56 protein-coding genes, 1 tRNA gene and 2 pseudogenes (2 of these 59 running past the window's edge) are annotated in these 54,510 nt (G+C 63.4%); 33 read left to right on the top strand and 26 right to left on the bottom strand.

The window, feature by feature from the left end; translation table 11 throughout:
- The 3 genes in view from NKI72_RS04215 to NKI72_RS04205 are tightly spaced (each overlapping or abutting the next) and all read right to left on the bottom strand, a layout consistent with a single transcriptional unit that may run on beyond the window.
- Positions 1-251 carry the 5' portion of an HAD family hydrolase gene (locus tag NKI72_RS04215; RefSeq protein ID WP_352836778.1) on the bottom strand. Its footprint begins 412 nt before the window's first position, so 251 of the gene's 663 nt are visible here — the first part of the coding sequence; its start codon is at positions 249-251; the stop codon falls past the left edge of the window.
- Positions 248-1,543, bottom strand: coding sequence for a Tm-1-like ATP-binding domain-containing protein (locus NKI72_RS04210; protein WP_352849944.1), 1,296 nt, complete (start codon positions 1,541-1,543; stop codon positions 248-250). Before NKI72_RS04210 ends, NKI72_RS04215 begins: the two co-directional genes overlap by 4 nt.
- Positions 1,540-2,310, bottom strand: coding sequence for an IclR family transcriptional regulator (locus tag NKI72_RS04205; protein ID WP_352849943.1), 771 nt, complete (start codon positions 2,308-2,310; stop codon positions 1,540-1,542). Before NKI72_RS04205 ends, NKI72_RS04210 begins: the two co-directional genes overlap by 4 nt.
- A 177-nt stretch (positions 2,311-2,487) precedes the next feature.
- Between NKI72_RS04205 and NKI72_RS04200 the strand changes: the two genes are divergently transcribed.
- Genes NKI72_RS04200 through NKI72_RS04190 form a run of 3 tightly spaced genes read left to right on the top strand, consistent with a single transcriptional unit; the run spans position 2,488 to position 6,672 of the window.
- On the top strand, positions 2,488-3,933 hold the full coding sequence (locus tag NKI72_RS04200; RefSeq protein WP_352685377.1) for an APC family permease: 1,446 nt from the start codon (positions 2,488-2,490) through the stop codon (positions 3,931-3,933).
- Positions 3,934-3,991: 58 nt separating this feature from the next.
- Complete coding sequence (locus tag NKI72_RS04195; protein WP_352469647.1) at positions 3,992-5,185, top strand: cytochrome P450; 1,194 nt, start codon at positions 3,992-3,994, stop codon at positions 5,183-5,185.
- Positions 5,182-6,672, top strand: a complete 1,491-nt coding sequence (locus NKI72_RS04190) for an aldehyde dehydrogenase (RefSeq protein ID WP_352836767.1) — start codon at positions 5,182-5,184, stop codon at positions 6,670-6,672. Before NKI72_RS04195 ends, NKI72_RS04190 begins: the two co-directional genes overlap by 4 nt.
- A gap of 10 nt (positions 6,673-6,682) precedes the next feature.
- Here the strand turns inward: NKI72_RS04190 and NKI72_RS04185 are convergent, their stop codons facing one another.
- Both NKI72_RS04185 and NKI72_RS04180 read right to left on the bottom strand, forming a co-directional pair.
- Positions 6,683-8,272, bottom strand: a complete 1,590-nt coding sequence (locus tag NKI72_RS04185) for a GMC family oxidoreductase (protein WP_352849942.1) — start codon at positions 8,270-8,272, stop codon at positions 6,683-6,685.
- Positions 8,273-8,276: 4 nt separating this feature from the next.
- Positions 8,277-9,779 (bottom strand): aldehyde dehydrogenase family protein, encoded by a 1,503-nt coding sequence (locus NKI72_RS04180; RefSeq protein WP_352814195.1) that lies wholly within the window; start codon positions 9,777-9,779, stop codon positions 8,277-8,279.
- Positions 9,780-9,988: 209 nt separating this feature from the next.
- Between NKI72_RS04180 and NKI72_RS04175 the strand changes: the two genes are divergently transcribed.
- From NKI72_RS04175 to NKI72_RS04130, 10 genes are all read left to right on the top strand, one after another.
- Positions 9,989-10,882: a hypothetical protein gene (locus NKI72_RS04175; RefSeq protein WP_352767504.1), complete on the top strand. Its 894-nt coding sequence runs from the start codon at positions 9,989-9,991 to the stop codon at positions 10,880-10,882.
- Positions 10,883-10,923: 41 nt separating this feature from the next.
- Positions 10,924-11,505 (top strand): YceI family protein, encoded by a 582-nt coding sequence (locus NKI72_RS04170; RefSeq protein WP_352835037.1) that lies wholly within the window; start codon positions 10,924-10,926, stop codon positions 11,503-11,505.
- 175 nt (positions 11,506-11,680) lie between these two features.
- Positions 11,681-12,469, top strand: coding sequence for an SDR family NAD(P)-dependent oxidoreductase (locus tag NKI72_RS04165; protein ID WP_352849941.1), 789 nt, complete (start codon positions 11,681-11,683; stop codon positions 12,467-12,469).
- Between the two features lie 13 nt (positions 12,470-12,482).
- Positions 12,483-13,277, top strand: a complete 795-nt coding sequence (locus NKI72_RS04160) for a MoaF C-terminal domain-containing protein (RefSeq protein WP_352469654.1) — start codon at positions 12,483-12,485, stop codon at positions 13,275-13,277.
- A gap of 17 nt (positions 13,278-13,294) precedes the next feature.
- Positions 13,295-13,684 carry a nuclear transport factor 2 family protein gene (locus tag NKI72_RS04155; RefSeq protein ID WP_352469655.1) on the top strand — a complete coding sequence of 130 codons (390 nt, stop codon included), beginning with the start codon at positions 13,295-13,297 and terminating at the stop codon, positions 13,682-13,684.
- Between the two features lie 55 nt (positions 13,685-13,739).
- Positions 13,740-14,948, top strand: coding sequence for an amino acid ABC transporter substrate-binding protein (locus NKI72_RS04150; RefSeq protein WP_352849940.1), 1,209 nt, complete (start codon positions 13,740-13,742; stop codon positions 14,946-14,948).
- A 140-nt stretch (positions 14,949-15,088) separates the two neighbouring features.
- Positions 15,089-15,826, top strand: a complete 738-nt coding sequence (locus NKI72_RS04145) for an ABC transporter ATP-binding protein (RefSeq protein ID WP_027027454.1) — start codon at positions 15,089-15,091, stop codon at positions 15,824-15,826.
- Positions 15,807-16,535 carry an ABC transporter ATP-binding protein gene (locus NKI72_RS04140; RefSeq protein WP_502893727.1) on the top strand — a complete coding sequence of 243 codons (729 nt, stop codon included), beginning with the start codon at positions 15,807-15,809 and terminating at the stop codon, positions 16,533-16,535. The genes NKI72_RS04145 and NKI72_RS04140 overlap by 20 nt, the downstream gene beginning before the upstream one ends.
- Positions 16,532-17,428 (top strand): branched-chain amino acid ABC transporter permease, encoded by an 897-nt coding sequence (locus NKI72_RS04135; RefSeq protein WP_352469658.1) that lies wholly within the window; start codon positions 16,532-16,534, stop codon positions 17,426-17,428. The genes NKI72_RS04140 and NKI72_RS04135 overlap by 4 nt, the downstream gene beginning before the upstream one ends.
- A 5-nt stretch (positions 17,429-17,433) precedes the next feature.
- Positions 17,434-18,420, top strand: a complete 987-nt coding sequence (locus NKI72_RS04130) for a branched-chain amino acid ABC transporter permease (protein ID WP_352834968.1) — start codon at positions 17,434-17,436, stop codon at positions 18,418-18,420.
- Positions 18,421-18,568: 148 nt separating this feature from the next.
- Here the strand turns inward: NKI72_RS04130 and NKI72_RS04125 are convergent, their stop codons facing one another.
- Positions 18,569-19,516 (bottom strand): helix-turn-helix domain-containing protein, encoded by a 948-nt coding sequence (locus tag NKI72_RS04125; RefSeq protein ID WP_352539270.1) that lies wholly within the window; start codon positions 19,514-19,516, stop codon positions 18,569-18,571.
- 454 nt (positions 19,517-19,970) lie between these two features.
- Entirely contained in the window at positions 19,971-20,870 is a 900-nt protein-coding gene (locus tag NKI72_RS04120; protein WP_352834971.1) for an MBL fold metallo-hydrolase, read from the bottom strand.
- A gap of 503 nt (positions 20,871-21,373) precedes the next feature.
- On the opposite strand from NKI72_RS04120, the gene NKI72_RS04115 reads away from it, so the two are divergent.
- Positions 21,374-22,291: a LysR family transcriptional regulator gene (locus NKI72_RS04115; protein ID WP_352469662.1), complete on the top strand. Its 918-nt coding sequence runs from the start codon at positions 21,374-21,376 to the stop codon at positions 22,289-22,291.
- Positions 22,292-22,584: 293 nt separating this feature from the next.
- Here NKI72_RS04115 and NKI72_RS04110 read toward each other — a convergent pair whose 3' ends face one another.
- Entirely contained in the window at positions 22,585-23,331 is a 747-nt protein-coding gene (locus NKI72_RS04110; protein WP_352834973.1) for an IclR family transcriptional regulator, read from the bottom strand.
- Between the two features lie 156 nt (positions 23,332-23,487).
- On the opposite strand from NKI72_RS04110, the gene NKI72_RS04105 reads away from it, so the two are divergent.
- Genes NKI72_RS04105 through NKI72_RS04095 form a run of 3 tightly spaced genes read left to right on the top strand, consistent with a single transcriptional unit; the run spans position 23,488 to position 26,450 of the window.
- Positions 23,488-24,879 carry a transaminase gene (locus NKI72_RS04105; RefSeq protein ID WP_352767491.1) on the top strand — a complete coding sequence of 464 codons (1,392 nt, stop codon included), beginning with the start codon at positions 23,488-23,490 and terminating at the stop codon, positions 24,877-24,879.
- A 3-nt stretch (positions 24,880-24,882) separates the two neighbouring features.
- Entirely contained in the window at positions 24,883-25,680 is a 798-nt protein-coding gene (locus NKI72_RS04100) for an SDR family oxidoreductase (RefSeq protein ID WP_352767489.1), read from the top strand.
- Positions 25,677-26,450: an SDR family NAD(P)-dependent oxidoreductase gene (locus NKI72_RS04095; protein WP_352767268.1), complete on the top strand. Its 774-nt coding sequence runs from the start codon at positions 25,677-25,679 to the stop codon at positions 26,448-26,450. The genes NKI72_RS04100 and NKI72_RS04095 overlap by 4 nt, the downstream gene beginning before the upstream one ends.
- Before the next feature lie 493 nt (positions 26,451-26,943).
- Here NKI72_RS04095 and NKI72_RS04090 read toward each other — a convergent pair whose 3' ends face one another.
- Positions 26,944-27,318, bottom strand: coding sequence for a glutathione S-transferase N-terminal domain-containing protein (locus NKI72_RS04090; RefSeq protein ID WP_352767487.1), 375 nt, complete (start codon positions 27,316-27,318; stop codon positions 26,944-26,946).
- A gap of 138 nt (positions 27,319-27,456) precedes the next feature.
- Entirely contained in the window at positions 27,457-28,326 is an 870-nt protein-coding gene (locus tag NKI72_RS04085; protein ID WP_352469670.1) for an NmrA/HSCARG family protein, read from the bottom strand.
- Positions 28,327-28,427: 101 nt separating this feature from the next.
- Here NKI72_RS04085 and NKI72_RS04080 point away from each other — a divergent pair, with 101 nt between their 5' ends.
- Positions 28,428-29,321, top strand: coding sequence for a LysR family transcriptional regulator (locus NKI72_RS04080; protein WP_352767274.1), 894 nt, complete (start codon positions 28,428-28,430; stop codon positions 29,319-29,321).
- A 128-nt stretch (positions 29,322-29,449) separates the two neighbouring features.
- Here the strand turns inward: NKI72_RS04080 and NKI72_RS04075 are convergent, their stop codons facing one another.
- From NKI72_RS04075 to NKI72_RS04065, 3 genes are all read right to left on the bottom strand, one after another.
- Positions 29,450-30,511 (bottom strand): alkene reductase, encoded by a 1,062-nt coding sequence (locus NKI72_RS04075; protein ID WP_352469672.1) that lies wholly within the window; start codon positions 30,509-30,511, stop codon positions 29,450-29,452.
- Between the two features lie 32 nt (positions 30,512-30,543).
- The gene (locus NKI72_RS04070; RefSeq protein WP_352818417.1) at positions 30,544-31,524 is read right to left on the bottom strand and encodes an NADP-dependent oxidoreductase; all 981 of its coding nucleotides are present in this window, start codon (positions 31,522-31,524) and stop codon (positions 30,544-30,546) included.
- A 418-nt stretch (positions 31,525-31,942) separates the two neighbouring features.
- Complete coding sequence (locus NKI72_RS04065; protein WP_352539260.1) at positions 31,943-32,809, bottom strand: LysR family transcriptional regulator; 867 nt, start codon at positions 32,807-32,809, stop codon at positions 31,943-31,945.
- 126 nt (positions 32,810-32,935) lie between these two features.
- Between NKI72_RS04065 and NKI72_RS04060 the strand changes: the two genes are divergently transcribed.
- The 5 genes and pseudogenes from NKI72_RS04060 to NKI72_RS04040 all read left to right on the top strand — a co-directional run.
- On the top strand, positions 32,936-33,556 hold the full coding sequence (locus NKI72_RS04060) for an isochorismatase family protein (RefSeq protein WP_352767278.1): 621 nt from the start codon (positions 32,936-32,938) through the stop codon (positions 33,554-33,556).
- Between the two features lie 145 nt (positions 33,557-33,701).
- The gene (locus NKI72_RS04055) at positions 33,702-34,127 is read left to right on the top strand and encodes a DoxX family protein (RefSeq protein ID WP_352834978.1); all 426 of its coding nucleotides are present in this window, start codon (positions 33,702-33,704) and stop codon (positions 34,125-34,127) included.
- Between the two features lie 98 nt (positions 34,128-34,225).
- A complete protein-coding gene (locus NKI72_RS04050) occupies positions 34,226-35,452 on the top strand; it encodes a CE1758 family FMN-dependent luciferase-like monooxygenase (protein ID WP_352834981.1) in 1,227 nt (408 codons plus the stop codon).
- A 35-nt stretch (positions 35,453-35,487) separates the two neighbouring features.
- On the top strand, positions 35,488-36,210 hold the full coding sequence (locus NKI72_RS04045; protein ID WP_352834983.1) for a CE1759 family FMN reductase: 723 nt from the start codon (positions 35,488-35,490) through the stop codon (positions 36,208-36,210).
- 32 nt (positions 36,211-36,242) lie between these two features.
- Positions 36,243-36,455: pseudogene (locus NKI72_RS04040) on the top strand (transposase); the annotation flags it as partial.
- Positions 36,456-36,499: 44 nt separating this feature from the next.
- Here the strand turns inward: NKI72_RS04040 and NKI72_RS04035 are convergent.
- Positions 36,500-36,576 (bottom strand) — tRNA-Met (locus NKI72_RS04035).
- 236 nt (positions 36,577-36,812) lie between these two features.
- On the opposite strand from NKI72_RS04035, the gene NKI72_RS04030 reads away from it, so the two are divergent.
- The gene (locus tag NKI72_RS04030; RefSeq protein WP_352834986.1) at positions 36,813-37,787 is read left to right on the top strand and encodes a Gfo/Idh/MocA family protein; all 975 of its coding nucleotides are present in this window, start codon (positions 36,813-36,815) and stop codon (positions 37,785-37,787) included.
- A 13-nt stretch (positions 37,788-37,800) separates the two neighbouring features.
- Here NKI72_RS04030 and mnmA read toward each other — a convergent pair whose 3' ends face one another.
- Positions 37,801-38,991 (bottom strand): tRNA 2-thiouridine(34) synthase MnmA, encoded by a 1,191-nt coding sequence (mnmA, locus tag NKI72_RS04025; protein WP_352456412.1) that lies wholly within the window; start codon positions 38,989-38,991, stop codon positions 37,801-37,803.
- A 261-nt stretch (positions 38,992-39,252) separates the two neighbouring features.
- Here mnmA and sciP point away from each other — a divergent pair, with 261 nt between their 5' ends.
- A complete protein-coding gene (gene sciP / locus NKI72_RS04020; RefSeq protein ID WP_023679563.1) occupies positions 39,253-39,528 on the top strand; it encodes a CtrA inhibitor SciP in 276 nt (91 codons plus the stop codon).
- Between the two features lie 57 nt (positions 39,529-39,585).
- Here the strand turns inward: sciP and NKI72_RS04015 are convergent, their stop codons facing one another.
- The gene (locus tag NKI72_RS04015; RefSeq protein WP_352849939.1) at positions 39,586-40,512 is read right to left on the bottom strand and encodes an NADP-dependent oxidoreductase; all 927 of its coding nucleotides are present in this window, start codon (positions 40,510-40,512) and stop codon (positions 39,586-39,588) included.
- A gap of 93 nt (positions 40,513-40,605) precedes the next feature.
- On the opposite strand from NKI72_RS04015, the gene NKI72_RS04010 reads away from it, so the two are divergent.
- A complete protein-coding gene (locus tag NKI72_RS04010) occupies positions 40,606-41,001 on the top strand; it encodes a winged helix-turn-helix transcriptional regulator (RefSeq protein ID WP_352683855.1) in 396 nt (131 codons plus the stop codon).
- A 61-nt stretch (positions 41,002-41,062) separates the two neighbouring features.
- Here NKI72_RS04010 and NKI72_RS04005 read toward each other — a convergent pair whose 3' ends face one another.
- Positions 41,063-41,440, bottom strand: a complete 378-nt coding sequence (locus tag NKI72_RS04005; protein WP_023719275.1) for a flagellar export protein FliJ — start codon at positions 41,438-41,440, stop codon at positions 41,063-41,065.
- A gap of 450 nt (positions 41,441-41,890) precedes the next feature.
- Between NKI72_RS04005 and ctrA the strand changes: the two genes are divergently transcribed.
- Positions 41,891-42,586: a response regulator transcription factor CtrA gene (gene ctrA / locus NKI72_RS04000; protein ID WP_006203583.1), complete on the top strand. Its 696-nt coding sequence runs from the start codon at positions 41,891-41,893 to the stop codon at positions 42,584-42,586.
- Positions 42,587-42,691: 105 nt separating this feature from the next.
- Here ctrA and NKI72_RS03995 read toward each other — a convergent pair whose 3' ends face one another.
- Together NKI72_RS03995 and chpT are read right to left on the bottom strand one after the other, a co-directional pair.
- Positions 42,692-43,060, bottom strand: coding sequence for a response regulator (locus NKI72_RS03995; protein ID WP_352772470.1), 369 nt, complete (start codon positions 43,058-43,060; stop codon positions 42,692-42,694).
- 238 nt (positions 43,061-43,298) lie between these two features.
- Positions 43,299-43,928 (bottom strand): histidine phosphotransferase ChpT, encoded by a 630-nt coding sequence (chpT, locus tag NKI72_RS03990; protein WP_352452917.1) that lies wholly within the window; start codon positions 43,926-43,928, stop codon positions 43,299-43,301.
- 340 nt (positions 43,929-44,268) lie between these two features.
- Between chpT and NKI72_RS03985 the strand changes: the two genes are divergently transcribed.
- Together NKI72_RS03985 and NKI72_RS03980 are read left to right on the top strand one after the other, a co-directional pair.
- Positions 44,269-44,850 (top strand): DUF1134 domain-containing protein, encoded by a 582-nt coding sequence (locus NKI72_RS03985; RefSeq protein ID WP_023679557.1) that lies wholly within the window; start codon positions 44,269-44,271, stop codon positions 44,848-44,850.
- Between the two features lie 147 nt (positions 44,851-44,997).
- Positions 44,998-46,161, top strand: a complete 1,164-nt coding sequence (locus tag NKI72_RS03980) for a coiled-coil domain-containing protein (RefSeq protein ID WP_352834992.1) — start codon at positions 44,998-45,000, stop codon at positions 46,159-46,161.
- Between the two features lie 37 nt (positions 46,162-46,198).
- Here NKI72_RS03980 and NKI72_RS03975 read toward each other — a convergent pair whose 3' ends face one another.
- Positions 46,199-46,996 carry a TrmH family RNA methyltransferase gene (locus NKI72_RS03975; RefSeq protein WP_352835040.1) on the bottom strand — a complete coding sequence of 266 codons (798 nt, stop codon included), beginning with the start codon at positions 46,994-46,996 and terminating at the stop codon, positions 46,199-46,201.
- 311 nt (positions 46,997-47,307) lie between these two features.
- On the opposite strand from NKI72_RS03975, the gene NKI72_RS03970 reads away from it, so the two are divergent.
- Positions 47,308-48,312 (top strand): L,D-transpeptidase, encoded by a 1,005-nt coding sequence (locus NKI72_RS03970; protein ID WP_352469686.1) that lies wholly within the window; start codon positions 47,308-47,310, stop codon positions 48,310-48,312.
- A gap of 73 nt (positions 48,313-48,385) precedes the next feature.
- On the opposite strand, the gene NKI72_RS03965 is transcribed toward NKI72_RS03970, so the two are convergent.
- The 4 genes and pseudogenes from NKI72_RS03965 to NKI72_RS03950 form a co-directional block, all read right to left on the bottom strand.
- Entirely contained in the window at positions 48,386-48,724 is a 339-nt protein-coding gene (locus NKI72_RS03965; RefSeq protein WP_023679553.1) for an ArsR/SmtB family transcription factor, read from the bottom strand.
- Positions 48,725-48,897: 173 nt separating this feature from the next.
- The gene (locus NKI72_RS03960; RefSeq protein WP_352834995.1) at positions 48,898-49,659 is read right to left on the bottom strand and encodes a HugZ family pyridoxamine 5'-phosphate oxidase; all 762 of its coding nucleotides are present in this window, start codon (positions 49,657-49,659) and stop codon (positions 48,898-48,900) included.
- Between the two features lie 16 nt (positions 49,660-49,675).
- Positions 49,676-50,439: pseudogene (locus NKI72_RS03955) on the bottom strand (SDR family NAD(P)-dependent oxidoreductase).
- Positions 50,440-50,502: 63 nt separating this feature from the next.
- Positions 50,503-51,057, bottom strand: coding sequence for a GNAT family N-acetyltransferase (locus NKI72_RS03950; RefSeq protein WP_352815212.1), 555 nt, complete (start codon positions 51,055-51,057; stop codon positions 50,503-50,505).
- A 281-nt stretch (positions 51,058-51,338) separates the two neighbouring features.
- On the opposite strand from NKI72_RS03950, the gene NKI72_RS03945 reads away from it, so the two are divergent.
- The gene (locus tag NKI72_RS03945; protein WP_352834999.1) at positions 51,339-52,328 is read left to right on the top strand and encodes a glutathione S-transferase family protein; all 990 of its coding nucleotides are present in this window, start codon (positions 51,339-51,341) and stop codon (positions 52,326-52,328) included.
- Between the two features lie 119 nt (positions 52,329-52,447).
- Positions 52,448-52,597: a hypothetical protein gene (locus NKI72_RS03940; protein WP_352540966.1), complete on the top strand. Its 150-nt coding sequence runs from the start codon at positions 52,448-52,450 to the stop codon at positions 52,595-52,597.
- A 306-nt stretch (positions 52,598-52,903) separates the two neighbouring features.
- Here NKI72_RS03940 and NKI72_RS03935 read toward each other — a convergent pair whose 3' ends face one another.
- The gene (locus tag NKI72_RS03935) at positions 52,904-53,401 is read right to left on the bottom strand and encodes an NUDIX domain-containing protein (protein WP_352835002.1); all 498 of its coding nucleotides are present in this window, start codon (positions 53,399-53,401) and stop codon (positions 52,904-52,906) included.
- 53 nt (positions 53,402-53,454) lie between these two features.
- Here NKI72_RS03935 and NKI72_RS03930 point away from each other — a divergent pair, with 53 nt between their 5' ends.
- Positions 53,455-54,387: a metallophosphoesterase family protein gene (locus tag NKI72_RS03930; RefSeq protein ID WP_352835043.1), complete on the top strand. Its 933-nt coding sequence runs from the start codon at positions 53,455-53,457 to the stop codon at positions 54,385-54,387.
- Between the two features lie 75 nt (positions 54,388-54,462).
- On the opposite strand, the gene NKI72_RS03925 is transcribed toward NKI72_RS03930, so the two are convergent.
- A protein-coding gene (locus NKI72_RS03925; protein WP_352469693.1) for a hypothetical protein crosses the window boundary here: on the bottom strand, positions 54,463-54,510 show its final stretch. It continues 570 nt past the right edge of the window; only the last 48 of its 618 coding nucleotides appear in the window; its start codon lies off the right edge, out of view; the stop codon is at positions 54,463-54,465.

Raw genomic sequence — 54,510 nt, 5'->3', positions numbered from 1 at the left:
TCGTCCCAGTCCTCGCCGACGAGACGGCCGACTTCACGCGTGCGCGTCTTCCAGTAGTCGCGCTCGCTGATCTCGTCGGCTTGCATGGAACGCCACAGCGGGTCGGATGCCGGATCGAACGGCCCGCGCCAGCCGAGCATGCCGGGCGTCAAGTCCAATGCGCGTTCGGTCAACGCGTGCGTTTCGAACAGCGTGCGGGTGACGACGCCGCCGAAATCAAGCACCAGCGCCTTTGGCGATGGCCCGCTCATGCAGCTTGAGTTCCTTCCGGCGCGCCCAGCGGCACAATGCCTTCGGCGACCCAGCGGTCGAAGATCTCCAGTGCCTTGGCGCTGAAGGCGGCGTCGTTGATGTGCCCTGATATCTCGTGCAACTCGGCATTGCCGGGCACGCTCGAGCGCATCTCCTCGACAAAGGCCGACAGCGCCTCCGGTTCGTGCAGCGGCTCGCCCTCCTGGTCCCATTGCTGGATGCCGCCTGCCGGCAGGATGAAGGCGGTCGGCCCGGTTGCGGCGGCGAGCTTCTCGCCGATGGCGCGCGCGATCTCCTTGCGGGTTTCGCCGTCTGATGTCACCGAGGCGAGCAGGCGGTTGTGCGCATGGTACGGCCGTTCGAAGAAACGGGCAGGCACTGCTTGCCAGGTCGGAAAATCCACCATGTCGACGGCGCCAGGTGCCACGATCTGAGGGATGCCTTGCCGACCAGCATTTTCCAGCCGGTCGGAGCCCGAATTCACCACCGAGCCGGTCAGCTGGTTGGCGAGTTCCTGAAGGCTGAAATCCATCACCGCGACGAAGCCGCGTTGCGCGGCGATCGCCTCAAGCGCCCGGCCGCCCATGCCGGTGGTGTGGAAGACGATGACTTCATAGCCGCGCTTCTCCAGCTCCGGCTTCAGCGTCACCATATAGTGCAGGCAGCTTTTTCCCAGCGAACTCATGCCTATCCTGGGCCGCGTCGCGTCCGGCTTAACGACGGCGCGCGCGGCACCCACCACCGCTCCGCAGGCCTGCGACAGCACCGCCTTGCAGGCACTGTTGAGGCCATAGAGACCGCCCGCCCACAGGATCATCATCAGGTCTGTGGCGATCCGTTCTGGTGGCAGCAGATGTGAATAGGCAATGGTCGAGATGACGAATTTCGGCACGCCGAGCGGCAGCGCCAGCGCGACGTCAAGCGCAAGGTCGGTGCCCATCGAGCCACCGAGCGCGATGAAACCGTGGATTTCGCCCTTGTCGCAGAGTGCGCGGGCAAGCCGCGAGGCGCCGAGCGCCATCAGCGTCATCGCCGAATTCTCGTCGCCGCTGGCGATGATCGCCTCGATGGTCGTGTCGGCAGCTTGAGCCACCGCATGCTTGTCATGCGCCGGCTGGTAGGACGGATCGCCGAGCACGCTCACATCCATCATCACGGCGACACCGCCGACCGCCTCGATGCGCTCGCGCATGAAGAGCAATTCGTCGGCCTTGGTGTCACCGGTGCCTATAACCAGGATTCGGCGTGTCTCCTCCACAGTCAATCTCCTTGCAGGGGTATTTGTTGTCATGCTCGCTTGAGGCCCGGCTGGCCCTGCCGTCCGAAAAGCCGCTCGCTGATAACGCGCGCAGCCGCCGCCACACTGGCGCCATAGCGCTCGATCTCGCCCTTCTGGACCCGCACCTTAGGCGCCGCGACGGCGATGATGCCAATGGCAAAACCGTCGGCGCCGAGGCTCGGCGCCGCGACGCTGAGCCCGCCCGCCGCGAAGCCATGCGAGCCGGTCGAGTGCCCGCGCGCGCGGGCGGCGGCGACATGCTCGGCAAGTGTTTTCGCGTCGCTTATTGTGTGGGGCGTGAAGGCCGGCAGCGGTCCGGCCAGAACAGCGTCTCGGATACGCTCTTCCGTGAACGCCAGGAACGCAATGCCAGAAGCCGTCGCATGCATCGGCAGCACCTCGCCGAGTTGCACGCTGACGCGATTGGCCCTGGTCGATTCGACGACATGGACTGTGATCAGGCCGCGCTTCGAATATTCCGACAGGTGCACCGTCTCATCGGTTTCCGCCGCCAGCGCCTCGACCACCGGCACCGCCGTGCGCAGGAAGGGAAACTGGGCTTCGCGCATCAGCGCCAGCCGCGCGACACCGGCGCCCAGCCGGTAAAGACGCGTGGCTTCATCCTGCTCGACCAGCCCATGCGCTATCAGGGAGACCAGCAGCCGGCGCGTTGTTGCCTTGTCATGGCCGGCGCGCCGGGCGAGGTCAGCCAACGCCGTCTCGGGCTCGCCGCGACCGAGCATTTCCAGCAGCGTGATGGCCTTGCTCACCGTACCCATGCGTATCTGATCCTCCATCTGATACTTAACGTGCGAATTAACTTGACAGGAAGCCGGTTCCTTTGCAAGTCTATATTCGAAATGTCGTTGCAAATAATGAAACGACAAGGCGGCCCGAAACAGGGCCTCGACATTTCAGGGACACTTGGCTTCCGCAGCGCGGAATTGGAGGGAAAGATGACGACAATTGAAGCCGGCGAAGCGAACCGGCTGAGGAAGAACAGCCTTGGCGTTGGCGCCATCACCTTCATGGTGATCTCGGCAGCGGCGCCTCTGACGGCTGTGGCTGGCGGCACGCCGCTCGGCATGCTGATGGGCAATGGCGCGGGCTTTGCCGGCACCTATCTGATCGTGACGCTGCTGCTGCTGTTGTTCGCGGTCGGCTATGTCGCCATGTCGCGCCATGTCGGCAATGCAGGCGCCTTCTATGCGTATGCGGCGCGCGGGCTCGGCGGTCTCGCCGGCGGCGCCACGGCGCTGATCGCAATCCTGTCCTACAATGCCATGCAGATCGGCGTCATGGGCCTTCTCGGTGCCGCGACCGCCGGGCTGTTCGCCGGCTGGGGCATCAACTTGCCCTGGTGGGCGTGGAGTTTCATCGCCATCGCCATCGTCGCCGTGCTCGGCTACAGGCAGGTCGACCTGTCGGCCAAGATCCTGACCGTTCTGGTGCTTGCCGAATACGTCGTGGTGCTGATCCTCGACATGGCGATCGTCAAGACCGGAGGCGATAGTGGACTGTCAGCGGCGCCGTTCAGTTGGAGCCAGATCACCAGCGGCGCGCCGGCGATCGCCATCCTGTTCTGCTTTGCCGCGTTCATCGGCTTCGAGGCAACGACGATCTATGCCGAGGAGGCGCGCGACCCCAAGGTCACCATTCCGCGGGCGACATATTTCTCCGTCATCCTGATCGGCGTCTTCTACATGGTCACCGCATGGCTGATGGCGGTCGGTGCCGGCGTTGATAAGCTGCTGCCGGCGCTGCAGGGGCTTCAGGATCCGACCACGTTCCTGTTCGGCCTGTCCGACCGCTACGCCGGAACGATGCTCTCGCACGCCATGAGCATCCTGTTCGTGTCGAGCCTGTTTGCCGGCGTACTGGCGTTCCACAATGCGGTCGCCCGCTACATCTATGTTTCCGGCCGCGAGAAGCTCCTGCCGCGGACCATCGGCGTGACCCATTCGACGCACCAGAGCCCGCATGTCGCCTCGGTCATCCAGAGCGTGCTTGCCGCTGTCGTCGTCGGGCTCTTCGCCGTGCTTGGCCTTGACCCGGTGCTGGCGCTGTTTTCGTGGCTGACCAACGTTGCCACTCTCGGCGTCATCGTGATGATGGCGGTGGCCTCGCTCGCCGTCGTGATGTTCTTCCGTGCCAACCCGTCCAGTCAGGAGAACGCGGTGAAGACCACAATCCTGCCGGGGCTGACCTTCATCGCCTTCGTCATCATCATCTATCTGATCGTCATCAATTTCGGCGGCCTGTCCGGTGCTGGCGGGTTCCTCGGCGTGTTCCTGCCGGCGCTGGTGCTGATCGCGGCCGTGGTTGGCCTTGTGCTGGCGAGCGCGTTGAAGAGCCGGGATCCGGTGGCCTTCGCCGAGCTTGGACAGCCTTTGAAGGACTGAGATCAAGAGGGGCGGCGCATGACGCCGCCCCCTTCTTCACCCTAGGGGAGTAGCGGCGTTGAGCTTTGCCGAGAGCATCACCGTTGAGGCGCTGGAAGCCGATCCGTATCCGATCTATGCTGAACTGAGGCGCAACGCGCCGGTCGCTTTCGTGCCGGCGGTCAACCTCTGGTTCGTCACCCGCTGGAAGGATGTCGAAACGGTCGCGAAGTCGCCCGACATCTTCTCCGCGGTTGTCGGGACATCCCCGGTCGAACGCTCCTTCGGCAAGCCGACCATCCTGACCACCGACGGAGACGTCCACAAGGATCTGCGCCAGGGCGTCGACCCGAAATACCGGCCGCGCACCGTCGCTTCCTATGCCGGGGATCTCGTGCGCTCGATCGCCGGACCCTATCTCGACCGGATCGCCGAGCAGGGTGCGGCGGAACTGATGGCCGAGTATTTCGAGCCGGTGTCGACGCTCAGCCTGGCGCGCTCGCTCGGGCTGGCCGACATCGACATGCCGACCTTGCGGCGCTGGTTCTATGGCCTTGCCCAGGGCGCCATCAATTTCGAGAACGATCCGAAGCGCCAGGAAATCGCCGATGCGATCAGCGCCGAGGTTGGCGCCGCCATCCTGCCGACGCTGGAGAGGCTTGTCCACGCGCCTGACGACTCCGCCCTGTCGCACATACTGCATGACGGCATGCCGCAGGGTGCGACCCGCGCCATCGACTTCGTGATGCCGAGCATCAAGGTCATCCTGCTCGGCGGCATGCAGGAGCCCGGCCATGGCGCCGGCTCCATACTTGCCGGCCTGCTTTCGCATCCCGAGCAGATGCGGCAGGTGCTGGACGATCTGGAAACCTTGGTGCCGAAGGCGGTCGACGAGGGTCTGCGATGGGTCGCGCCGATCGGCACGCAGACGCGCCAGACGACGCGCGCGGTCGAGCTCGGCGGCGTGACCATCCCGGCGGGCGCGCCAGTCGCCGCGCTCGTCTCCTCGGCCAGCCGCGACGAAATCCGGTTCTCCGATCCCGACCGTTTCGACATCCTTCGTGATGAAGGCAACCACGCTGCCTTCGGCTTTGGCCATCACTTCTGTTCGGGTCGGTTTTTTGCGCGCGAGCAGATGTGCCTCGCGGTAAGGCTTCTGCTGGAACGGTTTCCGGATCTGCGGCTGGTGCCAGGCAAGGAACCGGTGTTCCGGGGCTGGGAATTTCGCGCGCCAACCACCCTGCATGTCGCCTTCGGAGCCGGTACGCAATGATCAACCAGAACACCATCGACACGTTGCGCAAGGCCGAGGTCGGCGTGCGAAACCTCTTCATCGATGGTGCGCAGACCGCAGGTGCAAGTGGCGCCACGCTGCCCGTGATCTCGCCGATCGATGGCCGCCCGTTCGCCAGCATCGCCGACGCCAACGCCGTCGATGTCGATCGCGCCGTGGCGTCGGCGCGCAAGGCGTTTGAGAAGGGCTCGTGGTCGCGCGCCGCCCCCGCCTTCCGCAAGAAGATTCTGACGAAGTTAGCCGAGCTGGTCGAAAAGCATGTCGATGAACTGGCGGTGCTTGGCGTCCGCGACAACGGCACCGAGATCGGCATGGCCTACAAGGCCGAGCCGTTATCGGCCGCGGGCACCATCCGCTACTACGCGGAGGCTATCGACAAGGTCTATGGCGAGATCGCGCCGACGGCCGAGAATGTGCTCGGGCTGATCCACAAGGAGCCGCTCGGCGTTGTCGGCGTCATCGTACCCTGGAATTTCCCATTGATGATCGGCGCCTGGAAGATCGCGCCGGCGCTGGCTGCCGGCAATTCCATCGTCGTCAAGCCGCCCGAGGTCGCTTCGCTGACGCTTCTGCGGCTGGCTGAGCTCGCTGCCGAAGCCGGGCTTCACGCCGGTGTGTTTAACGTCGTTACCGGCCGTGGCGCGGTTGCCGGCGAGGCGCTCGGCCTGCACATGGATGTCGACGCCATAGCCTTCACCGGCTCGGGGCCGGTCGGCCGGCATCTGCTTGAGTATGCGGCGCGTTCCAATCTGAAGCGCGTCTTCCTCGAACTCGGCGGCAAGTCGCCCAACATCGTCTTTGCCGACGCCCCGGACCTGAAACAGGCCGCAATCGTCTCGGCCAACGGCATTTTTCGCAATTCCGGCCAGGTCTGCGTTGCCGGCTCGCGCCTGCTCGTCCAGGCGTCGGTCTACGACCGCTTCATGGACGAGCTCCTCGCAGCGACCACGCGGCTGAAGGTCGGCGATCCGCTCAATCTGACGAGCGACGTCGGTGCGGTATCAAGCGCCGAGCAGCTGGACAAGAATCTCGGCTTCGTCGAACGGGCGACAGCTGAAGGCGCCCGTCTGGTCACCGGCGGCGGACGGATCCTGGCCGAAACCGGCGGCAGCTACATGGCGCCGACGATCTTCGAGAACGTGACGCAAGAGATGCAACTCGCCCGCGAGGAGGTGTTTGGGCCGGTGCTCGGCGTGATGCGCTTCGAGACCGAGGAAGAGGCGGTGCGGCTTGCCAATTCGACGGTTTATGGCCTTGCCTCGGCGGTGTGGACCGCCAACCTCTCCACGGCGCATCGTATGGTGCGCAACATCAATGCCGGCGTCGTCCACGTCAACACCTATGGCGGCGCCGACATCACCGTGCCGCTCGGCGGCGTCAAGCAGTCCGGCTTCGGTCGCGACAAGTCGATGCATGCGCTGGACAAATACACCGATCTCAAAACGGCCTGGATTTCTCTCGGCTGACCGTTTCTCGCTAAGCGCTGCCGAGGATGAAATCGGCACAGCGGTCGGCGATCATGATCACCGGCGCGTTGGTGTTGCCACTGATGAGCCTGGGCATGACCGAGGCATCGCAGATCCGCAGGCGCGGCACGCCGCGGACGCGCAACCGCGGATCGACCACGGCACTGTCGTCATTGCCCATCCGGCAGGTTCCCGATGGGTGGTAGACCGTCTTGGCGTGTTCGAGGATGTGGCCGACGATCGCCTGGTCAGGAAGATCCGCGGCCGCGCCCGGCGAAAGCTCCTCCGCCACCATGGCCTGCAGCGCCGGCTGGCGCAGGATGGTGCGGGCGATCTTCATGCCGGCCAGCAGCAAGGCGAGATCGTCCGGATCGGACAGGAAGCCGGTGGTGAAGCGGATCGGATCGGCCGCATCGCGCGAGCGCAGCCTGACCGTGCCGCGCGACTTCGGCCTGAGCACACAAGGATTGATCTCCATGCCGTGCCGCTCGATCGAGCCGTGTTCGGCGCTCTCGATCATCACCGGCAGGACGTGGAACTGGATATCGGGACGGCCATCGCCATCGGCGTCGAAGAAGCCGCCGCTCTCGACCACATTCGAGGTGAGCAGGCCGGTGCGGAACATGAGGTACTGCAGGCCGTGGCGCAGCGCCCGCAGGCCACGGTCCTCACCAAGCAGCGAGATCGGCTGGCGCGTCAGCGCATAGACGGGAGCCGCGACGTGATCCTGCAGGTCGCGGCCGACCGCGGGCATGTCGCGGATGACGGGAATGCCCAGCGCGGTCAGATGTTCGGCTGGCCCCAGTCCCGACAGCATCATCAGCTTCGGCGTCGCCAGCGCGCCTGATGTGAGGATCACTTCGGCTTCCGCCGTCGCTGTATGGGTCTGTCCGTCCGATGTGGTGTAGGCGAGGCCGCTTGCCGCACCGTTTTCCAATGTCACGCCGGTGACAAGCGCATCGGTGATGACGGTGAGGTTGGCATTGCCTGCCAACGGCTTCAGGAACACCTTTGCCGCCGATTGTCTTTCGCCATTCGCGGTCGTCGTCTGGTAAAAGCCGACGCCTTCCTGCCTGTCCCCGTTGAAGTCGTCATTGAAGGGATAGCCGGCCTGTTGCGCGGCCCTGACATAGGCCAGAGACAGCGGATGGCGATGGCGGGGATCGGAGACGGGCAGCGGTCCGGTGGTGCCGTGGCGATTGCCGGCCAGCCGCTCGTTGCGCTCCAGCCGCCTGAACACCGGCAGCACCTCGTCCCAGCCCCAGCCGGGACAGCCAAGGTCGCGCCAGTCATCATAGTCCTGCGGCTGGCCCCTGACATAGAGCATGGCATTGATCGACGACCCGCCGCCCAGCGTGCGGCCCTGCGGCACCGGTAGCCGGCGGCCGCCGACGCTGGGTTCGGGATCGGATTCGTAGATCCAGCTGCGCGCCGTGCCGATCACCTTGGCGAAGGTGGCGGGCATGTCGATGAAGCGCGAATTGTCGGCCGGCCCGGCTTCGACGATCAACACGCGCTGGCCGGTATTGACCAAGCGGTTGGCCAGCGTGCAGCCGGCCGAGCCGGCGCCGGCGATGATGTAGTCGTACGCAGCGTTCATGGCGTCAGGCGTAGCGCATGATGACGGTCTTGGTCTCGAGATAGCCGTCGATCGCCGCGCGGCCGTGTTCGCGGCCGATGCCGGACTGCTTGAAGCCGCCGAAGGGTGCCGCAGGGTCCAGCGTGTTATGCGAATTGACCCACACCGTGCCGGCCTTGAGGCCGTGGACGGCGGTCATCGCCTTGCCCATGTCGCGGGTCCAGATCGAGGCCGACAGGCCATAGCGCGTGTCGTTGGCGATATGGATCGCCTCGTCGAGATCGGCGACCGGCATCGCCGCTACCACCGGACCGAACACCTCCTCACGCGCGATCTCCATGTCGGGCCTGATATTGTGCAGGATGGTCGGCGCGACATAATGGCCCCTGGCCGGTACCGACCGCGCGCCGCTGACGCGTTCGCCGCCGGCCGCCAGGCTGCGCTCGACAAAGCCCTCGACGCTCCTTCGATGCTTGGCCGAGACCAGTGGGTTGATCTGGGCTTCGGCATCGCGGCCGGCGCCCAGTGTCATGCCATCGGCGATCTCGGCCAGCCGCGTCAGCGTGCGGTCATAGATAGACTTTTCGATCAGCAGCCGCGAGGCCGAGGTGCAGACCTGGCCCTGGTTGAAAAACATGCCGAGCCCGGCGACCAGGGGCTCAATGCCCTCTTCCATGTCGGCAAGCAGGATCATCGGCGATTTCGACCCGAGCTCCAGCGTGAAGCGGGCGACATGGTCGACGGCCGCGTGGCCGACGCGTTTTCCCACTTCCGTCGAACCGGTGAAGGTCAATTTGTCGATGCCGGGATGACGGATCAGCGCCTCGCCGGTGACGCTGCCGCTGCCGGTCACGATGTTGATGACGCCGGGCGGGAAGCCTGACGCCTTGATCAGTTCTGCGAGCCTGAGCAGGCCGAGCGGCGTCTCCTGCGGCGGCTTCAACACCACGGTGCAGCCGCAGGCGAGCGCCGGCGCGATCTTCCACATGCCGATCAGCAACGGGAAATTCCACGGCACGATGGCGCCGACGACGCCGACCGGTTCCATTATGGTCATCGCTTGATGCCTGGCGCCAGGCGGCACCGGAATGGACACCTGGAAGGTCGAGCCCTCGATCTTGGTCGCCCACCCGGCATAATAGCGCAGCCAGTCGACGCTGCCGCCGGCGCTAAGCATGCGGGCGACACCTAGCGACTTGCCGTTCTCGATGCTTTCGATCTCGGCCAAGAGATCGGCATCGGCCTCGATGGCGTCGGCGAGCTTCAGCATCAGGTTCTGGCGGTCGACCGGCCGCATTGAGGCCCACGGGCCTTCAAGGGCTGCACGCGCAGCACGCACCGCCTGGTCGACCAGTTCGGGACCGCTCTCGGGCACATGCGCGACGATCTCGCCGGAGGCGGAATCATCGACAGCGAGGCCATTTCCCGCCAAGCCGTCAACAAAGCGTCCATTGATGAAGGGCCGGTGCGGACGCGCCAGGAAAGCGGCGGCAGCAGTGCTGATCGGCGGCACGGTTCTCTCGTTCACGCCATCCTCCTCGATTGCTGGTGAACACGTTGCATCAGGGTTATGGAGCGTGTCGGCTGGCTTCAAGCGGCTGATGGTGCCAGTGCACGCTCAGTCAAAACAAAGTTCCCGCTTGGACAAGACGCCCCGCAGTCGACTGGCCTAGACCAAAGTCGCATCGAGCAGCGTGTTTTGCGCAGGCTTCCCGGTTGTCAAAGAGGTGTCGACGATTGAGTGCGTTGCTGGGCAATCCGATGGTCACCACTGCTGCGCTGCCACTCGCGCTCGGCACGGTGATGGCGCTGTTGGCAAGGGTCGCACTGCCGGGATCAGTGCTTTCTCTGCTGTGGGCCGCTTTGATTTTGTTCTTCTATTGGGACACGCTCGGGCCGCCTGTGGTGCCGCCGGTCGCCGCCAGCCAGAAGCTGATCTATCTCGCCTCTGGCGGCATCGTCGTTGGCCTGTTGCCCGAACGCCTGTTGGGCGCTGCCGTTGCGGGCAAGCTTGTCGCCGCCGCGCTTGCGGTAGCCTTGCTGTGGCTTGGCTGGCGCCGCCTGGCCGGCGGTTCACTCGACCTGCAGATGGTCGCCGCCCTCATCGCCGGCCTGTTGGCGATCGTCGGCGCCGCGATGCTGCTGTCGGCGCGGTCCTCGCCATCGTCGTCCGCCGAAGCGCCGTTCCTGGTGCCGGCGGCGATGCTCGCTTTTTGCCTGGCCGGCGCCATCATCTCGGTGCTTGGCGCCTCGATCGTCACCGGGCAATTGCTGGGATCGCTTGCCGCGCTCGCCGGCGGCTGGTGTCTTGTCCAGTACATCACAGTGCTGCGCGGAGGCTCCGCCGTTGCCTGGAGCAAGGGCACTGAACTGCTGCTTATCTACGCCGCAGCCACCGTGCAGATCCAGGTCGCGCTGCTGGCGCCGAAGGCTAATCCGGTCGCGCTGGTGCTTTCATCCTTGCCGCTGATCGTGGCCATGCTGATGCCCGGTCCGCTGCGGGGCCTTGTTCCCGGCGTCCGGCCGTTGCGGCCGCCGATTGCCGGTCTGCTGATCGCCACACCGGCGATATTGGCCATCCTGACGGCGATCCTATGGGCGCCGCATGGAGCCGCCCTCGGCTTTTCCTGAGCCAAAGAACGACAACCAACAATGGGGAGAGTTACGTGACGATGAGAAAACTGACGGCCGCGTTGGCCTTTGCCTCGGTGTGCGCATTCGCATCGGCAGCACATGCCGACACTTACGAGATCGACGGCCAGCACGCCTGGATCACCTTCACCATAAAGCACGGCATCTACGGCATCGCGCATGGCCAGTTCGATGCGGTGAAGGGCGCCATCGTGATGGACAAGGCCGATCCATCGAAAAGCAGCGTCAAGGCCGAGATCGATGTCGGCTCGGTGCACACCGCCTATGACCAGCGCGACAGCGATTTGAAAGGCCCCGACTTCTTCAACGCCGCCGAATTCCCGGCGATCTCCTTCGAAAGCACCAAGGTAGAGAAGGTCAGCGACAAGACCGGCAAGGTCACCGGCAATCTCACCATCAGCGGTGTGTCCAAAGAGATCACCCTCGACGTGACGCTGATCAACGAGGCGCCGGCGCCGTGGGATGCGACGCTGACCAAGGCGGCGTTCAGCGCCACAGGCAAGGTCAGTACGGCCGACTTCCCGATGGCCAAGGCCGCGGCCGGCTTCGGCCTTGGATCGGATGTCGACATCGTCATGGATTTGGAAGCGGTGAAAAAGTAATCCGGCGAGCGAGTGCCGCGCGCAAGGTCGCGCGGCACTTCATCGGACAGGGCGCAAAGTGCGCACTCAGTCAAAACAAAGTTCTCGCTCGGACAAGACGCAGATTGGCCGGTGCCGCATTATTCCCAGCGAAGATCGGCACATAGCCGGCGCGCTTACCAATCGGGATGGAACAATGCGATTTTCGGGAAAGACGGCTTTCATTACCGGCGGCGGCACCGGGATCGGCGCGGCGGTGGCCAGGCGCATGGCGGCCGACGGCGCCAAGGTGGTCCTGATGGGCCGGCGGCGCGAGCCGCTGGAAGCTGTGACCAAGGATATTGGCGGTCTGGTGGTGCAGGGCGATGCCGCCGATCCGAAGGCGGTGCGTGCGGCGCTTGCCGAAGTGCATGAAAAAATCGGACCGGTCGACATCCTCGTCGCCAATGCCGGCGGCCATGGTGTCGGCCCGACGATTTCGATGAGCGACGAAACCTGGAGCCTGGCGACGCGCACCAATCTCGACACCGCTTTCGTCTGCGCCCGCGAATGCCTGCCGGACCTGATCGCGCGGAAGGGCAACATCGTCGTCGTTGCCTCGATCGCCGGCCTGTTTGCCGGCCCGGACGCCGCCGGCTACGTCACCATGAAGCATGCCTGCATCGGCTTCGGCAAATCGCTGGCGCGCGACTATGGCCGCAAGGGCGTGCGCACCAACATCATCTGCCCGGGTTGGGTCTCGACCGACATGGCCGACGAACAGATGGCGGTGATCGTCGAGAAGCACGGACTTGGCTCGATCGACGATGCCTACCGGCTGGTGACCAGGGACGTCCCGCTCGGCCGGCCGGCGACACCGGAAGAGGTTTCCAACGTCGTCTGCTTCGTCGCTTCGAGCGAGGCGGCCATGATGAACGGTTCGATCCTGACCGTCGATGGCGGCGCCACCGTCGTCGACCTGCCGACATTAGTTTTTGTCGATTGATTGGGAGAGTGCGATGAACGACCAGAACAGGCCGGCGGACTGGAAGCATTTCGACGATTTCGCCGCCGGCATCGCCACCAACCGGCTGGCGACGACATCAGCGTTGCGCGGCCAGACCTTCAAGATCACGCTCGACACGGGGCGCACAATCGACCTTGCCTTCACGTCGCCCGACACGGTGGCGTGGAGCGAGGGCAGCGAGGCCGGCGCGGACTGGTACGAGGCGCTCGAAGTCGCCGCCAACGTGTTCTTCATCAACATGACTTTCGCCGCCCGGCCGACCGAGGATGAGGCCTACATCGTCAACACCAGCACGCGCCGCGTGCTGTCGGTGCGCGAACGGGTGCGTGAAGCAGGCGAAGCGCCCGGCGAGCCGCGCGTCGCGCAGACCTGGTCGGCCGGCGTGCTCGGGGATCCCAGCAACGCGCCGACCGGTATCAAGCCGGCGCCGACCCGGGACCTGATCGGGCTCACCGCGCACTACACATACAGCCCCAACCACGTCTACGAGCACATCTATCTGAGCTCCGAGCGCTATGCCTGGCAGAACCTCGTCGGCATCCAGCGTGGCCATGGCGACGTCGACCTGGCGACCACCTGGAAGTTTGCCGACAACCAATATGTGTTCGGCTTCCGCGAGTTCATCATCCCGGTCGCCTCGCTGTTCTTCTACAATTGGGACGTCATGCGCTCGACCGGGAAATTCCTCGGCGTGACCAGCCTGGGCAAGGTCGAGAACAAGCCGGCCGGCGCTCACATCGAGAAGAAATCCAGAACCGTCTACGACGAAGGCAAGGCGCCGGTCTGACCGCGCGGGAGAACGCGATGAACAAGAACTACGAAGCGATCAAGGCCCATTACGCCGGTTCCGATGCCAAGGACCTATCTGCGATGATGGCGCCAATCACCAGCCGCACCGCCTGGACCGAAATGGCGGGCTTCCCCTATGCCGGCACCTATGTCGGCCCCGACGCCATCATAGCGGGGGTCTTCAAGCGCATCGGCGAGGAGTGGGACGGCTACACGCTGAAGCTCGAAAGACTGGTCGACGGCGGCGCCACCATCGTCGGCATCGGCACCTATTCGGGCACCTACAGGAAGACCGGCAAGCAAATGTCGGCGCGCGTCGTCCATGTCTGGGAGATGGACGACGGTAAAGCCGTGAGTTTCGAGCAGTTCACCGATACCAGGCTGGTCGCGGCAGCGACGGTCTGAGGCATGCGGGCGGGCGCCGATGCGTCCGGCCGATGAAACAACCTGGGAGGATGCAATGGGAAACAATCTGAAGGCAATGCTGGCGGGCCTGGTGCTGTCGACCGCACTTGCGGCCGGCGGCACAGGGGTCGCGAATGCCGCCGGCGACGAGATCGTCATCGGCGCTCCGATCTCCTTGACCGGGCCGCTGGCCGGCGACGGCAAGGAGCAGAAATGGGCCTATGAGCAAGCGGTGGCCGACATCAACAAGGCCGGCGGCATCATGCTCAAGTCGGCCGGCAAGAAGCTGCCGGTGCGCCTCGTCGTCGCCGACGACGAAAGCTCGGAAGGCAAGGTCGCCTCGGCGCTGGAAAACCTCATCAAGGTGCAGAAGGTCGACGCGCTGCTATCGACCCATTCCGGGCCGATGAACATCGCCGGTGCCATCGTCGCCGAGAAATACAAGAAGTTCTACATGATCACGACGGCGTTCCCGTTCGAGTGGCAGCCGTTGAAGCTCAAATACCCGGCCCTCTTCTTCTTCCACCCGGGGCCGGGCGCCGAGGTGCCATTCGAGATCTGGAACAAGCTGCCGGCCAATGAGAAGCCGAAGAACCCGGCACTTGTCACCGAGGATTCGCCCGACGGCAAGGGCTTTGGCGGCGCCTTCGAGGCGGCGGCCAAGAAATATGGCTACACTTTCGCGGTCGATGATCCCTGGGCGATCGGGGCCACCGACTATTCGGCGCTGATCACCAAGCTCAAGGCCGCCAATGTCGACGCCATGCTGGTGTTCGGCTCGCCGGCCGACACGGTGACGCTGCTGCGCCAGATGAAGGAGCTCGGCTTCTCCGTGCCTTATCTGCATGGCTGGAAAGGCACCTGGACGGGCGAGTTCCACGAAGCGCTCGGAGCGGATTCGGACTACATCATGACCGACGGTTTCTGGTCGTCGAGCTATCCCTATCGCGGCGCCAAGGAACTCGGCGATCGCTACGAGGCCGAATTCAACAAGGACTCCGTCACAGTCGGCGCCTTCTACGCTAATGCGCAGGTGCTGGCGCAGGCGATCGAAAAGGCGGGAACCACCGATGCCGCCGCGCTGCATGACGCGGTCTTCAACCAGGAATTCAAGGACACCGTCGTCGGCGATCTCAAATTCGACCAGACCGGCTTTGCGCTGATCCCCAGCGTTGCCACGCAATGGTGGCAAGGCAAGCACCAGCTGATCTTCCCGAATGGCAACTGGACCTACAAGCCGGCGCCGGCCTGGGACAAGCGCTGAGCGGCGAGGGCACGGGCTCCGACGTTGCCGCCTGCCCTTCTCCCCGTCCTACTCGGGGAGAAGGCCGGCAGGGCGATGAGGGCGGCGCTGACCTCGATAGATTGCGCGGATAGCTTCCCCTCGAGAAACGGAAACACACGATGCAGCCTGACGAAACCTTGCTTCGCCTCGAGGCGATCCAGAAGCGGTTCGGCGGGCTTGTCGTGCTCAACAACATCGACATCGCCGTCGGAGCCAATGAGCTGATCGGGCTGATCGGTCCCAACGGCGCCGGCAAGTCGACACTGTTCAACGTAATTACCGCGCTCTACACCCCAACCCAGGGCCGTATCCGCTTCCGTGGCGAGGACATCACCGGCACGGCCCCGCATCGCATCTGCCGGCTCGGCATTGCCCGCACCTTCCAGCTGGTGCGCACGTTCCTGACCATGACGGCCTTCGAGAACATCATGGTAGGTGCCGTCTATGGCTCGGGCGGCCGCGTCAAGCATGCGACGGCAGCCGCCGAGGAGGCACTTGAACTGGTCGGGTTGACCGCCAAGCGCGATGTCCGCACCGCGCATATGACGTTGTCCGACCGGCGGCTGCTGGAGATCGCGCGAGCCGTTGCCTCCAGCCCGGGGCTGCTGTTGCTGGACGAACCGATGGCGGGGCTGAACCCGACCGAGATCCAGCGCACGGTCGATGTCATTCGCCGCGTGCGCACAGACAAGGGGGTCTCGATCCTGTGGGTAGAGCACAAGGTCGATGCCATCATGAAGGTATGCAGCCGGGTGATCGTGCTGGACCATGGCGAGAAGATCGCCGACGGCACGCCGCGCGAGATCGTCGCCAACCGCAAAGTGATAGAGGCCTATCTTGGCGAACCGGCTGCTTGACGTCACCAATCTGGAAGTCGCCTATGGCGACGTCGGAGCGCTGTGGGGCGTGTCGATCCACGTCGACGCCGGCAGCATCGTCGCCATTGTCGGCGCCAACGGCGCGGGCAAGACGACGCTGCTGAAGACCATCTCCGGTCTGCTGAAGCCGAAGCGCGGCGAGATCTTCCTCTCCGGCGCGCCGCTGGCCGGCAAGGCGCCGGAGGAGATCGCGGCGATGGGCATCGCGCATGTACCGGAAGGGCGCGGCCTGTTCCGGCAGATGACCGTGCTGGAAAACCTCGAGCTCGGCGCCTTCCAACCCAAGGTGCGGAAGCGCTTCAAGCAGTCGCTGGAGAAAGCCTACACGCTGTTTCCGCGGCTAAAGGAGCGGGCAGGGCAGAAGGCCGGTTCGCTCTCCGGCGGCGAGCAGCAGATGCTGGCGATCGCGCGCGCCACCATGTCGGACCCGTCGCTGCTCATCCTCGATGAGCCGTCGCTGGGGCTCAGCCCGATCGTGGTGCAGCAGATGTTCGCGCTGATCGAGACCTTGCACAAGCAGGGCGTCACCATCCTCCTGGTCGAGCAGAACATCCATCAGGCACTGAAGGTCGCCGACTATGCCTTCGTGCTGAAAACCGGCGAGCTTGCCATGCAAGGCACTGGTGCCGAGCTCATCGCCGATCCCGAAATCCAGAAGGCCTATATGGGCGTCTTGGAGGTGCAATGATGCAGAACATTCCGCCTCCCGAAATCCTGCTGCAGCTGTCGCTCAACGGCGCGCTGGGCGGCGCCATGTACGGCGTTGCGGCGGTGGGCCTCAGCCTCATCTTCGGCACCATGCGGCTGATCTTTCTGGCGCAGGGCGCGATGATCATCCTGTCCGCCTATTTCGTACGGGCGCTGTTCTACGGCGTCGGCATCGACCCTTTCGCGTCGCTGCTGATCGTCGTGCCCGTCGGGCTCGTCGTCGGCTGGCTGGTCTACCAAGGCCTGTTTCGCCGCGCGGCGGCAGCGGAGGACCGCAACATCTCACTCTTGATCGCGGTCGGTCTGATGTTCCTGATCCAGAACCTGATGACGGTTATCTGGGGCGGCAACACCGCGGCCATCGTCACCTCCTACACGGCGAGCGGCATCGAGATTTTGGGCGTGCGCACCTCCTTCACCCGCTCGATGGGCTTCGTGATTGCGCTCGCCGGTACCGGCCTGGTGGTGCTATTCCTGCGCAAGACATTGGTTGGTAAGGCGGTGCGCGCGGCCTCCGAGGACATGGAGGCGGCGACGCTGATGGGCATCAGCCCGCACCGCGTCAACGCCGTCGCCTTCGCGATCGGCATCGGACTCGCCGGAGCGGCCGGCGTCGCGGTGGCGACGACTTTCCCGTTCAACCCGTTCGCCGGCTTCATCTTCAGCCTCAAGGCGCTGGTGGCGCTGGCGCTGGGCGGGATCGGCAATGTCGCGGGCGCACTTGCCGGCGGCATCATCCTCGGCCTGATCGAAGCCTATGTGCAGTATTTCATCTCGGGCGGCTGGACCAACGCTATCGCCTACGGCGTGTTCCTGGCGGTGCTGATGTTCAAGCCGGAAGGCCTGTTCAGCCGGCCCTACAAGAAGGCTTGAGCGTCATGATGATGAAAGCCTTGCCGGAACAATTCTGGATTGGGATCGCAATTGCCGTGGTCGCTGCCCTCGCGCTGGTGCCGCTCCTGCCCGGCGCGATCGATTCTTACGCCTTCTCGTTCCTGTTCTTCGTTTTCATCTACGCCACTATGGCGCAAGGCTGGAACCTCGTTGCCGGCTTCGGCGGCCAGATCAGCCTCGGCAACCATGCCTTCTTCGGGCTCGGCGCCTACACCACCGCCATTCTGTGGAGCGGCAATTATCTCTGGGGCACGTTCTATGACGCCTATCCGCGGATCTACTATTTCGACCCGGTGACGATGATGCTGGGCGGGCTGGTCGCGGCCGTCGCCGCCATCATCATCGGCCTGCCGCTGCTGTCAAAGCTGCGCGGCGACTATTTCGCGCTCGGCACGCTCGGCTTCGGCGAGATCATCAAGGTGATGTTCATCAATGGCGGTGATTTCACCGGCGGCGCCTTCGGCGTCGTGGCGCCCGCCGGCACCTTCGATACGCTCTTGCCGCACTATCTGGTCGGGCTCGGCCTGATGGTGGGCACGGCGCTTGCCATCCGCTTGCTGATGCGCTCGCGCTACGGCCTGGCGCTGATCGCCGTGCGCGACGACGAGATGGCGGCTTCGGCCAACGGCATCGATACGCTGAGGATCAAGGTCGCCGCCTTTGCTGGCAGCGCCTTCATCGCCGGCGTCGCCGGCAGCCTCTATACCTACTACATCTTCCATGTCGGCCCGGACTCCGTCTTCGACCTCGACTGGATGCTTTTGCCGCTGATGATGACGGTGGTCGGCGGCACCGGCACCCTGCTCGGCCCGATCCTCGGCGCCTTCGTCATGTACGCGGTGTTCGACCTGGCGCGCATCGTGGTGCCGGATTACCACCCGGTGATTTCGGGGCTGACCATCATCTTGGCGATGCTGTTCTTGCCGAAGGGGCTGATGCGGAGTTTTGCGGGCAGGGCGCGGACGGCTTGAGGTCTGGGTACAGCCCTGTTGAAGCGTCAGCGCTGCAAGTCGGGAGTGAGAGCCCTCGAAAAATTATGGAAGGTGAGGATACAATGTGCCTCATACGGGCGCAAAACAATTTGCTGTATCCGATAAAGGTACGGCTAACAGCACCTTCCTAATGCACCACCATACGCACTCGCTCCCGCAAATCTCTCGGCGCCACGTCATACTTGCTTCTGAACGCCCGCGAAAAATGTGCGCTCGAATTGAACCCGCAGGCAAACGCGATTTCCGAGATGGAGGCTGAGGCGCGGGCGGGCGACAGCAGCTCCTGCTTGCTGCGCTCCAGCCGCCTATCCCACACGAACCGCTCCAGTGTGGTGCCTTCGCCTTCGAAGGCGCGGTGCAGATAGCGGCGGGAGCAGCCCATGTGGCGGGCTATGTCCTCGGCCGACAGGTTTGAGCGCGCCAGGTTGGCGTCGATATAGGCGACGATGCGTTCGCGCAGCGCTTCCAGCGGCGAGCGGCGGAAGTCCGGCGCCGTCGGCTTTGCCTGGATCAGTCCGTTGACGAGTTGTATCAAGCTTTCTCCGACACGGCGGCAGCCGGCCTCGTCGAGCTTGTGAGCGGTGCCGATCGCCATCTGCATCAGACCGGAAACGATATGGGTGAGGCTGTCGTCGTTGCCGGGCAACGGCACCGGCGCCGAGAGCCGCGCCAGCGTCCCGTCGCCGAAGGTCGAGCGCGGCACCTGCAGGATGAGCTGGTCAACATCCGACAGGTTTTGCAGCGAATAGCTGCGCATTGGATCATAGATGATCGCAGCGCGTGGGCCGAGATCGACCGCGACCTCCTGCTGCTCGAAGCGGCTGTGACCGCTGAGCTGCATCAGGATCTTGATCGCGTCGGGATCGAAGCTGCGCCAGAAGGTACGGTCGCTGACGACCAGATGCGACTTGGCCTTGATCTCGGAAAGCCGGCAGGAGCCGAGATGCACGGAAACGAGCTTCGGCAGCGACGGCGCCTCGCCGCGTGAGAAACGCTGGGTGATCGGGCCGAACAGCATCCGCGACGCAGATAGGAAAGCCTCGCCGTCGGCGACGCTCACGTGGTGGGCGATCATAGTCTCCTCCACATTCTCGTTGTTCCCGTCTTGTCGCGGGATTGTGACGCAGCGGCAGCGCCACGTCATCCTTAACATGATAAGCATCTTTGCCGCAACGGCGGAGGTGCTTCACGCCGCGCCGGACGAAGTCGGCCGGCATCCTGGTGTCCGCGTTACTGAAGGGCCCCATGCCGCTGCCGTGCGGAAAGGCCCGATCTTGCGGTCGAGCCGTTTCAAAGGCCGGTACCCGGTCGCCGTCGGCGAGATAGCCGTGCACGTCGGCGCGATAGCCGGTCCGCTCGGTGGCCAAGCACTGGAAGACACATTCATCAGGGCGTCCATGCCGGCACAGGGAAGGCGTTCCGCCTCGGTCTATTCGACTTCGGACGCGCGAGCACGGCGAGCAGATCGCCGCCGTTCTCCTCGGAGGACCTTCATAGGTCCTCCGGATCAGATCGAATTGGCGCTCATCTCAGCCCCACTTCATCTCGCCCTTCGCGACCTTCGAGCCGATGTCGAGGGCGACGCCCATGCCGAGGCCTGGGAAGCGGGCCTCCATCGCGCTCTTCAGCGCCGCGGCGTCCGCGGCCTTGGCGAGTTCCTGCTCGAAGGCCAGAAGATAGGTCTTGGTGTATTCGACAGCGGAGATGTCGACCGGCGACTCAGGCGTCATGTGCCCCGGCACGACGACGGTCGGCTTGCGCGCTGCGATCTTGTCGAGATTGGCAATCCAGGCCGCGCGTGATTCCCTGGTCGGGGTGTCGGCGGTCCAAACATGAACGCCGGCGAAGACCAGGACGCCGCCAAACACCGCGTTCAGCGAGGGCGCCCAGAGATAGCGGCGATTAGCGAGGCCCTCGGCGGCGACGAACTCCACCGTCTCACCATCCACAGTCAGTGACGGACCGTCAAACGCATCGGGCAGGACGATGTCGGCCAGCGTCTGCGGACCGTTCTCCTTCAGTTGGGGTCCCCATACATCGAGCTTCTTCTTGACCGACGCCTTGATCGCGGCAACCGTGTCCGAGGCGGCGACGACCTTGGCCTCGGGGAATGCCTCACGCACCGGCTTCAGGCCGAAATAGTAGTCCGGGTCCGACTGGCTGACATAGATCGTGGTCAGTTTCTTGCCGCTGGCCTTGATCTCTCCGGCCAGCGCGCGGCCGTCCGGATAGGTGAAGCCGCCGTCGATCAGCAGCGCCTCGGTGGCACCGGAAAGCAGGACGGGGGCGCGGAAAAAACCGTTTGGGCCGGCCGGGAAATGCTTCCAGGCAAGTCCGGTTCCAGCCGCACGGCCGATATCGTCAGGGGCGAAGACGGCAGCGGCGCTGATGGCAAATGTGGTTTTCATGACTTGTCTCCTCGTAAGCATGTGGGTGTCCTCTCGGATTGGATGGCGCTGAAGAAATCGGGCTGCGCGCGATATTGAGATCGAGTCGGCCGGGTCCAGCCGCCGGATAAATTCAGGAAGCTCAGATAGGGCCGAGTGATCGTGGTGTGGACGATACCGTTCTCGCAGTCCCCGACATGGACCCACGGTCGTACCGGCAACCTCGGTCCAGACCATGAACATCCCTGGCCGAACTTCCAGCGCCCGGTCGCGGACGGCCTTTACCTTGGCGAATTTGACCGCCTCCGCGGGGGCAAGCGCATGAAGGCACCTCGGTATCGAACTGCAGATGGAAGGCGAGGTCGCCGAAGCGAGCCTCGTAGACGTGGCCCATTGCGGGAAAAGCCTCGATCGTCACTCTGCTTTTCCTCCTGCGCGGACCCGGTTGCCCGACGCACAGAAGGATGGACCGTTTCGATTGGACGATAAATATCGATGAATTGGATTCAATGTGAGGTATAAGCGCACAATCGGAGCAGGCGAGCATGGAAGCAATCAACCTCAACAGACTGGCGTACTTCGCGGCCGTGGTGGACATGGGCTCGTTCACTCGCGCGGCCGATCGGCTAGGCGTCAACAAGACAGTCGTCAGTCAACAGGTTGCGCGGCTTGAAGCGGAATTGAAGACAAGCCTGCTGCTGCGCACGACGCGCAGGGTCGAGCCGACCGAGGCAGGCCGGCAGCTTCACGCGCGATGCGTGATGATCCTGAGCGAGGCAGAAGAGGCCTTCGCCGAACTTGCCCAGACCAATGCTCAGCCGTTGGGCGTACTGCGGATCACCGCGTCCAACGATTACGGCGCGATCACCGTCGCGCCACTGGCAGCCGAGTTCTGTCGAATCTATCCGGCATGCCGGGTCGATCTCATCCTCTCGGACGCCAGGATGGATCTGGTCGCCAACCAGATCGACCTTTCGATTCGCGTAGGTTGGCTTACCGACTCCAGCCTGCAGGCGCGCCGGATCAGCTCATTCCGGCAATTTCTGGTCGCCGCGCCCGACATAGCCGGAGACTTGTCCCCGAGCGAGCCCGAGGAACTGTCCGGCCTCCCCTTTGTCGCGAATGTCGCGCTGAAGGAGCCGCTGGTGTGGCGGTTTACCCGGGGGGATCATGAACTGCGGACAGTCCGCATGAAGCCCGGCATGACGATCAACAGCACCCCGGCCGTGCTGGAGGCAACCCTAGCGGGCGCCGGTATGTCGATCCTTCCCGATTTTCTTGTCGGCGATCATATGGCGGCTGGCCGGCTGGTGCCGATTCTGCCTGCCTGGACGCTGCCTACCGGCGGCATCCACGCCGTGTATCCGGCCGGCCGATTCCGCCCGCCCAAGGTTGCACGGTTCGTCGAGATGCTTTCTCAGAACGGCAGGCAGCGGCCTCGAAACCTCTTCCGCAACGGCTGATGTCTGCTCGCGGGCGTCGTCTCGCCACCGTGTACAGCGAAGTCGCCCCGAGTTCCTCTTTCGAGAAAGTCCGTCCAACGCCCTGAGCGTGTTCCGACCAGCCGGTCGAACCGATCGGAAACTGATCTTTGGGCAGCAGAAATCTGACCGCCGGCTATATGAGCCGCTCGCGGCATTGCGCGAGCGTCTTCGCTCTGCGGATATCCGGGCGGAGGGCAGCCGCTCGTTCCGCCCGATTTTGCGAGATTATGGCGCAAGGGCATGCCCGATGCATCCGTCGCGGAGATGCAAGGCTAAGGTTCGCCGGTGAGACGCGCCGTGATCAACCGTGCTGCCTTGATTGCTGCCCTGCCCTGTGTGGCTGCGGTCGCGTCGTCGACGCGTGAGACGGGCGAAGCCACCGCCAAGGTGCCGATCGGCTGGCCGTCAGCGCCGAGGATCGCCGCGGCGATGCTGTGCACGCCTTCCTCATAGCCCTGTGCGCTGCGAGAGTAACCGCGCGTGGCGGCAAGCCGTATCGCCTCCACAACCTTGTCCGGCCGCGTCACCGTATGCCGGGTGAACACCTGCAGCGGCTTTTTGAAATAGGCGCCGACCACATCCGGGCTTGAAGCGGCCAGGAAGGCGACGCCGGACGCTGTGCCGTGCAGCGGCAGCACCTGGCCAACATCGACATTGACGCGGTTGGCCTTGGTGGAAAGCTCAACATGGACGGTCAGCAGCGCCCCGGCGCTGAATTCCGACAGATGCACGGTCTCGCCGGTTTCGAGCGAAAGCTCTCGCGCCACAGGCGCCGCGACGCGGACGAAGGGGAAATGTGCGTCGCGAATGCGGGCCAGCCGCGACAGGCCGGCGCCCAGCCGGTAGCGGCGACCCTTCGGCTCCTGCTCGATCAGCCGGTGGTTGGAAAGCGCTAGCAGCAGGCGCCTTGCGGTGGCTTTGTCGAGACCGGCCTTGCGGGCGAGGTCGGAGAGGCCGATCTCCGGTTCACCCACCGTGAACAGCTCCAGCAGCGAAACCGCCTTGCCGACTGTGCTCATTATCGATTCTCCGAGATACTTCGCGTGTGAATTAACTTGACAGCAGCCGACCCGCCTTGCAGTCTATAACATACAAAATGCTGGTTCAAATAGTGAACCAGATTGGAACGCGCGCGCCCCAAAATAATCGCGCGGCAGGGAGAGTTAAGCGCTGTGATGGCTGCCAGCAGAAGCGATTCGCATTCAACGACCATTGGTGAGCTGCTCGACCGCGAGCAGGCGCGCTTCAGTGACACGCATCCGCGCTCAGCGGCGGCCTGGGAAGAGGGCAAGCAGCGTTTCCTCTATGGCGGACCCTCGCACTGGATGCGGCGCTGGGCCGGCGGCTTCCCGGTTTATGCCGCGTCGGCCAGCGGCGCCCATATAAGAGACATCGACGGTCACGACTATGTCGACTTCGCCCTTGGCGACACTGGCGGCATGTGCGGCCACGCGCCGGAGGCGGTGACTTGCGCCGCACTGCGCCAGTTGCAGAACGGCACAACGATGATGCTGCCCACGGAGGACAGCCTGTGGGTTGGCACTGAGCTGCATCGTCGCTTCGGACTGCCCTACTGGACGCTGACCACCTCGGCCACCGACGCCAATCGCGGCGCCATCCGCATCGCCCGCATGATCACCGGCCGCGACAAGGTGCTGGTTTTTTCCGGCTGCTATCACGGCAGCGTCGAGGAAGCGCATGTCGAGATCCGCGACGGCCGTGTCGGCCTGCGTAACATGATCCATCCCAACGGTGTCGACCATTCGGCCGTATCGAGGGTGGTCGAGTTCAACGATGTCGCTGCGCTCGAAACGGCACTCTCGGCTGGCGACGTCGCCTGCGTGCTGACCGAGCCGCTGATGACCAATTTCGGCATGATCCCGGTCGCCGACGGCTTTCATGACGCCCTGCGCGAGATCACCCGCCGCACCGGCACGGTCTTGATCATTGACGAGACGCATACGATCTCCAGCGGACCCGGCGGTTATTCGTCCGAGCATGGGCTGGAGCCGGACATTCTGGTCGCCGGGAAGGCCATCGCCGGCGGCATTCCGGCCGGCATCTTCGGCGTCTCGCAGGCGATCGCCGAGCGGTTGTGGGCCATCGTGCCGATGGTCAATCCGCGCGTGCGCCAGTCGGCGCATCTCGGCATCGGCGGCACGCTGGCCGGCAACGCACTCACCGTAGCCACGATGCGCGCTGTGCTGGAAGAGGTGCTCACGCCCGCCAACTTCGAAATCATGATCGGCAGAGCCTCGCGGCTGGCGGAGATGGCACGTGGCATCATAAACGCCAATAAGTTGCCGTGGCATGTGACGCAGATCGGCGCCCGCGCCGAGATCATGTTCATGCCCGATCCGCCGCGGAACGGCGCCGACGTCATCGCCGGCCGGCGCGGCGATCTCGAGACGCTGCTGCACGCCTTCTACATGAACGAGGGCATATTGGTGACGCCCTTCCACACCATGTTCCTGATGTGTCCGGCGACGACCGAGGCCGATGTCGACCGCCACGCCGAGGTCTTCACCCGTTTCATTGATCTCGTGCGTGGCGCCGGAGTCGTCTGAGCGATGGCGAAACCATTCGATCTCAGCGGCAAGGTGGCGCTGGTGACCGGCGGCGGACGCGGCATCGGTGCTGCGATCGTGACCCGCTTCGCCGAGGCCGGTGCTAGTGTCGTCATCGCCAATCGAACGTTCGATATGGCAAAAGCGCTGACCGCCGAATTGTCCGCCCGCAAGCTGGATGTTCGTGCGGTTCCGCTTGCTGGGCTCGACCGCGCCAGGCTGCACGCACTGGTCGGCGACATTGTACGTCAGGCGAGCCGGCTCGACATCGTCGTCCACAATGCCGGCGGCTGTCCCTGGGCCTCGATTGAGGATCTTGACGAGGACAAGCTCGATGAAGCGCTGGCGCTTAACCTCAAGCCTTGCTTCTGGCTGGCGCAGGCAGCAGTTCCGGTGATGCGCAAGAACGGCTTCGGCCGCATCCTTGTCACCTCTTCAGTGTCGGCGCGCTTGGCGATGGCCGGCGGCGCGCATTACTCGGCCGCCAAGGCCGGCGTCAACGCCTTCATTCGGGGTGCCGCCTTCGAATTCGCGCGCGACGGCATTACCGTCAACGGTGTCGAGCCGGGCTTCATAGCCAAGCCGGGTAGGGGCACGATGAGCGCGCCGGAAGTTGCCGGGCGCCTCGGCCAACACATCCCCGTTGGCCATCTCGGCGAGGCGGACGACATTGCCTATGCCATGCTCTACCTCGCCTCGGAGCAGGCCAAATACACCACCGGCCAGACGATCGTCGTCGACGGCGGCTCAACGCTGCCGGAAACCGGCTTCGCCGTCGAGCGCCATTGGGGGCTGACATGAGCCGATGCCTCGAAGGCCGCAAGGCGCTGATCACCGGTGCTGCCACCGGAATGGGCCGCGCCACTGCCGAATTGTTCGGCCGGCACGGCGCCGAAGTCATCGCCTTCGGCCTCGGCGGTGAGGGACTGGACGGCGCCGTCAAGGCGAGCGGCGGTGCCGCCGTGCTCGGCGACATCACTAGCGCAGACGATGTCGCACGTGCTATCGACGCCTGCGGCGGGTGTCTTGATATCGTCGTTAACGCCGCCGGAGTGATGATCCTCGACGAGCCGGAGAGCCTGAGCGATGAGACCTGGGCGCGCAGCTTTGCGGTCAATGTGACGGGCGCCATGATGGTCTGCCGCGCCGCACTGCCGCTCATGAAAAAGCGCGGCGGCGCGATCGTCAACATCGCCTCCGTCGGCGCCTTCAACGCCAGCGGCCAAAATGCCGCCTATTCGGCTAGCAAGGCAGCACTCGTCTCCTACACCCGCTCGCTCGCCTTTGCACATGGCCCCGACGGCATCCGCGCCAACGCGTTGGCGCCTGGCTGGGTGCGCACGCCGATGAGCGTCTACGAAATGGAAGTGGCGGCAGCGGCCAACGGCTCGACGCCCGACGAGGAGTTCACCGCGCTCACCGGCCGTATTGCGCTCAGGCGTGTTGCCGAGCCGTCCGAGATCGCCAACTGCTGTCTGTTCCTGGCTTCCGATGCCGCCTCCTTCGTCACCGGCGCTGTGCTCGTCGCCGACGGCGGCGGCCGTGCACCAACGCAAAACAGGGCAGTGTGATGCGACCTGACCAGTGAGGCTCGTCACAGGCGAATGGCCAGGATACTGGCGCTCTGATAAGCGGCGCCACTTGTCTCACGCTGCTGCCTCTACCGACATTCAGATAGGGAAGACCGCGTTGATTTGCCCCGCCGCGCTTTTGGCTGCAATTCAGGCAGCCACGATGGCGCCAACGGTCGAACAGGCCAGGACTTGCTTTACACCCGCGTTCATAAACACTCAGAACGCGCGGCGATGGCAGGAATGGTCGATATGGTCGCGCGGATTGCCGTGCGAATACATGCACAACGCGCGTTTCGCTTTGCCTTCCGCGGTAATCGAGGCATCTGAACAGAAAGCATATCCGACAATATTGCCGCGGACTGCCTTCCGGACGCCCACATAGGTGAACAAGTACGCTCCCGTGGTGAACCCGACCCAAAGCGCTTCTCCCACTGGCGAAGAGACTGCACCATCAAGGTCCGGTGTCAAACACCCAGTTTCGAACCGGCTCTCAGACCGCCTGCTGCTTGAGCCGCATGTTCTCGCGGTACAGGCTGATGTGGTCCTTGAAAATACCGCCTACATAATCCTGGAAGGTCGGCAGCGTCGCGATGTCGATGGCGGCGCCCTTGGCAAACCAGGCGATGATCTCGTCGGATTCCGTCATATACTGTCCCGGCGTTAGCTCGACAGTTGGAAAGCCGACCTTGGGCAGGTGCGCGGCGAGCTTCTCTGTGATCTGGCACTTCTCTTTGCTGCCCTGTTCGACCAGCCGGATGTCGACCTGGTCGAGCAGTCTCGCCTCAAGCAGGAACACGCGAACCTTCATGCAGAACGGGCAGCCATGGAGCAGGTAGACGATGGGCTTGAACACGGTATTGGTCATGGCAAATGCCTTTTGCCGGATGCACTGCGGGTTGGCCGTGGGGCGGCTATGCGCGCTCGAATATGCCGCCGCATGACCCCGTTCGGCCGCCGGCGTTGCAAGCGCACCGGCAGGCCGATATTCAGACATGCGGAATGATCAAGCCAAAACAGCGATTTCCGCTGCGAAGTCGCGATAGGAGCGCAGCGGGCGACCCAGCATGCCGGTCAATCGATCAACATCCCCTGCCTCAGGGACCATGCCAACCACAAGGAAGCGCTCGGCCATGAGACGCATGTCGAGCGCCATCCAGCTCGGTGCGTAATTTCGGAGGTTTTGCTCGAACCCAGCGGTATCGTCGCCGCCATAGTGGATCGTCCGCCCAAGAACATTCGACCAGATGGCGGCGACATCGGCACCGGTCAGCGTGTCGGGACCAACGACATTGATCCGCTTGAGAGGAAGCGGCTCGCTTGCCTGCTCACGGCGAACCAGCTCGATGGCTGCGATCTCACCGAGATCGCGCGCGTCGACCATCGCGATGCCTTTGTCACCGATCGGCATCGGATAGACACCGTGACCGAGCACCACGTCCTTCACCGAATAGTCGTTGTTGATGAAGTATGCAGGCCGCAGGATGGTGGCGTTGAAGCCCAGCTGCTCCAGCATGCGTTCGACACTGAACTTACCGGCGAAATGCGGCACGTTCACGTAGATGTCGCTGTGAAGCACGGACAGATAGACGATCCGCTTGATCCCGGCCTCATGGGCCAGATTGAGGGCGATCAGCGCCTGGGTAAACTCGTCGGGCACCACGGCGTTGAGCAAGAACAGGGTGGACACGCCCGAGAAGGCCGTGCGCAGCGCATCGACGTCAAGCAGATCGCCTTCGGCGAGGGCAACGGCGGCTGGTAAATTGGCCTTCGAGGGATCGCGGACGAGCGCGCGCACATTAGCGCCGCGCTTGATGAGCTGATCGACGACATTGCGGCCGACGGTTCCGGTTGCACCGGTGACGAGGATAGTCATGTGGTCACTCCTGCTTTTATCAGATCGTTAGCGCTATTTAGGAGTCCACAAACGCACCGGAAGCTGCCATTTGTAGACACCCTGTCTCACTGGTGGAACACATGGACCTGCTCGCCCTAGCCGACTTCAATCTGGTTGCACGTCATGGTGGATTCGGGCGAGCCGCGCGCGCCACAGGGCGCCCCAAGGCGACGCTCTCGCGGCGCGCCGCAGAACTGGAGAATAGCTTGGGCCTACGCTTGTTCGAGCGCGGGGCGCGTGCCCTGAAGCTCACGCAGGAGGGAAAGGACCTGCATGAGCGAACCAGTCGCTTGCTGACGGAAGTGGAGGAGACGGCCGCAGCGATTGCGTCGGGAGACCGGGAACCGCGTGGAAATTTGCGGATCAGTGCACCGTTGCTCTTCTCTCAACTTGCGATGGGTAAGCTGGCGGCAGGCTTCTCGCTCAAATATCCCGACGTTATCCTTGAAGTCACGACCGAAGACCGTGCAGTCGACATGGTCGAAGAAGGGTATGACCTGGCCATTCGCGTCAATCCGCGTTCCGATGAAAGCCTGGTGGGACGGGTCTTCATGCGTGATCGGCTTGTGATCGTGGCGAGCCCGCAAGTGGCGAGACCGCGAGACGGAGACGCCGCTCCCGCTGTCGTGCGGAGCTCGGACAGAGGACTCTCGTTGTGGAATATCAAACCGGACACGGGGCCGACGACGATCGCGTTCACCCCGGTGCTCAGCCTGTCGTCGCTCATCATGGTTCGCGATGCGGTCGTCATGGGCGTGGGTGCGGCACGGTTGCCGGTATCGCTCGTGAGTCATGATCTGGCCGCCGGCACATTGGTGCATTGGGGGGACGTGGATGGTCCGGATACGGCCCTGTGGACGCTCTACCCGTCGCGGCGCCTGTTGAATGCCCGCGTTTCCGCCTTTCTCGACCATCTGAGAGGAGCGTTCCCAAAAGGAACTCCCGACGAATTGGCAGCGTTCATTCGGATTTGAAGCCGCCACGGTTACCTTCTGTCGGCCAACGCCATCACCCACGTCGCGGGCCAGCTTGATCCAATAACGCAAGCGACGACCGCCAGAAGGTGGCTGCTGCAGTCCGATGAACTACAGCAGCCGACGCATCAGCCCGCAAGCCGCGGATAGTCCGTGTAGCCGGCCGCGCCACCGCCATAGAAGGTGGATGGATCGGGCTCGTTGACGGGCGCGCCCAACCGTAGACGCTCGACGAAGTCGGGATTGGCCAAAGCCCAACGGCCGATCGAGGTCATGTCTGCCTGGCCCGAGACGATGTCCTGGTCCAGGGCTTCGCGTGTGCGGCCAAGCCGCAGCACCATCAGGGTCGTGGGCCACGCACGGCGGATGTCGGCGAGGAACTCGTCGCCCCCGCCATACATCAGATGGAGATAGGCCAGTTTCAGTGGTGCCAGCGCGGCGACCAGTTCGCGATAGAGCGCAGGACTCTCCGGACCTTCATCAAGCCCGCCCAAAGGCAGGCCTGGCGAAAGGCGGATAGCGGTGCGATCGGCGCCGATCTCATCGGCGACAGCCTGCGCCACTTCGACGGCGAACCGAATGCGGTTAGCGATCGGCCCGCCATAGGCGTCGGTCCGGTGATTGGCGTTCGGCGCAAAGAACTGATGGACGATATAGCCGTTGGCGCCGTGAATCTCGACGCCGTCGGCGCCGGCATCGATAGCCAGCCGCGCGGCCCGCCGGAAGTCCTGCACCGTGGCGGCGACTTCCTCGGTCGTCAGCGCGCGCGGCTCGGGGATGGGCTGCATGCCGCTCGCGGTGAACATCTGCTCACCGGGCGCGACGGCCGATGGGGCGACGGGCTGACGGTGATGCGGCGTGTTGTCCGGGTGCGACATGCGGCCGACATGCATGAGCTGCAGGAAGATCTTCGCGCCTTTTGCGTGAACCGCATCGGTGACCTTGCGCCAGCCGGCGACATGTTCGGGTGCGTGGATCCCCGGCGTCGCGAAATAGCCCTGGCCATCGGCCGAGGGTTGCACACCCTCGGTTATCAGCAGGCCAAGGGAGGCGCGCTGGGCGTAGTATTCAGCGGCGTGCTCGCCCGGTACGCCGTTGAACTCGGCACGGCTGCGAGTCATCGGGGCCAAGGCCAGGCGGTGAGGCAGGTCCATTTGGCCCACGCGGACCGGACTCCAGATAGTCGTCATGATAAACTCCTTGAAAGTTGAAAACTTGGTGATCAGCGGGTGAAGTCAGCGACGATCTTGCCGGGTGCGTGGCCGGTGCGATTGCGCTCGATTGCGGAAGCCAAATCATCGAAGCCCGCCACGTCGGCGATCGTCGATCGCAGGGCGCCGATCGCGACCTGCTGGGCGATCGCGGTCAGGCGCGCTGTGTCGGGCCTGTTCGATAAAAAGACGCCGCGGCGGCCTGGCGGCGTACGTGATGCGAGGTCCGTGGCGGCGATGCTTACGAGAAGGCCATCGGGCGACAGGACTGCCCAGGAGCGGTTCACGACCTCACCGCCGACGAGGTCGACGACGAAATCGATGTCGCGCGCAAGCAGCTCGAAGTTCTGCTGCCGATAGTCGATCACCTCGTCCGCGCCGAGCGCCCGGACATGTGGCAGGCTATTGGTCGAGGCCGTGGCAAAGACCGTCGCTCCGGCCGCCTTGGCGAACTGGACGGCAAAGCCGCCCACGCCGCCGGCTGCGCCATGGATCAGCACCCGCCGTCCGGAGAGGTCGAAATCCGCCGCCTGAATGACATGCCAGGCTGTTATCGCCGCGACCGGAATGGCCGCCGCCTCCACGTCGGACAGTGATGCCGGCGTCAGGACGAGCTTCTCGGCGTTGATGACCAGATGGTCGGCGTAGGCTCCGACGCCACCGAGGGCGGCCATAACCCGATCCCCGGGCTTCACGCCTGTGACGCCGGGGCCGGTCCGAAGCACGACGCCGGCCATTTCGATGCCAAGCGTCGCGGGCAGGGTCAGCTTGAAGCGCTCGCGGAGGTAGCCTTCACGGATTTTCCAGTCGATACGGTTTACCGCGGCGGCCTTGACCGACACCAAGACCTCGCCCGGACCCGGCTCGGGCGCGGATACGCTATCGACTGTCAGCGATTCGGGGCCGCCATAGGCTTGAAGACGTAAGGCTCGGCCGTGGGCAAGCGGTTCGGATGTGGAGGCCCCGCGCTTGAGATCAGCGGATTGGATCATGTAGGTTCTCCTTCTTGGCAGAAGGTATGCGTCCGAAATCCGCACCATAAGTCATCGAAATAAGACAGTCTGTCTCGCTGGAGAGACACCTAATGGCCTTCCGGCGTCTCCAATTTCGTATTTGTGGCCTTATCCGTACGGTGCTTTTCGGCCAGGCGGAAAAGCGGTCGACCGACGGCGACCTTGTAGCGGCGCGTGATCGGGCTCGTCGATCATCAGCGCCAGGATCAGATGGGCCATGAGCCAGCTTCGGGCGAGCCGCTCATCGCGTGCTGGAAGCTTATGGGTGCCCATTCCGCTCTTGAGCCGCTTGAAGGCGAGTTCTGCCAGTGTCTCGATCGAATACTAACCATAGCCTTCGCGCCGGGTCCGCAGAGTGCACAGCCGCCGGTCTCCATGGTCCGTCGGGCGCCCGTCCTCAGCCGGCGTGATATTCGAGCATGATGTCGATCAGCGCTCTGACTTTGCGTGGCGGGAAGTCGCCGGGAGGACGCACCACATAAAGCCCTGCCGCGACCACCGTGTGGTCGGCAAGCAGGGGGATGAGCGCACCGGAGGCGATGTGGGGCTCGATCAGGAAATCCGGCAGGGCCGCCACGCCGAGTCCGGCCAGCGCCGCCGAAAGGAGCGCTTCGCCGTTATCCGCCTTGAAACGACCGTGAGGATGGACCGCGATCGTTTTGCCTCCCTCGACGAACCGCCATGCTTCGGTCCCCTGCAACAGGCACTCGTGATCCGCGAGTTGGCCAAGCGTTTGCGGTGCCCCATGCCCGGCGACATAGGCGGGGCTGGCGACAAGCATGCCGGATATGGGCCGAATGCGTCTGGCGATCAGGCTCGAGTCAGGCAGAAATCCCGCCCTGATTCCCGCGTCGAAGCCCTCGGAAATCAGATCCACGAAACGATCGCTGTAGGCTGCATGAACATGCAGCAAGGGATGGCGTCGAGCGAGTTCGGCAAGAACCGGGGCGACAAGCCTCGGCCCGCCAGACAGGGGCGCGGCGATACGCAGCAGCCCGCGCACCGCGCCATCGGGTGCTATTGCATCCTGTGCCGCCTCGAACTCGCCGAGGATGCGAGTGGCGTGGTCGCGGAACGTCGCGCCGGCCTCCGTCAAGGCGGCGCCGCGAGTCGTGCGAGAGAGCAACTGGCTTCCGAGCGTTTCCTCCAGCCGAGCCAATCGGCGGCTGACGACGGATTTTGCGACGCCCAGCCGCCGCGCGGCAGGCGATATGCCTCGCCCCTCCGCGATCTCCACGAAAGTCCTGACGTCCTCAATCTCCATAGCGTTCCGCTTTCAGCAACAATCAATCGCAAAACCGGAGGCTATCTTAAGCCGACAAGGAACGCCATCCTTTGTGGGTCAGTTCATCCGGCATAGCCGCGCCGGACCAACCCCATGGAGAAATAGATGAGCGTGCAAGACGTGTGGAAATACGAAGAATCTGCGCTGGTGCTGATCGACTACCAGCCGGAAATGTTCAGCCAGATCCGATCCGAAACGCCGGCCAACCTGGTCGAGCTCAACGTGCGGCTACTGATCAGGGCTGCACGGGCTTTCGACATGCCCATTATTCTCTCGACGGTCGGTGCAAACATGGGTGTCAACGGCCCCACGGTTCCGGCGATCCTCGCCGAACTGCCCGGCATCGAGGTGATCGATCGCTCGACAATGAACTCGTGGGAAGATCCGGCCTTTCGCGCCGCGGTCGAGAAGACCGGCCGCAAACGGCTGATCATCGGCGCCCTCTGGACCGAGATCTGTCTTGCTTTCCCGGTCATCGATGCGCTCAAGGACGGCCATGACGTGGCTTTCCCGGTCGACGCCGTCGGCGGTCGGTCGCAGCTTGCCCACAGCACGGCGATCCAGCGGCTCACTCATGCCGGGGCGGTCCCCAGTACGGCCTTGGCTGTCGTTACCGAACTCTTCCGCGACTGGGCGGGGCCGGTGGCCGACAAGGCCCGCACGCTGGTGTACTGGTATTACGAGGAGCTTGCGAAGCTGCAGGGTCCGGCCGCAAAGGCCGCCTGAAGCGCCAGGCCGAGCACGGTTGGAGCGGCGGGGAAGCCTCTGACAGGGCCGATTTTTCCCGCCTGTTCTACCGGCAGCACCGGCGAGCCCCGCATAGTCGGCTCTCCCGCCGCCAATTTCCCTATTTTCGAAAAGGACGATCAAAATGAAAACTCAAACCGGCGCCGTTCGCGGCCCCATCAATCGTTGGAGCCTGGCGCTGTGGATCGCACAGGCGCTCCTGGCTCTCCTCTATCTGGCAGCCGGTGGCGCGAAACTGACACAGCCCATCGACGCGCTCGCCGCGAGCATGAGCTTCGTCACCCATGTACCGGAAGCCGTCACACGGCTGATCGGCACTCTCGAAGTGCTGGGCGCTGTCGGTCTCATCCTGCCGGCCGCGACGCGGATCAAGCCTTGGCTGACGCCGCTGGCGGCTGTCGGGCTTTCACTCGTACAGGTGGGGGCGATCATCACGCATGCGCTGCTCGGCGAGACGGCCAAGATGCTGCCCATCAACCTGACGCTGCTCGCCTTGTCCTTGTTCATTGCCTGGGCCCGGCTGCGGAAAGCCAAGATCCCGGCTCGCTGAGCATGGCGAGTCACCAAGAGGGTAGGCCGGCCCGCCACTCGCGGATCACGACCCCTTGACGCAGACATCTACCGACATCGAGCCCCTGGAGCTTCAAAATGCAATTCGGAATCTTCTCTGTCAGCGACGTAACGCGCAACCCGATCACAGGCGTCACGCCGAGCGAGGCGCAGCGGATCGATGCGATCGTCAAGATCGCGAAGCGGGCGGACGAGGTCGGGCTCGATGTCTTCGCCATCGGCGAGCACCACAACCCACCCTTTTTCTCGTCCTCGCCGACGACTCTGCTCGCCCATATCGCCGCGCAGACGCAGCGCATCATCCTCAGCACCGCCGTGACGCTCATCACGACCAATGACCCGGTGAAGATCGCGGAAGACTACGCGATGCTGCAGCATCTCTCGAAGGGGCGGACGGACCTGATGCTCGGCCGCGGGAATACAGTGCCGGTCTATCCCTGGTTTGGGCAGGACATGCGTGACGGCGTCGCACTGGCGCTCGAGAACTACAATCTGCTCCACAAGCTGTGGCGCGAGGACGTTGTCGATTGGCAAGGCAAATTCCGGACCCCGCTGCAAGGCTTCACGTCGATCCCGCGCCCGCTCGACGATGTTCCTCCCTTTGTCTGGCACGGCTCGATCCGCACTCCGGAGATCGCCGAGCAGGCGGCTTTTTACGGGAACGGCTATTTCGCCAACAACATCCTTGCGCCCAACCTGCACTTCCTGCCGCTGGTGAACTTCTACCGCGAGCGGTTCGAGCATTACGGACACGGCACCAAGGAGCAGGCCGTCGTCGGGCTTGGTGGCTATGCCTTCATCGCGAAGCGCTCGCAGGACGCATACGACCGATTCCGGCCCTATTTCGAAGGCAGCCCCATCTACGGAAAGACCTATCGGCTGGAAGAATATTCGCGCGATACGCCGCTCAGTGTTGGCAGCCCGCAGGAGGTCATCGACAGGACGCTGAGCTTCCGGGAAGCCTTCGGCGACTACCAGCGGCAGCTGTGGGTTCTCGACGCCATGGGGCTGCCGCTGGAGATGGCTCTCGAGCAGGTCGAGCTGCTGGGCACTGAGGTGGTGCCCGTGCTCCGCAAGGAGATGGCGGCGCGACGCTCGCCGGGCGCCGCCCTAGCCCCGACGCACCGGAGCCTGGTGGAGGTCAAGTATGGAGACCAGCCGCCGCGCCAGCCGCGCCCAAATGCCAATCGCGGAGACAACCTGACGGACGTCCAGCCGTATCGCGATACTGACGAAAACGTTACAGCGCGCGCCCCGCTGGTCGCGGGGCAGGCTGCGCGGTCCGGCAATGTCGCGAAGCGATAGGCCCCGGTGGTGTCTTCAGGGAAAGGATTAGAGAGATGACGAAGACCATCGAGAACAGGGGGAAGCCCATGCGGCTCGTCGTCGTGAACGCAGGCGTAAACGATCCCTCGACAACGCGGATGCTGGCCGACCGCATCGCACAGAAGAGTATCGAACGTATCACTGGTACGGGAAAGACCGCCGTCCTTAGCGTCATCGACCTGGCTCCGCTTGCAGTCGATATTGCGCGTGCCGTGGTGGCCGGATTTCCCGAGGCCAAGGTGCAGTCCGTAATCGAAACGCTTGCCGGCGCGGATGCCGTCGTTGCCGCCACGCCAGTCTACAAGGCCGGTGTCAGCGGGCTGTTCAAGTCGTTCATCGATATCCTCGACAACGACTTGCTCATTGCCAAACCGGTGATCCTCGCCGCGACGGCCGGCACCGCTCGCCATGCGATGGTCGCGGACGCGCAGATGCGCCCGCTTTTCGCGTTTCTGCGCACTTTTCCCGTGCCGACGTCGATCTTTGCTGCCCCGGAAGATTGGGGGTCGCCGGAGCTCGGCGGTCGCATCGATCGAGCTGCTACCGAGCTCACCCAGTTCCTGTTGAGTGGCACCAGCCGATCCATCGCGGACGCGGCATGGAAAGGCTATCAACACCAGTTCGCAGGCAATGCGGCGCGCGCGGAGCGCAGCGCTGCCGATGTCAATTTCGACACCGATCTGATGAAGCTGGCCGCAGGAGGGACGGCTGTAGAGCGGATGATCGTCAGAGGCTGAGGGAGCTGAATTTCCTTGCCCAATCCTTTGGCCTAGTTACCGCTTGCGGCCGCATCTGCATGCACAGGAAGAAGATCAACGTCTCGACCGTGCTCGCCGGTCAGAGGCTGGGAATCAAGGAGGTCGACGACGGCATTTGGCTCGTCAGCTTCATGCATTACGATCTCGGGTATATCGACTTGGAACAGAGGACCTTGCAGACCATCGACAACCCGTTCGGCACGAGGTTGTCACCCATGTCTTAGGTACAATCTGTTACCTATGTCTCCGGGTTGGACAAAGGTAGTTATGGTAGCGGGAGAGGGACTTGAACCCCCGACCCCAGGATTATGATTCCCGTGCTCTAACCAACTGAGCTACCCCGCCAGGGCGGCGAAGGCCCGAAATCCAGCTTAAATCGGCAGGCATATCGGCGCGTTCGCCAAGGTCGCGCGGATATAAGGTTGCGAGGCCAAGCCTGTCAAGCATCGAAGTGGCTGCCGCGCCGGCATATTGCTGGCCCCGAAAGCTTTGCCGGGCAGACATTTGGGCGCACAGGCCGGGGTTGAGTTCAGCGAGGCACGTCGCTATGTCTCGGCCACGAAAGTCATGGTCATGAATTGATGAAACCGCGCATTGCAGTCCTCGGTTGCGGATACTGGGGCAGCAACCACATCCGCACCCTAAAGGCGCTCGGCGCGCTGCATGCGGTTTCGGACGTCAACCCCGCGCGTGCGGAGGGTTTTGCCAGCGAGCAGGATTGCCTTGCGATAGAGCCGGAGGCGCTGTTTGCCCGCGACGATGTCGACGCCATTGTCATGGCGCTGCCGCCGCAGTTCCATGCCGACATGGCGGTGCGCGCCGTGCTCGGCGGCAAGGACGTGCTGGTGGAGAAGCCGATCGCGCTGACGGTGGCCGATGCCGAACGCTCGGTGCAGGCGGCCGCCGATAATGGCCGTGTCTTCATGGTCGGCCACGTGCTGCGCTTTCATCCCGCCTTCGAGACGCTGAAGGCGCTGATCGACAATGGCGAACTCGGCGAAGTCCGCTACATCCATTCGCATCGGCTCGGCCTCGGCAAGTTCCACACCGAAAACGACGCGCTATGGGATCTGGCGCCGCACGATCTGTCGATGATCCTGGCCATCACCGGCACCGAACCGGTCGAAGTGCGCGGCGAAGGCGCTGCTCTTCTCGACAATCTCAGCGACTTTGCACATCTGCACATGCGCTTTCCCAACGGCCTGCGCGGCCATCTGTTCGCCTCGCGGCTCAACCCTTACCGCGAACGGCGGCTGACCGTTGTCGGCACCAAGGCGATGGCGGTGTTCGACGATGTCGAGCCATGGGAGCGCAAGCTTGCCGTCTATCGCCACGCGGTGTGGCAGGACAGCGGCCAATGGGCGTTCACCGCCAACGAGCCGTCCTATGTCGCGGTCGGTGAGGGCATGCCGCTGACGCGCGAGTTGGCGCATTTCATCCACTGCATCGAGACGCGGGCCGAACCGCGCACCAGCGGCGAGGAGGCCATCCGCGTGCTGCGCATCCTGACCGCCGGCACCGTCGCCCATACAAGGCCCGCCCATACAAGGCCCTAAGAGAAAACGCCGTCTATTCGGCGGGTACCCGCGCCGGCTGGACGGCAAGCCGCGTCAGCATCGCCTCGGCCTCCGCGCCGCGCTCGGAGCGCTCGATGAAGCCGCCGCCGAACACGCGCGCCTCGTTGCCATCGTCGGAATAGAGCACGCAAGCCTGACCGGGCGCGATGCCGGATTCGCCGTCTACCAGTTCCACCGAAGTGACACCGGCGCGGTGATGTAGCACGGCCGGGCGCGGCGGCCGCGTCGAGCGCACCTTGGCGAAAAGCTCAAGCCCGGCCGCCGGGATAGCGGTCAGCGGGCCATCGCCCAGCCAGTTCATGTTGCGCAAGAAGATCTTGTGGGTCTCCAGCGCCTCGCGCGGGCCGACGACGACGCGGGCCCGGTCGGCGTCGAGATGAACGACGTAGAGCGGCTCGCCCGAGGCGATGCCGATGCCGCGGCGCTGACCGACGGTGTAGCGCAAAATGCCCTCGTGGCGGCCAAGCACGCGCCCGTCTATATGGACGATGTCGCCCGGATTGGCGGCAGCCGGCTTCAGCTTGGCGATGATGTCGGAATACTTGCCCTGCGGCACGAAGCAGATGTCCTGGCTGTCCTGCTTGGCCGCAACCGTCAGTCCCATCTCCTCGGCGATGGCGCGAACCTCAGGCTTCGACAGGCCGCCGAGCGGAAAACGCAGATAGTCGATCTGTGCCTGGGTGGTGGCGAACAGGAAGTAGCTCTGGTCGCGGTCGGCGTCGACCGGCCGGTAAAGCGCGCGGTGGGCGCCATTGGCGCCGGAACGGATGTAGTGGCCGGTCGCCAGCGCGTCGGCGCCGAGTTCCTTGGCGGTCGCAAGAAGGTCGGCGAATTTCACCGTCTGATTGCAGGAAACGCAAGGGATCGGCGTTTCGCCGGCGACATAGCTCTCGGCGAACGGGTCGATCACCGCCTTGCGGAAGCGCTCCTCGTAATCGAGGACGTAATGCGGGATGGCGAGCGTCTCGGAGACGCGGCGGGCATCGTCGATGTCCTGGCCGGCGCAGCATGAGCCGGCCCGGTGCGTTGCCGCGCCGTGGTCATAAAGCTGCAGCGTGACACCGACGACGTCGTAGCCCTCGCGCTTCAGGAGGCCGGCAACGACCGACGAATCGACACCGCCCGACATGGCGACGACGACGCGGGTGTTTTCGGGGCGTCCGGGAAGATCGAGGCTGTTCATGGTTCTTTCGTTCTGCGCGGCGCTTCAATGCCAATGGCCGGAATATAGGTCAAGCGTCTCGGCTGCGCCAGCTTTGCCGGGCCGGCTCATTTTTCCTGCCGGGTTCAATGCGCTTGCCGGCAGATGTTTCAAATGCCGATGAAAAGGCTAACGCCGCGTTCATGATCCTTACCTAACCATTAGGGTCTGCTTAGGCAAATTTTAAAGCTGTGGCGGTAATGTGGTGGGGATTGGGTCTTTGAGTTTTTTGTAGAGAGTACGATGACCGATCTAATTAGACCGCGAGTCAAATATGTTATCGGGCCGGACGGCAGCCCACTTACCATCGCCGATCTGCCGCCGACGAACACACGTCGCTGGGTTATCCGGCGCAAGGCGGAAGTGGTGGCGGCGGTGCGTGGCGGGCTTTTGAGCCTCGAAGAGGCATGCCAGCGCTACAAGCTCACCACCGAGGAATTCCTGTCCTGGCAAGCGTCGATCGACGAATACGGCCTTGCCGGCCTGCGCACCACGCGCATCCAGCAATACCGGCATTAGGCCGATAAGGGCGCTGATCAGCGCCCTTACGTCTGCGAGGGTCGACGATCTGCAATTTCAGACCGTCAGCACCACCTTGCCGATCGGCCTGGTGGCGAGAAAGGCATGGGCGGCACCGGCCTGTTCGAGGGGAAACGCCTTTGCCACGTGGACGGCCAGCTTTTTCGCGTCGATCAATTTGCCGAGCTCCACCAGAGCGGCACGGTCGGGCACTACGGACATGCGCTCGACGTGGATGCCTCGCGTCCTGGCCTTTGCCTTGGTGGCATCGCTGACATCGAGCAGCGACACCAGAACGCCGCCGGCAGTGAGCACTTTCAGTGATTGCTCCGCATGCACGCCGCCGAACGGGTCCAGAACCAGATCGATGTCGCGGGCCTTCGCGGTGAAATCATCCCTTGTGTAGTCGATCACCTCGTCGGCGCCGAGCGAGCGGACGAAATCGAGCTTTTCCGGGCTGGCGGTCGCGACGACGTAAGCGCTGTGCGCCTTGGCGATCTGCACCGCCAGGTGGCCGACGCCGCCGGCTCCGGCGTGGATCAGCACGCGCTTGGCAGAATCGAGCCGGCCATGGCGGACAAGGCCTTGCCAGGCCGTCAGGCCGGCCAGCGGCAGCGCGGCGGCTTGCGCGTGATCTATGCCTTCAGGTTTCGGCGCAAGCTCATCAGCCGGGACAGCGGCGAGTTCGGCGTAGGCTGCCGCCTGTTTGGGAAAGCGCGGCATGCCGAACACGGCATCGCCGACCTTGAGGCCGGAGACGCCGGAGCCCAGCGCCTCGACAGTCCCCGAAACATCCCAGCCAAGGACAAAAGGCGGCTCGCCAAGCAGCGGATAGTGGCCGCCGCGCACCGCACCATCGACCGGATTGATGCCGGCCGCTTCGATGCGGACGAGCACTTCGCCGGCTTCGGGTGATGGCGCGGGGCGATCGGCAATGACGAGGACATCGGGTCCGCCGAAGGAATTCTGGATAATGGCACGCATGGAAGGCTCTCCTGCTGGTTTTGATGTGCCACTATCATTTGGATAGTTATTTTCTCTTGTCTAGTATGTACCTTTTTGATATATATGCACCCCATGGATAGTGAAGATGTTTCCCCTTTTGGCTATGACGCCTTTCGGCGGTCGTGCCCGTCACACGCCGTGCTCGAGACGCTCGCCAGCAAATGGGTCTACCTGGTGATCTGTGCGCTGCGCCGGGGCCGGCTCCGCAACGGCGAATTGGCGCGCAAGCTCGAAGGCATCACGCCGAAAATGCTGACGCAGACGCTGCGTATCCTGGAACGCGACGGGCTTGTGCGGCGCGAGGTTTTCCCGGTCATTCCGCCGCGGGTCGAATATGAGTTGACCGAACTTGGCCAGAACCTGGCAGGGCTGCTCAATCAGATCAGAGCCTGGTCGGAGCAGCATGTGCCCGACATCAAAAATGCGCGCGCACGGGCGGCGGAACAGCAAGTAGATCTGGATGCCTGAGGCGGGCACAGTCGGTGCGCAGCAATAGCGCACAAGCGCGACGCGCGTTAGAGTCTTGTTTTCAGCCGATCATGGCGCTGCGGCCGCCGGCTTCCGTGTCGCGCGCCTTGGTGTCGCGCGATTCCAGCATCTCGGCCTTGGAAAGCTCCGCTTCGGCTTCGCTCAGCAATGATTCGGCGACATTTCGCTGCTGGGCGAGGTCGCTTTGCGAATTTCTAAGGTTGTCGCGGCGCAGACGTGCCGCCTTGGCGAAGGTCGGATAAGCAAAGTGATTGATGTCGGTGATGCCGGCCTTCTTCTCTTCGGCAGCAATCTGAAGTTCCAGCTCGACGGCCATGCGCTCGAATTCGGCGATCATCATGTCGAGCTGCAGCAGCTGCCGCCGCTTCTCGCTCACCTGAAATTGCTTCAGCCGAACGAGGTTTTCACGTGACTTCATGATTCGGTACTCCCGGAAACGCACACCTGCACATATCGTCCAATTCACCCGGCAAGGCCCAGGCTTGACCCGTTTCCACCGGCTTTCCCCGAACTATGGGAAACAAACTCCTAAAGTTTTTTGCCGGCGGTAACCATTCGTTTACGGGCATTGTTAATCATACGGCTCAGGACTTAAGGGCGGGTAAAAATTCTGCTTCTCGTCGGGAAACCCGGCCAACGAGTCCGAAGAGTCGCTTAGTCTGGCTTATTAATGTGCTGCATTAACGGTTTGGGTCTGTGATTCGTTATTGGATTCAACAAGGTGTAGAAAGGGGTTAAAAAATCTGATACCGTCATGGACGGGGAATTAGGTTTTATTAACCATTCGATGGCAGCCTCTGCTCAGGCAATCACTGCTCCGGTCCTGGACGGGTCGTGAAATGGTCCGGCAGCAGAAAAGGGGAATGAAATGCGCGTTCTGCTGATAGAAGACGACAGTGCAACCGCACAAAGCATCGAGCTGATGCTGAAATCGGAAAGTTTCAATGTCTATACGACCGACCTTGGCGAAGAGGGCGTCGATCTAGGCAAGCTTTACGATTACGACATCATTCTCCTCGACCTCAATCTCCCCGACATGTCGGGCTATGAAGTTTTGAGAACACTTCGCCTGTCCAAGGTGAAGACGCCGATCCTCATCCTCTCCGGCATGGCCGGCATCGAGGACAAGGTGCGCGGCCTCGGCTTCGGCGCCGACGATTACATGACCAAGCCCTTTCACAAGGACGAACTGGTCGCCCGCATCCATGCCATCGTGCGGCGTTCCAAGGGCCACGCCCAGTCGGTCATCACCACCGGCGACCTGGTGGTCAATCTCGATGCCAAGACCGTTGAGGTCGGTGGCCAGCGCGTGCATCTGACCGGCAAGGAATATCAGATGCTGGAACTGCTCTCGCTGCGCAAGGGCACCACGCTGACCAAGGAAATGTTCCTCAACCATCTCTATGGCGGCATGGATGAGCCGGAGCTGAAGATCATCGACGTCTTCATCTGCAAGCTGCGCAAGAAGCTTGACGCCGCGTCTGGCGGGCAGAATTACATCGAGACCGTCTGGGGCCGCGGCTATGTGCTGCGTGAGCCCGAAGATATCCGCGTCAGCGCCTGAACTAGGGGCGTGATCCCAAGGTGGGCGCCGATTTTTTCGGAAAAGAACCCGGCAAAACAACAAGATAGAGCCGATCCGATTTTCGTCGGAATGGAACAGCTCTGATCAGGCGGCAATCTTCAAGGCGCGGAAGCACTCGAGCAGTTGCGGCCGGTTGAACGGCTTCAGCAGGTAGCCCTGGGCGCCGGCTCGTTTTGCCCGCATGATCGCCCCGACATCGACCTCGACCAGCGAAATCAAAACCTGCGGCAATACCGGGCTTTCCATGGCGCGCAGGCGGCGGATGAGGTCCTGCGCCTGCATGTCCGGCAAGGCGCCGTCGATGACGATGATATCAGGCATGTCGGCCGCGCACATCTCGATCGCCTCGTGGCCGCTGGCGGCTTCGATCACCATCATGCCGGAACCGCCCAGGATACGCCTTGCGACCTTCCTGATGACGCTCGAATTGTCGACGAACATGCAGCGTTTCATTCCGGGACCCTCTTTGCCATGCGGCGAACCGGCAGCGTCGTGGCATCTGCCGGGGAACATAGGCCGATCTGGTAAAGAAGCCGAAAAGCCGTTAGGTAAAATTTTCCTGAAGGTGTTTTAAGTGAAATCTTCTTTCGCAATGCTTCACGCAATCAATCCGCAAGCCCGCCCACAGATGTTAGGACAACGCCGCAAATATGACTTGAGAAAAATACTTTCCCCGCTCTTTAGGAGAACTTCAGGCTGCGGAAAGGACGATCTCGTCGGCGGTCGCATGGATCGAAATCGTCATGTTGGCTTCGCGGGCCAGGAGCAGCGTGTAATAGGGCTGCACCGAATGCGCGTCGATCGGCTCTTCCGGCCTGTGGCCGGAATGCAATTCCAGGAATTTGGGCGGCACGCGCAGCATCGGGCCGCTCGCCGCGAGCGCAAAGCGCGGCTCGGTCTCGAGGTTCTCCAGCGTGACCACCAGCCTGCCGCCGCGCGGAATGGCGGCGTTAGCGACGAGGATGAGATTGAGCAGCAGCTTGACCTTGTTCTTGGGCAACAGTGCGCGGGTTCCGTTCCAGATCAGTTCCGGCTTCTCGTTCTTCAGGAAGGCGATGGCCACGGCCTCGGCGTCCCCGGTGTCGATCAGCATGCCGGCGGAACCGGCGGCACCGAAGGCGATGCGGGCGAATTGCAGGCGGGCGGAGGCGTTTTTGGCGCTTTGGCGGATCAGTTTCATGGCGTCTTCGTCGGCGCCGCCTTCGTCGAGCAGCTCAAGCCCGTTGTTTATGGCGCCGACCGGCGAAATGATGTCGTGGCAGACCCGGCTGCACAGCAGCGCTGCCAGATCGGGTGCGGAAAGGGTGAAAAGCTCGGCCATCGGCAAAAATCCCTGCAAATTTCACAACACAATGACCGGGCGATCATGATCACGCCTGTCCACACGAATCACGCTCTCTCCCAAGCATTCTGAATACACAGCGCTTGTGCGTGCAGCAACAAATCCGAAATCATGATTGTCGAAAATGGCGTGTTCACGCAGCAGGGTGCTGCGCGGGCGATGTGAAAACAGCCTTCGAACCGCCATCTTCATGTGGGAGTTTAATGGTTGAAAAAGGATTACGGCATAGTTTGCCCCTAACAGTCATCCTTAACGGCCGCCAAAGAGCCGTACGGGTGCGAGGCGTCGGCGAAAGTGCTCCCTGACGGAGATTGGAAGCATGGTTTCCCGATTCTACGACCGGACTTTTTTCCGTGTCATCTCAATGACGATCGCGCTCATCGGCCTTGTCGCCTTTTCGGCATCGGCCGCGCGGGCGCAGGAATACACCGCGCAGGAGATCGTCGATTCCGGTCATAAATTCTTCGGCGCGACGTCGGGCGGGCTCGCCACCGTCGTCGAGAAGATTTTCGCCACCTATGGCCTGCCGAACGGCTATCTGCTCGGCGAAGAGGGGTCCGGGGCGCTGATCGGTGGCCTGACCTATGGCGAAGGCACGCTCTACACCAAGAATGCCGGCGACCACAAAGTGTTCTGGCAAGGCCCTTCGCTCGGCTGGGATTTCGGCGGCGAGGGCTCGCGCGTCATGATGCTGGTCTACAATCTCGACGATGTGAGCAGCCTGTATAATCGTTTTGGCGGCGTCGCCGGCTCCGCCTATGTCGTCGCCGGCGTCGGCTTCAACGTGCTGAAGAACAACAATGTGCTGCTCGTGCCGATCCGTACCGGCGTCGGCGCTCGTCTCGGCGTCAATCTCGGCTACCTCAAGCTCACCCAGCGCGCGACCTGGAATCCGTTCTGACCTGCATGATGGCGCCACTGCGATTGGAGCTGTGATCCCACGGTCTGAGCTTTGCCGCAGCATACTCTTGCCGTGGTGCCGGATTTCCGTCATGCGAAGATGGCAAAGTCGACCTTTGGCGGTTGCCATGCACAACGGATAGTCATCTTGGTCCAGTCGATCCTGTTCTTTGTTCTCGGCTTTCTCTGCGCCGGCTTTCTGGCGCTGATGATTGCTCCGGCCGTGTGGCGGCGGGCGGTGGCGCTGACGCGCAAGCGCGTCGAGGGCTCGATGCCGTTGACGCTGGCCGAGATCCAGGCGGACAAGGATCGCATTCGCGCCGAGTTCGCGGTTTCGGTGCGCCGGCTTGAAATGAACGTCAAGTCATTGCGCGAGAAAGCCGCCGAACAGCTGGTCGAGATCGGCCGCGACCGCGAAGCCCTGAAGGAATTGGCGGCCGAGCGACAGGACAAGAACCGGGTCGTCGCCGATCTTACAGCCAGCGGCGAGGAGCTTCGCAAGCGCGATGAGCAACTGCAGCAGCTGTCGGAACGGCTTGCGGAGACCGAGCGCGCCCTCGAAAAGCGCGGGCTCGAACTGCGGAAACTGGAGCACATGTATGACGACGCCAGTTTTTCATCCAGCAGCCGGCAGATCGAGCTGGTGGCGCGCGAATCCGAGCTGCAGAAGTTGGCAAGCGACATTTCGCTGCTGCGCGGCCAGCGCAAGGAGGCGGACAGGCGCAGCCAGGAATTGGCAGCCGAAAGCAAGGTTTTGCGGGATGCGTTGAAGGCCGAGAAGAAAAGAACCGGCGAGTTGGAAAAGAAGGTCGAACGCCTGCTCGCCTCGCTGGCCGATCGCGAGGACAGGCTGGAGCGCCGCGAGAAGGAACTGGTGCGCCTTCGCGAAAAGCCGAAAGGCGCTGAAAGGACGCCTGCGGTGGGTCTTGCCGGCGTGCCAGGCAGTCAGGTCAATGCGACCGCCAACGGCGACATCGAAAAGACAACCGCCAAGCTCGACGCCGACCGCGAGCGGCTGGAGGCCAGGCTGACATCGCTGGCACGCGAGAACAGGCGGCTGAAGACAGATCTTGCCGCCGTCGAAACGTCGAAATCACAGGCCGGAGACGATACCGGCAGCGCCAGCGCGGCATTGCGCGAAGAGATGAACGATCTGGCGGCGCAAGTCGTGGCCTTGACGGCAAAGCTCGACGGGCCGGATTCGCCGATCGCCCGGGCGCTTGCAGCGCCTGAGGATACGCGGCCGGGGAGCGGCGGACGCAGCCTTGCCGATCGGGTGCGGGCGCTGCAGAAGGCCGCTTCGACCGACTAAGATTCCACAAGCGCGAGCGGGACGCCCCGGCTCTAAATTAGGCTCCGGAAAAATGATGCAGCGCGATGGCTGACGCGGCGGCGACGTTCAGGCTGTCGAAGCCTTGCTCCATACCGATCCGCAGTGTCTGCAGGCGGGCAAGCAGGCTTTCCGGCAGGCCTTCGCCCTCGGTGCCGAGATAGAGCGCCAGCCGGCCGTTTCTCTTGGCATCGCGAATGTCGATCTGCCCGCGCGGCGACAAGGCGAATTGGCTGAAGCCTTGCCGGTCGAGCATGGCGGTGCAGCCGGCGGTATCGGCAAAGCAGGCGAAGGGGACTTTCAAGGCCGCGCCCACCGAGACGCGGATTGCCTTGCGGTACAGCGGATCGCAGCAGGTCGGATCGAGAAGCGCGGCATCCGCGCCAAAGGCGGCGGCATTGCGGAAGATCGATCCCATATTGTCATGATTGGCGATGCCGACCAGCACCACGATCAGCGCGCGGGCGGGCAGTGCGCCGAGCAAAGCTTCAGCGGAGACGGCCGCGCCCTTGCGGCCGATCGCCAATATGCCGCGATGCATGTGGAATCCGGCAATCCTGTCCATGACTTCGCCGGATGCGACATAGATCGGAAGCCCGGCAGGCGCCTTGCGCAGGACGTCATCGAGGCCGGCCAGCCGGTTCTCGAGCACCAGCACCGATTCTGCCTCGAAGCGCCGGGCGGCGAGCAGCGTGTCGAGCACCACCTTGCCTTCGGCGACGAAACGGCCTTGCCGGCCGGCAAGATCTCGCTCCCGGATGTCGAGATAGGCGGCGACGCGAGGATCCTGCGGGTCGTCTATGCGGATCGGATTCATGGCTTCCTCGGCGGACCATGCGTCGGCCGCGAATCGGGATTCGGCTTCGGAAGGCATGATGCCGGATCCGAAGCTCTGACCGTATCTCAGCGTCCAAATGGATGCACGCCGTTCTAACGGTCAAATCCAATCACAAGGCGCCGGGCCGAGACGCCTTGCCTGGCCTCCTGGCGGCATGGAGATATTGATTCCCGCGGCACGGCACTTCGGCCAAGCCGCTTCAATGCAGAATTTCGATGGGGCGAAGGAACCCCACGGGGCCATGCCGCGTCATAGAGGCGGGCTCCTGCTGCGGTCCTGGGACGACATCGATGATCAGGCTCCTCCTCGTCTTTGCCGCCACACTTGCCCTCGCATGCGGCGTGGCCCGCGCGGCCAAGCTCGATCCAGCCACCGTCAATCAGTCCCAATTCACTATCGGCGAACCGAAGGGTGTCGATCCGATGCTGCTGAAGGCGCAGATCCTTCTGGATCGCGCCCGCTTCTCGCCGGGCCTCATCGACGGTCGCCTTTCCCGGAACTTCGCCAAAGCCGTCGCCGCGTTTCAGGCGGCAAACGGACTTCCGCCCGATGGCAAGCTCAGTCCACAAACCTGGAGCAAACTCATCGCAACCTCCGCCAAGCCGGTGCTGGTGACCTATGAGGTGATGCGCAAGGATGTGCGCGGACCTTTCACCAGGCGTATTCCGGCTCGCTTGGAGAGGATGGCCCGCTTGCGGCGGCTCGGCTACCGCAATGCGGTGGAGAGGTTGGCCGAGCGCTTCCACGTCAGCGACCAATTGCTGCGAATGCTCAATCCGGGCACCAGCCTCAGGAAACCAGGCAGGACCTTGGTGGTGCCTGATGTCGGCAGAGGCGACCCTCCCGCCGGCGTCGCCACCGTCGAGGTCGACAAGGGCGCTCGCCTGGTGCGTGTGCTCGACCGTGCCGGCAAATGGCTGGCGGTCTACCCGGCCTCGATTGGGAGCGAGGAGAAGCCGGCGCCAAGCGGCATGGCGGAGGTCAGGCGCGTGGTGCACAACCCTACCTATCATTACGATCCGGACTTCGCTTTCAAGGGGGTCAAGACCAAGCGGCCCTTCACCATCGCTGCCGGGCCGAACAATCCCGTGGGATCGGTCTGGATCGACCTCTCCATCGAAAGCTACGGCATCCACGGCACGCCCGAACCAGGCAAGATCGGCACGACCTTTTCGCATGGCTGCATCCGGTTGACCAATTGGGATGCCGAAGACCTTGCCTCCATGGTGCAGCCGGGCACGAAGGTCGAGTTCAAGGACGAGATTGCGCAGGCCGCCGACGAGCGCGTTCAGTAGCAAGGCTGACTTGGCAGGAGGGGCGGACTTGGCAGCAAGGCGGACTTGGCGGGGCATTCTCCGCCTCGGCCGCTCAGGTCCCGGCGCGACGCAGCCGGTGAGCCATCTGCGACAGTTCACCTTCGCCGAAAATGCCGTCCAGCATGTGCAGCAATTCGCGCACCGCCGCGGACTTGCAGGAATAATAGATCATTTGCCGGTCGCGGCGGGTCTCGACAAGGTCGGAAGCCCTGAGCTTGGCCAGATGCTGTGACAGGGCGGATTGGCTGAGCGATACCTTCTCGGCTATGGCGCCGACCGACATCTCGCCCTCGGCCAGATAGCTCATGATCAACAAACGTTTTTCGTTGCCCATCAGCGTCAGAAACGCAGCCGCGGTTCCGGCGTTGGCGACTAGTTTGTTCGAGACCATAGATCCCCCATGCCTTCTTGCTCATCCGCCGCTATGGGGGCAATAGCGTCGGATTCCATAGACTTTCCCTATAGATGCACGCCAGCGATTCAGCGTCACTCGCAAAGGTAGAACATTTCGCTCAAATCTCAAGGCTTGCTTTCCACGCAAGCCGATTAACTGTGCGGCTGTGATTAATTTGCCGATCGGGCAGCCTTGGCCATGTCAACCAGGACAGGCCTGAGGTCGCGCGCCGCTCTCAGCGGCTCGGGGAAGAAAACCCGACAGACATTGTCGCCCGATATGAGATCCATCCCGTCGGCGTCGAACCCGGTGACGATCCAGCCGTCACTCTCCGCCCCGCCGAAATGACTTGCGTAGAGGGCAATCGCATCGAGATGGTCGGCGTTCATGTGGTCGAGCGCCGATTGCTCGCCGGCGGCAAGCTCTTCGACGATCGCTCCCGTCGCGACCAGATCGGTGCGGTCGAGCAGATAGGCCTTGCCGAAGCCTCCGTTCAGGCTGGCGCGCTCCGGTTCGAGCCGGAAAATCGAGAAGTCGCCGAGCCCGGCATAGAGTTTTGCCTTGGGGTTGCGGTTGAGGTAGCGCCGCTCGGCGCGGGCGTGTTCGTTCGATCCGCGCTCCAGCCGCACGGCGCGGCAGACGAGCGTCAATCGCGGATGCGCCAGCGGATCGCCCCTGCCGGGTTCGCCGACGAGCAATGAGCAGCGCGGGTCGGCAAGGATGGCACCGGTATGAGCGGACAGCATCGACACCAGGATCAATGGCGTGCCGTCGATGTCTGTGGCGACGCCGACCCGGCTGGCCAGCGGCGAACCGGTTCCTGGTTCGAGCACTGCCAACGCGCCGAAACGGGCGCTGCGGATCAGCGTCTTTGCCAGCCTGATCGCCTCGGCATCGGTCGCGCGGATCACGTCTTTCCTGGGTTCGTCCAAGGCATCACCACCGCATTTATTTCGGCGCCATGCGGATGGCGCCGTCGAGGCGAATGGTCTCGCCGTTGAGCATCTGGTTCTCGATGATGTGCAAGGCAAGTGCCGCGTATTCCGAAGGCTCGCCCAAACGGGAAGGGAAGGGCACAGCGGCGCCGAGCGAATCCTGCACCTCCTGCGGCATGCCGGCCATCATCGGCGTCCTGAAGATGCCGGGTGCGATGGTGCAGACGCGAATGCCGGAGCGGGCGAGATCGCGCGCCACCGGCAGCGTCATGCCGACGACGCCGGCCTTGGACGCGGAATAGGCGGCCTGGCCGATCTGGCCGTCATAGGCTGCGACCGATGCGGTGTTGACGATGACGCCGCGCTCGCCGCCCTGCAGCGGCTCGAGCCTGGCGGTCCGGTCGGCGACCAGGCGGATCATGTTGAAGGTGCCGATCAGATTGACCTCGATCAACTTGCGGTATTGATCGAGCGGATGCGGTCCGTCCTTGCCGATCGTCTTCATGCCGACAACGATGCCGGCGCAATTGACCAGGATGCGCGGTGCGCCGAGCGTGTCTCTGCCGCTTCCGCGACTGCGGCGGCACCGCTCTCGGCGTCGCTCACATCACATCGGACGGCGATGCCGCCGATGTCAGCCGCCACCTTGGCCGCACGCTCGATACCGAGATCGAGAACGGCTACCCTGGCGCCGCCGGCGGCAAGAGCGCGCGCCGTCGCCTCGCCAAGGCCGGAGCCGCCACCGGTGACGATCGCAATCTGGCCGTTCGGGTTCATCTCGACGTCCTCCTCCGTGCCCAGACTATGCCGCCAAGCCACCGTGCGACAGCACCGGCACGGTCATGCCATCGCGGCGATGTGCGCGGCAATCCTTGCCTGGTCGGCGTGGCAAACCTCGCCCGCCAGCCTCGCCAACGCGCCCGGCACGATCTCGTGCGCCAAAAGCCGGTCGGGGTCGACCGGACGCGGCATCGAGATCTGCCCCCGCGGCAGCCTCCTGAAGCCGAGCGGGCCGTAGTAGGGTTCGTCGCCGACCAGCATCACCGCCGGCGCGCCGGCCTTGGCGGCGGCTTCCAGCGCGATTGCCACCAGCCGGCGGCCGATGCCGAAATTTTTGAAGGCCGGCCGCACAGCGAGCGGCCCGAGCATCAGCGCGCGGCCAGCGCCGGCGGCGATGCGCGTCATCCGTACCGAGGCGACGACGATTGTGCCATCGACGGCCACGAAGGACAAAGCCCGTTCATGCGGGCCACCTTGGCGGATCTTGTAGGCGGCGAGCACGAAACGACCTGGCCCGAAGGCCTCGTCATTGATGGCTTCGATTTCAGGATCGTGCGCCGGAGTTTCCGGCAGGTATTTCACGTCGGCCAGGTATTTCAAGTCGGCAAGGCTCATGGTCTTTGCGTTCCGGTATGCGAGGAAAGGTTTGCTGCAAGCGGCAGCGTTCGCCAGTCAGCGCTTCATCAAGCGCGGGCGCTCTTTCGTCGTCGGTCGAACCGGATCACGGCAAAGTCGAACATGCGGATGTCCGCTAGCACCAATTTTCAGCCGCCGCAATTGGCCCGCGCAGCCGACGCGCACTCGACGACGCAGCCGTTGACGATCTGTTCAGCATCGGGGATTTCCGCGGCGCCGCTTGGTGCCCTACATCGAGCAGGAACGCGAAAGGATATTGCATGGGATTGCTAGTCGAAGGCCAATGGCAGGACCGCTGGCACGATAGCGGGGAGAGCGGCGGCAGGTTCGTGCGGGCACAGTCGCAGTGGCGCGACTGGGTGACCCGCGACGGCACGCCGGTCGAAGGGCGAAAACGCGGCTTCAAGGCCGAGCCCGGCCGCTATCACCTCTATGTCTCGCTCGCCTGCCCGTGGGCGCATCGGACGCTGATCTTTCGCGTGCTCAAAAAACTCGAGGACGTGATTTCCGTCTCGGTCGTCCATCATTTCATGGGCGCCGACGGCTGGACGTTCCTGGCCGAGGACGGCGCCACCGGCGACACGCTCTACGGCCTCGATTTCCTGCACCAGATCTACACCAGGGCCGATCCCGGCTATTCGGGCCGGGTCACCGTTCCGGTGCTGTGGGACAAACGCGAGCAGACCATCGTTTCCAACGAATCCTCCGAGATCATCCGCATGCTCAATTCGGCCTTCGACGAATGGGGCGATGCCAGGCTCGATTTTTATCCGCAACCGTTGCGCGGCGAGATCGATGCGATCAATGCGCTGGTCTATCCCGCGGTCAACAATGGCGTCTACCGTGCCGGCTTCGCCACCACGCAGGCAGCCTACGAGGAGGCGTTCGGCGAATTGTTCTCGGCGCTCGACACGCTGGAGGACCGTCTGTCAAGGCAGCGCTATCTCGTCGGCGGCCGCATCACCGAGGCGGACTGGCGGCTGTTCACGACACTGGTCCGCTTCGACCCGGTCTACGTCGGCCATTTCAAGTGCAATCTGCGCCGCATCGCCGATTATCCGAACCTGTCGAATTACCTGCGCGATCTCTACCAGGTGCCGGGCGTCGCCGGCACGGTGAATTTGCACCACATCAAGTCGCATTATTACGGCAGCCACGAGACGGTCAACCCGACGCGCATCGTGCCGGTCGGGCCGGAGCTGGACTACGGCGCGCCGCATGACCGGGACAGGTTCAGGAAGGCGGCGTGAAATCAGCGATCTAGCGGAAGGTCTCGGAGTCCATCTTTGCCCTTCTAACGAGTTCAGCTTTCAATATGGTACTTCCAAATCGATTGGAGTAGCCGAGCGACGTTGCAAGGAACGCAACGATGCCGCTGATCATGACGATCACGACCGACATCTGGGGCGGGATTGCGCGTAACAATCCCGACGGCAGAAGCACAGCCATTCCCAAAATCATTTCTATCAGGGTTGAGAATCCGACCATTTTCCAGAATTCAGTGCGAGTAAAAAGCTGAGCATGTCGCTTTATAAAAACGAAATATGTCACGAATGCCGCAACTAATTGTATTGTGAATTGGATAAATCTTCCAACTTTTGCTAACATGTATGGATCTATCCCAAGAACTATTGTCGAAATTAACGCTATAACTGAAAATGTTATCACATTAATTCCCGTGTAAAGTGATACATAGAGCGCGATTCTAAATCTATCGTTTTGGCTGTGTTGCATTTTTTCTCCTCATCGCTCAGCATTTATCTCTCTGAGAACAATGAATGCTGCCGGTCTATACCGACGCAGCCAAAGCTGTTGAAGAGATGATCTACCAGTAAGGCGATGCCGAATTCCCCCCCAAAACTTCGGCAATCCGCCGCAGCGTCGCCGGTGTCGTGCCCTGGGGCAAGCGGTCGAGCGGGAAGAAGCCGGCTTCGGCGATCTCGCGGTCGGGCAGCTTGGGCGCTGTCTGGTTGAACGCCTCGACCAGATAGAGGCCGACATGGTCGCGGCGGCTGGCGCGGCGGTTGAAATGCAGCGACTTCAGCACCGGCGGTCCGGTCAGCGCGATGTTGCCTTCCTCGAAGACTTCGCGTGTCAGCGCTTCGATCATCGTCTCGCCCAACTCGACGCCACCGCCCGGAAGGTGCCAGCCCGGGACATAGGTGTGGCGGATGAGGAAGACGGAATTGGAGGGGCGGTGGTGGATCAAGCCGCGCACGCCGAGCGTCATCGGCCGCCGCAGTACGAAATACAGGTGAAACAGCCTCGCCCTGAAGCCCGGCCAGCCGGTCTGGCGCAGGGCTTGCTCCGGATCCGGCGTCATCGTCCGCGAAACCGTGAGTGGAAAGCCGCGCGCGGCTCGCCTATGAAGAAAAGATGTTCAGGCTCGCGCATATTTCCGATGTCCATCTGGGGCCGCTTCCCGATGTAACCTATCGCGATCTCGCCTCCAAGCGCGTGGTCGGTTACGTCAATTGGCAGCGCAACCGCCGCCGCTACATGCATGATGCAGTCATCGACACCATCGTCGCCGACATGAAGGCCAGCGGGCCGGACCATCTCGCCATCACCGGCGACCTTGTCAATCTGGCGCTCGACGGTGAGCTCGAGATGGCCAAGCACTGGCTGGAGACGCTGGGCTCGCCCAATGACGTGTCGGTCGTGCCGGGAAACCATGACGCCTATGTGCCGGGCGCCTTCGACAAGACCTGCCGGTCCTGGGCGGCGTGGATGACCGGCGACGGCGTCAATACGCCGGTCGACCGCAACACCTTTCCGTATCTGCGCGTGCGCGGCGATGTTGCGTTGATCGGCGTCTCCACGGCGCGCGCCACGGCTCCCTTCATGGCCAACGGCTTCTTTCTGGAAGGCCAGGCGGAAAGGCTGCGCGGCATGCTCGACGCCACAGGCAAGAGCGGCCTGTTCCGGGTGATCATGATCCACCACCCGCCGGTGCGCGGCGCCGTTTCGCAGAACAAGCGGCTGTTCGGCATCTCGCGCTTCCACAAGGTTCTTCACCGGCATGGTGCCGAGCTTGTGCTGCACGGCCATTCGCATGTGCCGTCGCTCTTCTTCATCGGCGCCCGCAAGACCAAAATCCCGGTGGTCGGGGTCGCCGCCGCCGGGCAGGCGCCCGGCAGTTCGCATGCGCCGGCGCAATACAATCTGCTCGACATCGACGGTGAAAAGGACAATTGGCGGATCAGGCTGACGCGCCGCGGCCTGACCGGGCCGGCATTGCCGCCCAGCGACCTGCAGACAATGGAGCTTGGCGTGGGGGCCGAGGCCACGCTTGCCGAGGCGCGGTGAACTCAGATGGGAGCGTCTCGCCGGTCGTCAGCCGCACTCTGCGACGCCAAGTGACATCACTTGGCTGCAAATGCTTTAAAAGCTGATTTTCATTGCAACGATGCGGTCCCAGAACAACACGAG

Source organism: Mesorhizobium sp. M0437 (assembly GCF_040321335.1).
Lineage (GTDB): Bacteria > Pseudomonadota > Alphaproteobacteria > Rhizobiales > Rhizobiaceae > Mesorhizobium.
Note: the sequence above shows the minus strand (reverse complement) of the source record. Positions and strands in the feature narration are given on the sequence as shown.

What these genes read in the sequence shown, in the direction of transcription:
- NKI72_RS04115 (WP_352469662.1), top strand. Translation starts at nt 21,374, where the DNA reads ATGGAAGCAATCAACCTCAACAGACTGGCGTACTTCGCGGCCGTGGTG.
- NKI72_RS04045 (WP_352834983.1), top strand. Translation starts at nt 35,488, where the DNA reads ATGACGAAGACCATCGAGAACAGGGGGAAGCCCATGCGGCTCGTCGTC.
- NKI72_RS04200 (WP_352685377.1), top strand. Translation starts at nt 2,488, where the DNA reads ATGACGACAATTGAAGCCGGCGAAGCGAACCGGCTGAGGAAGAACAGC.
- NKI72_RS04110 (WP_352834973.1), bottom strand. Translation starts at nt 23,331, where the DNA reads ATGAGCACAGTCGGCAAGGCGGTTTCGCTGCTGGAGCTGTTCACGGTG.
- NKI72_RS03995 (WP_352772470.1), bottom strand. Translation starts at nt 43,060, where the DNA reads ATGAAACGCTGCATGTTCGTCGACAATTCGAGCGTCATCAGGAAGGTC.
- NKI72_RS04125 (WP_352539270.1), bottom strand. Translation starts at nt 19,516, where the DNA reads ATGATCGCCCACCACGTGAGCGTCGCCGACGGCGAGGCTTTCCTATCT.
- NKI72_RS04090 (WP_352767487.1), bottom strand. Translation starts at nt 27,318, where the DNA reads ATGACCAATACCGTGTTCAAGCCCATCGTCTACCTGCTCCATGGCTGC.
- NKI72_RS03935 (WP_352835002.1), bottom strand. Translation starts at nt 53,401, where the DNA reads ATGACGCCGGATCCGGAGCAAGCCCTGCGCCAGACCGGCTGGCCGGGC.
- NKI72_RS04145 (WP_027027454.1), top strand. Translation starts at nt 15,089, where the DNA reads ATGCAGCCTGACGAAACCTTGCTTCGCCTCGAGGCGATCCAGAAGCGG.
- NKI72_RS04120 (WP_352834971.1), bottom strand. Translation starts at nt 20,870, where the DNA reads ATGCTTACGAGGAGACAAGTCATGAAAACCACATTTGCCATCAGCGCC.
- NKI72_RS04070 (WP_352818417.1), bottom strand. Translation starts at nt 31,524, where the DNA reads ATGATCCAATCCGCTGATCTCAAGCGCGGGGCCTCCACATCCGAACCG.
- NKI72_RS04015 (WP_352849939.1), bottom strand. Translation starts at nt 40,512, where the DNA reads ATGCGTGCCATTATCCAGAATTCCTTCGGCGGACCCGATGTCCTCGTC.
- sciP (WP_023679563.1), top strand. Translation starts at nt 39,253, where the DNA reads ATGACCGATCTAATTAGACCGCGAGTCAAATATGTTATCGGGCCGGAC.
- NKI72_RS04150 (WP_352849940.1), top strand. Translation starts at nt 13,740, where the DNA reads ATGGGAAACAATCTGAAGGCAATGCTGGCGGGCCTGGTGCTGTCGACC.
- ctrA (WP_006203583.1), top strand. Translation starts at nt 41,891, where the DNA reads ATGCGCGTTCTGCTGATAGAAGACGACAGTGCAACCGCACAAAGCATC.
- NKI72_RS03985 (WP_023679557.1), top strand. Translation starts at nt 44,269, where the DNA reads ATGGTTTCCCGATTCTACGACCGGACTTTTTTCCGTGTCATCTCAATG.
- NKI72_RS03940 (WP_352540966.1), top strand. Translation starts at nt 52,448, where the DNA reads ATGCCGCTGATCATGACGATCACGACCGACATCTGGGGCGGGATTGCG.
- NKI72_RS04060 (WP_352767278.1), top strand. Translation starts at nt 32,936, where the DNA reads ATGAGCGTGCAAGACGTGTGGAAATACGAAGAATCTGCGCTGGTGCTG.
- NKI72_RS03975 (WP_352835040.1), bottom strand. Translation starts at nt 46,996, where the DNA reads ATGAATCCGATCCGCATAGACGACCCGCAGGATCCTCGCGTCGCCGCC.
- NKI72_RS04030 (WP_352834986.1), top strand. Translation starts at nt 36,813, where the DNA reads ATGAAACCGCGCATTGCAGTCCTCGGTTGCGGATACTGGGGCAGCAAC.
- NKI72_RS03945 (WP_352834999.1), top strand. Translation starts at nt 51,339, where the DNA reads ATGGGATTGCTAGTCGAAGGCCAATGGCAGGACCGCTGGCACGATAGC.
- NKI72_RS04185 (WP_352849942.1), bottom strand. Translation starts at nt 8,272, where the DNA reads ATGAACGCTGCGTACGACTACATCATCGCCGGCGCCGGCTCGGCCGGC.
- NKI72_RS04205 (WP_352849943.1), bottom strand. Translation starts at nt 2,310, where the DNA reads ATGGGTACGGTGAGCAAGGCCATCACGCTGCTGGAAATGCTCGGTCGC.
- NKI72_RS04105 (WP_352767491.1), top strand. Translation starts at nt 23,488, where the DNA reads ATGGCTGCCAGCAGAAGCGATTCGCATTCAACGACCATTGGTGAGCTG.
- NKI72_RS04050 (WP_352834981.1), top strand. Translation starts at nt 34,226, where the DNA reads ATGCAATTCGGAATCTTCTCTGTCAGCGACGTAACGCGCAACCCGATC.
- NKI72_RS04075 (WP_352469672.1), bottom strand. Translation starts at nt 30,511, where the DNA reads ATGACGACTATCTGGAGTCCGGTCCGCGTGGGCCAAATGGACCTGCCT.
- NKI72_RS04080 (WP_352767274.1), top strand. Translation starts at nt 28,428, where the DNA reads ATGGACCTGCTCGCCCTAGCCGACTTCAATCTGGTTGCACGTCATGGT.
- NKI72_RS04100 (WP_352767489.1), top strand. Translation starts at nt 24,883, where the DNA reads ATGGCGAAACCATTCGATCTCAGCGGCAAGGTGGCGCTGGTGACCGGC.
- NKI72_RS04095 (WP_352767268.1), top strand. Translation starts at nt 25,677, where the DNA reads ATGAGCCGATGCCTCGAAGGCCGCAAGGCGCTGATCACCGGTGCTGCC.
- NKI72_RS04135 (WP_352469658.1), top strand. Translation starts at nt 16,532, where the DNA reads ATGATGCAGAACATTCCGCCTCCCGAAATCCTGCTGCAGCTGTCGCTC.
- NKI72_RS04170 (WP_352835037.1), top strand. Translation starts at nt 10,924, where the DNA reads ATGAGAAAACTGACGGCCGCGTTGGCCTTTGCCTCGGTGTGCGCATTC.
- NKI72_RS03965 (WP_023679553.1), bottom strand. Translation starts at nt 48,724, where the DNA reads ATGGTCTCGAACAAACTAGTCGCCAACGCCGGAACCGCGGCTGCGTTT.
- NKI72_RS04165 (WP_352849941.1), top strand. Translation starts at nt 11,681, where the DNA reads ATGCGATTTTCGGGAAAGACGGCTTTCATTACCGGCGGCGGCACCGGG.
- NKI72_RS03970 (WP_352469686.1), top strand. Translation starts at nt 47,308, where the DNA reads ATGATCAGGCTCCTCCTCGTCTTTGCCGCCACACTTGCCCTCGCATGC.
- NKI72_RS04210 (WP_352849944.1), bottom strand. Translation starts at nt 1,543, where the DNA reads ATGACAACAAATACCCCTGCAAGGAGATTGACTGTGGAGGAGACACGC.
- chpT (WP_352452917.1), bottom strand. Translation starts at nt 43,928, where the DNA reads ATGGCCGAGCTTTTCACCCTTTCCGCACCCGATCTGGCAGCGCTGCTG.
- NKI72_RS04085 (WP_352469670.1), bottom strand. Translation starts at nt 28,326, where the DNA reads ATGACTATCCTCGTCACCGGTGCAACCGGAACCGTCGGCCGCAATGTC.
- NKI72_RS04055 (WP_352834978.1), top strand. Translation starts at nt 33,702, where the DNA reads ATGAAAACTCAAACCGGCGCCGTTCGCGGCCCCATCAATCGTTGGAGC.
- NKI72_RS04010 (WP_352683855.1), top strand. Translation starts at nt 40,606, where the DNA reads ATGGATAGTGAAGATGTTTCCCCTTTTGGCTATGACGCCTTTCGGCGG.
- NKI72_RS04190 (WP_352836767.1), top strand. Translation starts at nt 5,182, where the DNA reads ATGATCAACCAGAACACCATCGACACGTTGCGCAAGGCCGAGGTCGGC.
- NKI72_RS04065 (WP_352539260.1), bottom strand. Translation starts at nt 32,809, where the DNA reads ATGGAGATTGAGGACGTCAGGACTTTCGTGGAGATCGCGGAGGGGCGA.
- NKI72_RS04160 (WP_352469654.1), top strand. Translation starts at nt 12,483, where the DNA reads ATGAACGACCAGAACAGGCCGGCGGACTGGAAGCATTTCGACGATTTC.
- mnmA (WP_352456412.1), bottom strand. Translation starts at nt 38,991, where the DNA reads ATGAACAGCCTCGATCTTCCCGGACGCCCCGAAAACACCCGCGTCGTC.
- NKI72_RS03950 (WP_352815212.1), bottom strand. Translation starts at nt 51,057, where the DNA reads ATGAGCCTTGCCGACTTGAAATACCTGGCCGACGTGAAATACCTGCCG.
- NKI72_RS04155 (WP_352469655.1), top strand. Translation starts at nt 13,295, where the DNA reads ATGAACAAGAACTACGAAGCGATCAAGGCCCATTACGCCGGTTCCGAT.
- NKI72_RS04130 (WP_352834968.1), top strand. Translation starts at nt 17,434, where the DNA reads ATGATGATGAAAGCCTTGCCGGAACAATTCTGGATTGGGATCGCAATT.
- NKI72_RS03930 (WP_352835043.1), top strand. Translation starts at nt 53,455, where the DNA reads ATGTTCAGGCTCGCGCATATTTCCGATGTCCATCTGGGGCCGCTTCCC.
- NKI72_RS04005 (WP_023719275.1), bottom strand. Translation starts at nt 41,440, where the DNA reads ATGAAGTCACGTGAAAACCTCGTTCGGCTGAAGCAATTTCAGGTGAGC.